General features: G+C 41.5%; 34 protein-coding genes, 1 pseudogene and 1 CRISPR repeat array. Of the genes and pseudogenes, 28 read left to right on the top strand and 7 right to left on the bottom strand.

The window, feature by feature from the left end:
- Positions 1-43: 43 nt before the first annotated feature.
- A CRISPR array of direct repeats spans positions 44-2,606; the repeat unit is 32 nt; unit sequence GTCGCATCCCTCGCGGATGCGTGGATTGAAAT.
- A gap of 92 nt (positions 2,607-2,698) precedes the next feature.
- The 4 genes from WD019_RS17585 (at position 2,699) to WD019_RS17570 (ending at position 6,880) form a co-directional block, all read left to right on the top strand.
- Positions 2,699-3,676 carry a proline dehydrogenase family protein gene (locus WD019_RS17585; RefSeq protein ID WP_425712322.1) on the top strand — a complete coding sequence of 326 codons (978 nt, stop codon included), beginning with the start codon at positions 2,699-2,701 and terminating at the stop codon, positions 3,674-3,676.
- Between the two features lie 217 nt (positions 3,677-3,893).
- Positions 3,894-4,898, top strand: a complete 1,005-nt coding sequence (locus WD019_RS17580; protein ID WP_425712321.1) for a fatty acid desaturase — start codon at positions 3,894-3,896, stop codon at positions 4,896-4,898.
- Between the two features lie 253 nt (positions 4,899-5,151).
- Positions 5,152-6,279: a sensor histidine kinase gene (locus tag WD019_RS17575; protein WP_026678571.1), complete on the top strand. Its 1,128-nt coding sequence runs from the start codon at positions 5,152-5,154 to the stop codon at positions 6,277-6,279.
- A 1-nt stretch (position 6,280) separates the two neighbouring features.
- On the top strand, positions 6,281-6,880 hold the full coding sequence (locus WD019_RS17570; RefSeq protein WP_425712320.1) for a response regulator: 600 nt from the start codon (positions 6,281-6,283) through the stop codon (positions 6,878-6,880).
- A 56-nt stretch (positions 6,881-6,936) separates the two neighbouring features.
- On the opposite strand, the gene WD019_RS17565 is transcribed toward WD019_RS17570, so the two are convergent.
- Positions 6,937-7,656, bottom strand: a complete 720-nt coding sequence (locus tag WD019_RS17565) for a YebC/PmpR family DNA-binding transcriptional regulator (RefSeq protein WP_026678573.1) — start codon at positions 7,654-7,656, stop codon at positions 6,937-6,939.
- Positions 7,657-8,087: 431 nt separating this feature from the next.
- On the opposite strand from WD019_RS17565, the gene WD019_RS17560 reads away from it, so the two are divergent.
- The 7 genes and pseudogenes from WD019_RS17560 to WD019_RS17530 all read left to right on the top strand — a co-directional run bounded on the left by WD019_RS17560 (position 8,088) and on the right by WD019_RS17530 (position 14,396).
- Positions 8,088-8,906: a PRD domain-containing protein gene (locus tag WD019_RS17560; RefSeq protein ID WP_425712319.1), complete on the top strand. Its 819-nt coding sequence runs from the start codon at positions 8,088-8,090 to the stop codon at positions 8,904-8,906.
- A gap of 132 nt (positions 8,907-9,038) precedes the next feature.
- Complete coding sequence (nagE, locus tag WD019_RS17555; RefSeq protein ID WP_425712318.1) at positions 9,039-10,493, top strand: N-acetylglucosamine-specific PTS transporter subunit IIBC; 1,455 nt, start codon at positions 9,039-9,041, stop codon at positions 10,491-10,493.
- A 111-nt stretch (positions 10,494-10,604) separates the two neighbouring features.
- Positions 10,605-11,123, top strand: coding sequence for a DUF6933 domain-containing protein (locus tag WD019_RS17550; RefSeq protein WP_425712317.1), 519 nt, complete (start codon positions 10,605-10,607; stop codon positions 11,121-11,123).
- Between the two features lie 600 nt (positions 11,124-11,723).
- Positions 11,724-11,906 (top strand): annotated as a pseudogene (locus WD019_RS17545) (DUF5344 family protein); the annotation flags it as partial.
- Between the two features lie 4 nt (positions 11,907-11,910).
- Positions 11,911-13,386 carry a ribonuclease YeeF family protein gene (locus tag WD019_RS17540; protein WP_425712316.1) on the top strand — a complete coding sequence of 492 codons (1,476 nt, stop codon included), beginning with the start codon at positions 11,911-11,913 and terminating at the stop codon, positions 13,384-13,386.
- Between the two features lie 15 nt (positions 13,387-13,401).
- Complete coding sequence (locus WD019_RS17535; protein ID WP_425712315.1) at positions 13,402-13,935, top strand: DUF2247 family protein; 534 nt, start codon at positions 13,402-13,404, stop codon at positions 13,933-13,935.
- A 230-nt stretch (positions 13,936-14,165) separates the two neighbouring features.
- On the top strand, positions 14,166-14,396 hold the full coding sequence (locus WD019_RS17530) for an excisionase family DNA-binding protein (RefSeq protein WP_425712314.1): 231 nt from the start codon (positions 14,166-14,168) through the stop codon (positions 14,394-14,396).
- Positions 14,397-14,837: 441 nt separating this feature from the next.
- Here the strand turns inward: WD019_RS17530 and WD019_RS17525 are convergent, their stop codons facing one another.
- The 3 genes from WD019_RS17525 to asnB form a co-directional block, all read right to left on the bottom strand.
- Complete coding sequence (locus WD019_RS17525; RefSeq protein ID WP_425712313.1) at positions 14,838-16,001, bottom strand: M20 peptidase aminoacylase family protein; 1,164 nt, start codon at positions 15,999-16,001, stop codon at positions 14,838-14,840.
- Between the two features lie 303 nt (positions 16,002-16,304).
- Entirely contained in the window at positions 16,305-17,537 is a 1,233-nt protein-coding gene (gene pepT, locus WD019_RS17520; protein ID WP_425712312.1) for a peptidase T, read from the bottom strand.
- Between the two features lie 129 nt (positions 17,538-17,666).
- On the bottom strand, positions 17,667-19,493 hold the full coding sequence (gene asnB, locus WD019_RS17515) for an asparagine synthase (glutamine-hydrolyzing) (RefSeq protein WP_026679013.1): 1,827 nt from the start codon (positions 19,491-19,493) through the stop codon (positions 17,667-17,669).
- A 302-nt stretch (positions 19,494-19,795) separates the two neighbouring features.
- Here asnB and WD019_RS17510 point away from each other — a divergent pair, with 302 nt between their 5' ends.
- Positions 19,796-20,368: a TetR/AcrR family transcriptional regulator gene (locus WD019_RS17510; RefSeq protein WP_425712311.1), complete on the top strand. Its 573-nt coding sequence runs from the start codon at positions 19,796-19,798 to the stop codon at positions 20,366-20,368.
- Positions 20,369-20,758: 390 nt separating this feature from the next.
- Here WD019_RS17510 and WD019_RS17505 read toward each other — a convergent pair whose 3' ends face one another.
- Entirely contained in the window at positions 20,759-21,592 is an 834-nt protein-coding gene (locus WD019_RS17505; protein ID WP_026679015.1) for a 1,4-dihydroxy-6-naphthoate synthase, read from the bottom strand.
- Positions 21,589-22,278: a futalosine hydrolase gene (locus WD019_RS17500; RefSeq protein WP_425712310.1), complete on the bottom strand. Its 690-nt coding sequence runs from the start codon at positions 22,276-22,278 to the stop codon at positions 21,589-21,591. Before WD019_RS17500 ends, WD019_RS17505 begins: the two co-directional genes overlap by 4 nt.
- Before the next feature lie 231 nt (positions 22,279-22,509).
- Between WD019_RS17500 and WD019_RS17495 the strand changes: the two genes are divergently transcribed.
- The 12 genes from WD019_RS17495 to WD019_RS17440 all read left to right on the top strand — a co-directional run bounded on the left by WD019_RS17495 (position 22,510) and on the right by WD019_RS17440 (position 34,532).
- The gene (locus tag WD019_RS17495) at positions 22,510-25,239 is read left to right on the top strand and encodes a GTP-binding protein (protein WP_425712309.1); all 2,730 of its coding nucleotides are present in this window, start codon (positions 22,510-22,512) and stop codon (positions 25,237-25,239) included.
- A gap of 172 nt (positions 25,240-25,411) precedes the next feature.
- Entirely contained in the window at positions 25,412-25,762 is a 351-nt protein-coding gene (locus WD019_RS17490; RefSeq protein ID WP_026679018.1) for an ASCH domain-containing protein, read from the top strand.
- A gap of 16 nt (positions 25,763-25,778) precedes the next feature.
- On the top strand, positions 25,779-26,213 hold the full coding sequence (locus tag WD019_RS17485) for a hypothetical protein (RefSeq protein WP_425712308.1): 435 nt from the start codon (positions 25,779-25,781) through the stop codon (positions 26,211-26,213).
- Between the two features lie 140 nt (positions 26,214-26,353).
- Positions 26,354-27,109: a threonine/serine exporter family protein gene (locus WD019_RS17480; RefSeq protein ID WP_425712307.1), complete on the top strand. Its 756-nt coding sequence runs from the start codon at positions 26,354-26,356 to the stop codon at positions 27,107-27,109.
- Between the two features lie 14 nt (positions 27,110-27,123).
- Entirely contained in the window at positions 27,124-27,558 is a 435-nt protein-coding gene (locus WD019_RS17475) for a threonine/serine exporter family protein (protein ID WP_026679024.1), read from the top strand.
- Positions 27,559-27,643: 85 nt separating this feature from the next.
- Entirely contained in the window at positions 27,644-29,263 is a 1,620-nt protein-coding gene (locus tag WD019_RS17470) for an ABC-F family ATP-binding cassette domain-containing protein (RefSeq protein ID WP_026679025.1), read from the top strand.
- Positions 29,264-29,548: 285 nt separating this feature from the next.
- Positions 29,549-30,091, top strand: a complete 543-nt coding sequence (locus WD019_RS17465; protein WP_026679026.1) for a helix-turn-helix domain-containing protein — start codon at positions 29,549-29,551, stop codon at positions 30,089-30,091.
- Positions 30,092-30,114: 23 nt separating this feature from the next.
- On the top strand, positions 30,115-31,221 hold the full coding sequence (locus tag WD019_RS17460; RefSeq protein ID WP_026679027.1) for an ABC transporter ATP-binding protein: 1,107 nt from the start codon (positions 30,115-30,117) through the stop codon (positions 31,219-31,221).
- Positions 31,211-32,002 (top strand): ABC transporter permease, encoded by a 792-nt coding sequence (locus WD019_RS17455; RefSeq protein ID WP_026679028.1) that lies wholly within the window; start codon positions 31,211-31,213, stop codon positions 32,000-32,002. Before WD019_RS17460 ends, WD019_RS17455 begins: the two co-directional genes overlap by 11 nt.
- Before the next feature lie 9 nt (positions 32,003-32,011).
- Complete coding sequence (locus tag WD019_RS17450; protein ID WP_026679029.1) at positions 32,012-32,818, top strand: ABC transporter permease; 807 nt, start codon at positions 32,012-32,014, stop codon at positions 32,816-32,818.
- Positions 32,815-33,888: an ABC transporter substrate-binding protein gene (locus WD019_RS17445; protein WP_026679030.1), complete on the top strand. Its 1,074-nt coding sequence runs from the start codon at positions 32,815-32,817 to the stop codon at positions 33,886-33,888. The genes WD019_RS17450 and WD019_RS17445 overlap by 4 nt, the downstream gene beginning before the upstream one ends.
- 26 nt (positions 33,889-33,914) lie before the next feature.
- Positions 33,915-34,532, top strand: a complete 618-nt coding sequence (locus tag WD019_RS17440; protein WP_425712306.1) for a DNA-3-methyladenine glycosylase — start codon at positions 33,915-33,917, stop codon at positions 34,530-34,532.
- Between the two features lie 15 nt (positions 34,533-34,547).
- Here WD019_RS17440 and WD019_RS17435 read toward each other — a convergent pair whose 3' ends face one another.
- Positions 34,548-34,820, bottom strand: a complete 273-nt coding sequence (locus tag WD019_RS17435) for an HU family DNA-binding protein (RefSeq protein ID WP_026679032.1) — start codon at positions 34,818-34,820, stop codon at positions 34,548-34,550.
- A 239-nt stretch (positions 34,821-35,059) separates the two neighbouring features.
- Here WD019_RS17435 and WD019_RS17430 point away from each other — a divergent pair, with 239 nt between their 5' ends.
- The 4 genes from WD019_RS17430 (at position 35,060) to WD019_RS17415 (ending at position 40,667) form a co-directional block, all read left to right on the top strand.
- Positions 35,060-36,127 (top strand): branched-chain amino acid aminotransferase, encoded by a 1,068-nt coding sequence (locus WD019_RS17430; RefSeq protein ID WP_026679033.1) that lies wholly within the window; start codon positions 35,060-35,062, stop codon positions 36,125-36,127.
- A gap of 157 nt (positions 36,128-36,284) precedes the next feature.
- Entirely contained in the window at positions 36,285-36,902 is a 618-nt protein-coding gene (locus WD019_RS17425; protein ID WP_026679034.1) for a PH domain-containing protein, read from the top strand.
- A 215-nt stretch (positions 36,903-37,117) separates the two neighbouring features.
- Positions 37,118-38,845 (top strand): ABC transporter ATP-binding protein, encoded by a 1,728-nt coding sequence (locus tag WD019_RS17420; protein WP_425712305.1) that lies wholly within the window; start codon positions 37,118-37,120, stop codon positions 38,843-38,845.
- On the top strand, positions 38,838-40,667 hold the full coding sequence (locus WD019_RS17415) for an ABC transporter ATP-binding protein (RefSeq protein ID WP_026679036.1): 1,830 nt from the start codon (positions 38,838-38,840) through the stop codon (positions 40,665-40,667). Before WD019_RS17420 ends, WD019_RS17415 begins: the two co-directional genes overlap by 8 nt.
- Positions 40,668-40,890 lie beyond the last annotated feature (223 nt).

Genomic DNA, 40,890 nt, shown 5'->3' with positions numbered 1-40,890 from the left:
GATTGAAATAGCCTCTTTTTTTAATGGCGGATGAAGCAGGCTAGTCGCATCCCTCGCGGATGCGTGGATTGAAATATATTCCCTTCCGGAATTGAAAGCTTTCCAGTAGTCGTCGCATCCCTCGCGGATGCGTGGATTGAAATATAATTGACGGAATCAACGGAATGATCCGTATGAGTCGCATCCCTCGCGGATGCGTGGATTGAAATTTCAGTGACAGTTTTACCATCATAACGTGTATAACGTCGCATCCCTCGCGGATGCGTGGATTGAAATAGATTAGAATGTACGAAAAAGATTTGGAACGTCAGTCGCATCCCTCGCGGATGCGTGGATTGAAATAGATTAGAATGTACGAAAAAGATTTGGAACGTCAAAGTCGCATCCCTCGCGGATGCGTGGATTGAAATGTTTGGCGATTGATAAACTCTATGATGCGATTAGTCGCATCCCTCGCGGATGCGTGGATTGAAATTGTTGTTTCTATGTGCCTTGAAAAAGGATTTTGAGTCGCATCCCTCGCGGATGCGTGGATTGAAATAGGCGTGAAAGATGAGGTCATGTCTGGAGTTTCAGTCGCATCCCTCGCGGATGCGTGGATTGAAATTTGCATCAACTACAGGCGAAAAATCAATATCAGGGTCGCATCCCTCGCGGATGCGTGGATTGAAATTCGTTAATATTAGTTCTTGTTAGTGTCAAGTCTGGTCGCATCCCTCGCGGATGCGTGGATTGAAATGTCTTTGTCTTTGTCGTCGTTAGGCAGAAAAGCAGTCGCATCCCTCGCGGATGCGTGGATTGAAATAATGCTTCCTCTGGACTCTCGGCATAGTTCGCGGTCGCATCCCTCGCGGATGCGTGGATTGAAATATAATCGTTATACACGTTATGATGGTAAAACTGTCGTCGCATCCCTCGCGGATGCGTGGATTGAAATACGTCTTCCGCCACATAGATATCGTAAAGGCGGTAGTCGCATCCCTCGCGGATGCGTGGATTGAAATTTCGGATGATAATGTCATCTATCCATGCAGTACCAGCGTCGCATCCCTCGCGGATGCGTGGATTGAAATATGATCGCTTTGCGTATGGAACAGAACCATGTCGCTGTCGCATCCCTCGCGGATGCGTGGATTGAAATAATTGATCGGTACTTGCGTTGTGGCTGGGAACGTGTCGCATCCCTCGCGGATGCGTGGATTGAAATTTTGAATAAACAGTCCTTTGAATCTCCACATAAAGTCGCATCCCTCGCGGATGCGTGGATTGAAATAATTTATTTAACCTTTTAGGGTTTACATTTAACCGTCGCATCCCTCGCGGATGCGTGGATTGAAATAAGAAACCATTTGTGAGCTAGCGGTTCTATATCCGTCGCATCCCTCGCGGATGCGTGGATTGAAATTCTCATGAAGCCGTTTCCTCAATGTCTTCCGGAAGTCGCATCCCTCGCGGATGCGTGGATTGAAATTCTCATGAAGCCGTTTCCTCAATGTCTTCCGGAAGTCGCATCCCTCGCGGATGCGTGGATTGAAATCACACGAATACGGAATGTTTTCTTTTGGGCTTCGTCGCATCCCTCGCGGATGCGTGGATTGAAATAAAAATAATCCTGCATGTATTGAAAATCTGTCATTGGTCGCATCCCTCGCGGATGCGTGGATTGAAATAAGAAAAGCCGGATGAGTTTACACTCTCCGGTTTTAGTCGCATCCCTCGCGGATGCGTGGATTGAAATCAAATACATATCCCAATACTTCTCGCGCTGACGACGTCGCATCCCTCGCGGATGCGTGGATTGAAATAGTGAAGATTTCACCGCAATGTGGGCATTTATAACGTCGCATCCCTCGCGGATGCGCGGATTGAAATATCGTTTATGAAGTATTATGAACCGTAATAAGTCCGTCGCATCCCTCGCGGATGCGCGGATTGAAATGATTTAACATATGGCGATATTCAACTGGTAAAAACAGTCGCATCCCTCGCGGATGCGCGGATTGAAATCACTTTTACGTTACTGACGAAATGCAAACGGCGTTGTCGCATCCCTCGCGGATGCGCGGATTGAAATTCGGAATGGTTGACGGAAAATGTAAACGATATTAGTCGCATCCCTCGCGGATGCGCGGATTGAAATACAGGATTAATATTCACGGTTTAAGACATACGCAGTCGCATCCCTCGCGGATGCGTGGATTGAAATATTCGTAACGTAAACCAGCTACGTGTCATATCTTCGTCGCATCCCTCGCGGATGCGTGGATTGAAATAAATTGAATACCATTCAAAAAAATGAACCCCCCAGTCGCATCCCTCGCGGATGCGTGGATTGAAATTTGGTAAGATTTTTATATATTCCAATACTATTTGCGTCGCATCCCTCGCGGATGCGTGGATTGAAATAGCAAAAGAGTATTTGGCAAATGCCGGTGTTCCCGGTCGCATCCCTCGCGGATGTGTGGATTGAAATTGAATTTTTTTGATGGTCGTTCCAAGCTGTTCGTTGTCGCATCCCTCGCGGATGTGTGGATTGAAATTCATGCGGCAACTGGTTTAGTCTTTGGTGATGATGTCGCATCCCTCACGGATGTGTGGATTGAAAGAACAAAAATTGGCAATTGTCGATTTATGACAGCGCATTCAAAAAGTATGCTATAATTAAAGACGAAAAATAGCTGTCAGAGGAGTAATTGCGATGTTGAAAGATATTTTTATGGGCTTATCCCAAAACCAATTTCTGAATAATGCCGCTAAAAAGTATGGTTTGAAATTGGGAGCGCAAAATGTTGTAGCAGGAACCAATATAGAAGAAACGATTCAAAGCATTAAAGAGTTAAATGCCCACGGGATTTCTTGCACAGTTGATAACCTGGGTGAGTTCGTTTACAAAAAAGAAGAGGCGATCGAAGCAAAAGAGCAAATCCTTAAAGTGATCGAAGCGATTCATGACAATAATGTAGACGCTCATATCTCTTTAAAGCCGACGCAGTTAGGGTTGGACATAGATTATGAATTTTGCTTAAACAACCTGGAAGAAATCGTGGCGAAAGCGGCCACTTACGATATTTTTGTCAACATTGACATGGAAGACCATAGCCATTTGCAGCCTTCCTTCGATATTCTCGATTCATTATCAGAAACCTATGACAATGTCGGAACGGTTATTCAAGCCTATTTCTATCGTGCCCAGGATGATATAAAAAAATATAAAAATTATCGCCTCCGTATTGTTAAAGGCGCTTACAAAGAGCCGGAAGAATATGCGTATCAAGATAAAAAAGATATTGATACTAACTTTATCAAACTGATCGAATATCATTTGTTAAATGGAAAATTCACATCCATTGCAACGCATGACCACCGTATCATTAACCATGTGAAAAAATTTGTGAAAAAGAATAACATTCCGAATGATAAATTTGAATTCCAAATGCTTTACGGCTTCAGAAAAGACATGCAGCTCGAATTGGCTAAAGAAGGCTACAACTTCTGTACGTATGTGCCATTCGGCAAAGACTGGTATGGTTACTTCATGCGCCGTCTTGCAGAAAGACCACAAAACTTAAATCTTGTCGTCAAACAAGTATTCAACAAAAAAACGAATACGATGATCGGGCTGGCGGCCGGAGCATTTGTATTAGGAAGATTGTCTAAAAAGAAAAAACGCAAATAACCGTCTTGATCGTAAGCAAGAAATTGAAATCATTTTTGTTATATCAGTTTCTTGCTTTTTTATTATTTTTTTATGCCCCCGAACGTAAGCTTTGAGTGTATATTTGGTAGTCACACATGACATTTATCATATTCCGGGCATGACACGTATGACTGCAAGGACGGTATCTTTTCCTCTATACTTTGGGTTAGAAATGAGGAAGGGAAGTTAATACTAAATGACAAAGCAAAAACAAACTCATCTGAGAAAGCAAGTGGCTCCCTTTGAAAAGTCGGATACTAATCGAAGCATTAGACAGCTTATCAATACACTTGTTCCGTTTTTTCTTCTATGGTTTTTAGCTTATGAGAGTCTGTCCGTTTCCTATTTGCTCACGTTGGCCTTAACGGTTATTGCAGCGGGCTTTTTGACGCGAATATTTATTATTTTTCATGACTGTTGCCACCATTCTTTCTTTAAGAATCGGCTGGCGAATAAAATTCTTGGTACAGTTACTGGTATTTTAACGTTATTTCCGTATAACCAATGGCAGCATAGCCATTCCGTCCATCACGCAACAAGCGGGAATTTGGATAAACGGGGAACGGGTGATATATGGGTATTGACCGTTGAGGAATATTTGCAAGCTTCGTTTTGGCTTCGCCTCCGTTACCGGTTGTATCGCAATCCTTTTGTTATGTTTATTTTAGGCCCGATTTACGTGTTTCTTATTACGAATCGGTTTAACCGAAAAGGTGCCCGCTTGAAAGAACGAATGAACACGTATATTACGAATGTGGCGATTGCAGGGGCAGCAGGCCTACTTTGCTATACGCTTGGATGGCAGTCGTTCCTTCTCGTGCAAGGTCCCATCTTTTTAATTTCCGGCATTGCCGGTGTCTGGCTTTTTTACGTTCAACATACGTTTGAAGATTCGTATTTTGAGGAAAATGAAGACTGGGAATATGTGAAAGCGGCCGTAGAAGGCAGTTCTTTCTACAAGCTTCCGAAGATTCTCCAATGGCTTACAGGAAACATCGGATTTCACCATGTTCATCATTTGAGCCCGAGAGTGCCGAATTATAAACTTGAAGCGGTGCACAATTACACTCAACCACTGCAGCATGTGCCGACCATCACACTAATGACTAGCTTGCGTTCGCTTAAATTCCGCCTATGGGATGAGCGAGGCAAAAAGTTTGTGGGGTACAGGGAAATTAAAGTATACTGCAAACAACTTTAAAAGGATGTTCAAAAAGTCCGGGAAACATTGCCGAATTTCTGCGTCAGCTTGCTCCTACGCTCCTCACGTGTTAAAAGGACCTATGCACCTGTGTCTTACTAGTGTTGCTACAAAGTATGCTTCCTCGGTGCAACTCGCAGTGAATCAAGGTTGCGAAGCTCGTCGTTCCGGGGCTCGGAGACTGCACTTCCTTGAACTTCTTGGCTCTGTTTGTCCTCCTTTTTGAACACGGTATTTTAAAAGAGGTTCTGAAATGATTAAAAGGTATATGGGATTCCAAAAAAATAATGGGGTTTTCCCTTATATTTGGCTTATTCTTTGTATTTTGCCGTTTTATTTTATTTTTCAATCGCAGTCAACGATTGAAATTATGGTTGGCATATTCTTGACCATTTTATTTTTTGTTTTCTATCGGATCGCTCTTGTATCCAGAGGATGGCCCGTTTATATATGGACGTTTATATTGATTGGGATTTCGATTACGTCAACGAGCCTTTTCAGCTATGTGTATTTTTCAATTTTTCTCGTTTATTTTATAGGAAACATTAAAGACCGCATGACGTTTTATATTTTATATTTTGTCCTTTTAATCAGCACTTCAGTCTCGTTTAACTTTAGCATCGTTCAGCAGAAAGAATTGTTTTTAAAACAATTGCCGTTTGTGATCATCATTTGGATCAGCGTCATTCTCCTTCCATTTGGAATCCACAATCGAAAAGAAAGAGGCCAGTTGGAAGAAAAACTGGAAGATGCGAATAAAAAGATTTCCGAGTTAATCAAGCTTCAGGAGCGGGAACGGATCGCCCGTGACCTTCATGATACGTTAGGGCAAAAGCTTTCTCTCATCGGTCTAAAGAGCGATTTAGCTAGAAAATTAATCAACAAAGAACCTGAGCGGGCGCGCAATGAATTGAAAGATGTTCAGCAAACCGCAAGAACCGCTTTGAATGAAGTGAGAAAAATGGTCTCATCGATGCGCGGCATTCGTTTAAAAGAGGAAATCGTCCGGGTGAAACAAGTCCTTGAAGCGGCTCAAATCCAATTGGAGAGCGAGCCGGAAGTTGTTTTGAAAAATGTTTCTCCTTTAACCGAGAATATTTTAAGCATGTGCCTGAAAGAAGCGGTCACCAATGTGGTCAAGCATAGCGGAGCCACTACTTGTTCGATTTCGATTGAACAATCGTGGAAAGATGTGAAGATGACCATCAAGGACAACGGAAACTTCAAGAGCACGAAAGAATATTTTGCAAAAGGGCACGGACTGACTGGAATGAAAGAACGCCTGGAATTTGTGAACGGCAGCCTGGAAATTTTAACAAAAGAAGGTACGACGCTAATCATTACCGTACCGAATGACGGGAAAGAGAAAAGGGGGGAATGAAGTGATAACGATAGTCATTGCTGAAGATCAGAAAATGCTTTTAGGTGCTTTCGGATCACTGCTTGATTTAGAGGAAGATATGAAAGTTGTCGGGATGGCGGCTAATGGCGAAGAGGCAATAGAGCTAGTTCGGAAATTTAAGCCTGACGTCTGCATCATGGATATTGAAATGCCGGGAAAAAGCGGGCTTGAAGCTGCAGAAGAACTGAAAGGGCTGGGATGCAAAGTCATTATTTTAACGACGTTTGCCCGATCCGGTTATTTTCAACGGGCGTTAAAGGCAGGAGTGAGCGGATATTTATTGAAGGATAGTCCAAGCAATGAACTGGCAAGCTCCATCCGCAGTGTCATGGCAGGAAGAAGGATTTATGCTCCTGAGTTGATGGATGACCTGTATCGTGAGGAAAACCCGCTAACCGATCGGGAAAAAGAAGTATTGGAACTCGTCGCCGATGGAAAAAACACGAAAGAAATCGCCGATCAGCTCAGCATTAAAACAGGAACGGTACGAAACTATATTTCCACGATATTAGACAAGCTTGAAGTGAAAAACAGAATTGAAGCCATTACTCAGTCGAAAGAAAAGGGCTGGTTCAAATAAAAAAATGCCTCCTCATTCATGATGAGAGAGACATTTTTGCCTGCATAAAATTCAGCTTATTCTCCTAGATCAACGTTGTGATACACTTGCCGTACATCTTCAAGGTCTTCCAGTGCATCGATCAATTTTTCAAATTGCGCCTGTGCTTCTTCTGGAAGAGTCACGTAATTTTGAGGGAGCATCGTTAGTTCGGCAACAGTAAATTCAGTGATGCCAGCATTTTTGAACGCTTCCTGAACGGCATGAAACTGATCAGGCTCAGCATAAACGATGACGGCCTCATCTTCTTCTAGAACATCACGTGCATCGACATCTGCTTCCATTAAGATTTCAAGCACTTCATCCGCCGTTTTTCCTTCAATTCCGATCACAGCTGTCGCATCAAACATATAGGCGACAGATCCGTTAACTCCCATGTTTCCGCCGTTTTTATTAAAGGCAGCACGTACATCTGCGGCTGTGCGGTTTACGTTATTGGTCAGAGTATCAACAATGACCATTGATCCATTTGGCCCGAAGCCTTCATAACGAAGTTCGTCATACGTTTCATCCGATCCGCCCTTTGCTTTTTCAATCGCGCGGTCAATGATCGTTTTCGGCACGCTGTACGTTTTGGCACGCTCAAGCACGACTTTTAACGCCTGATTGAGTTCAGGGTCAGGTTCGCCGCGTCTTGCCGCGACATAAATTTCACGCCCGAATTTTGCGTAAATGCGGGCTGTATTGGCATCTTTGGCCGCTTTTTTATCTTTAATGTTATTCCACTTACGTCCCATTTTGAACACTCGCTTTCAACTTGAATCTACTTTATCGTTTGTCCTCAACTTGTATACAAACAATTTGAGGACGTGCATGAATCCACTAGTTCTATTATACATCAAATCGAGTGTTCGTTTCGAGAGTAAGAGTTTGAGGGCGATATTATAAGCGAATCACTTTTGCACGATTAAAAAATGTTATCGCTTTCATATTGTTTTTCATTTAGGTCTATGGTACTATGAACTCAAATGTTGAATAATGGATCACATGTTACTGATTCGATCAGGCATGGTGGTAAATGAAAGGGATTCGATGATCTCTTAATTGTACCTCCATGCCTTTTTTATTTTTAATATGAAACATTAGATGGCCGAGTCGTTCGTAAACTATAACAGAATTGGTTTCGAAAAAACAAGTGTCCGCTTTTACGGCAAGGAGATGTTCTCTCGTGAAAATAACAAAAATTTTAAATAACAATGCTGTTATCGTCGTGGATGATGGACAGGAGAAAATTGCAGTTGGAGCCGGAATTGCGTTTCAGAAGAAGAAAAATGACATTGTGAACATGAATAAGGTTGAGAAATTGTTTGTCATGAAGGAAAATGAAAAATTTCAGCAATTGTTGAACCGGATTCCTGAGGAACATTTTATCATCTCAGAAGAAATTATTACGTATGCAGAAAACTATCTCGGTACAAAACTCGATGAGCATATTCATATTGCGCTTACGGATCACCTCTCGTTTGCGATTGAAAGGGAAAGGGATGGAATCCAATTAAAAAACAAACTGTTGCATGAAATTAAAGTGTTGTATCCGAAAGAATATGAAATCGGTCTCTGGGCCATTCAACATATTAAAGAAATATGCAAGATTGACATGCCCGTTGATGAAGCGGCGTTTATTGCCCTTCATATCCACACGATGAAAGTTCAAGGCGGCGACTTGCGGGAAACCGTTAAACAAACGTCAGTTATAAGAGACATTGTCCAAATGATTGCAGAATGTTTGCAAATTACGATACAGGAAGATGACATCTCGTACGAGCGGCTCATTACCCATTTACGCTTTGCTTTGACAAGAGCCCATCATTATGAACATCATACGATGGATGAAGAAATGCTGGAAATGATCAAGAGGAAATTTCCTCATTCCTATAGCTGTGCCAGTAAAGTTGCAATGGATGTAATCGCGCAGCATGGAGTAAGTCTTCCTGAACATGAATTAGGCTATATCACTCTTCATATTGAGAGATTAAGAAAACAATAGTGTTTTAGTATTACGTAGTCATACTAAGTGTGACTTTATGGAAAGAAGGTGAGAGGAAAAGAAGGACCTGACTGGCTTTATTTTATAAAAATTTTGCACGGGGTATGATCTTTTAGAGGGGGAGTACGGAAGATGATGAACTATTTACAGAGAATTGGTAAATCTCTAATGCTGCCTGTCGCAGTTTTGCCGGCAGCTGCTATTCTAATGGGGATTGGTTATTGGATCGACCCGACTGGCTGGGGAGCAGGAAGTCCCGTAGCCGCTTTCTTAATTAAAGCCGGATCGTCGATCATTGACAACATGGCGATTCTTTTTGCCGTTGGCGTCGCGCTCGGAATGTCGAAAGAAAAAGATGGTTCCGCCGCTTTAAGCGGATTGGTTGCCTATCTTGTCGTGACGACATTGCTTTCAACGAACACCGTCGCGATGCTGCAAGGAATTGATGTCGCAAAAGTTAACCCGGCTTTTGCGAAAATTGGAAACCAATTTATCGGGATTTTATCAGGGATTATCGCATCGATCATGTACAATCGTTTCAGCCATGTGAAATTGCCGGATGCATTGGCTTTCTTCAGCGGCAAACGGTTAGTGCCGATTATGACAGCGGTATCCATGTTGATCGTTTCGGTCGTTTTGTTTTTCGTATGGCCGGTGATTTTTACAGGATTAGTTTCATTTGGAGAAGCAATTAGTAAATTAGGAGCTGTTGGTGCAGGGCTATATGGGTTCTTCAACCGGCTGTTAATTCCAATCGGATTGCATCATGCGTTAAACTCCGTATTCTGGTTTGATGTTGCCGGGATTAATGACATTGGAAACTTCTGGGCTGGAAAAGGGACGAAAGGAATTACCGGAATGTATCAGGCAGGGTTCTTCCCGGTCATGATGTTCGGCCTGCCGGCTGCGGCTCTTGCGATGTATCATACGGCAAAAACGACAAGAAAGAAACAAATCGCATCTTTAATGATGGCAGCTGGTTTTGCATCATTTTTAACGGGGGTTACAGAACCAATTGAATTTGCCTTTATGTTCCTTGCACCGGCACTTTATCTCGTTCATGCGATTTTAACCGGACTTTCGTTAATGATTGCCGCCCTTTTCCATTGGACAGCAGGATTTGGCTTTAGCGCCGGATTTATCGACTTTTTCTTAAGTTGGAGATTGCCGCTTGCGAATAAGCCGTTAATGTTAATCATTCAGGGTCTTGTGTTTGCTGTCATTTACTATTTCTTATTCCGCTTCTTGATCAAGAAGTTTAATATCAAAACACCGGGCCGGGAAGATGAAACAGACGATGTCGTTTTAGGCACACAAGAAGCAGAAACAACCGAAAACAGATTCACACAAATGGCCGCCACCATTTATGAAGGGTTGGGTGGAGACGAAAATGTCACATCCGTTGATAACTGTGTCACACGCCTGCGCGTTGAAGTCAAAGACATGAATAAAGTAGACCAGGCAAAAATTTCATCAACAGGCGTGCCGGGCATTAAAATCGTTGGCCCGACAAGCATCCAGGTCGTCATCGGAACGAACGTCCAATTCGTAGCGGATGAAGTGGAAAAAATCCGCAGGCAAAAATAATAGGATTGTAGAACCGATTGCTCAAAAGCTTTCGGTTCTTTTTTAGGAATTGATAAGTTACTATAGGGAAAAGATAACAAAAACTATGCCCGGAAATGAGGAAGCGAAATTATGCTAACCATCCAATGCACAAAAAAGCTTGCTGATGAATTGATGATAGATCTTAAACAAATTGAATCAGGAGCTAGGGAACCTTTTTACTCATGGCATGCCCATTTATTTTTATTTAACCGCCGTAAATGTGTGTTATTGATGAATAATATAACACGATACAATTTTGTCCTCTTAGGTTTAAAGAAAAATGACTTTAGAGATTTTAGTAAATTGGTCGTTACGTCCATTGCGGAAAATCTAGTGGCGGACGGGATTTGCGAAATGGATGTGGATGAATATATAAAAAAATGTGGTACAGCCATCTATACAAAAACGAGCGAAAGAAGCATTTTGAGCCAGATGAATGAGATGATCAGTGTCAGTAAACATTGGATGGAAGAGGACAGGCAGAGTGGCACTGAGACAAATCTTTACGAACTGAACCGCTATTTAAATCGTTTTGTCATGCTTCAATTGCCGAAAACGTACTCGGGTGAGACGATGAGGGATGCTTTTCTGCAGAGGAAACGGGAGTAAATAAAGGGCCTGGAAAATAAAATGCTCACTTTGGAAAGTAAATCTTGCAGTTTGGAAAATAAAATGCACACTTCAGAAAATAAATTTTGCAATTTGGAAAATAAAATGCACACCTCGGAAAATAAATTACTCGTTTTGGAAAATTTCTTTCGTCATTTGGAAAATAAGAAGTATCATTTCAACAATAAACGGTTGGATGTGTGCCAAACACGTATCAATTCGGAGTCATTTCACTAAATATGAGGGCTAATTGGGATAAAAACTTTGTCAAAAGCACCAAAATGATAAAAATGTTTTTTCCTCTCACATTGGCAACGAGGGTACTAGAAAAAGATAGTACTAGGCAAGTTGTGATTTCCGATTACAATAATAGTAGATGCAAAAGGAAGTAAACGAGCTAGATTCAAACCGTACAAATGGACAGCGATTTGACTCTTTATACCATCTCTCTCAACAATTACAGTTGTCCGAGTTAAAAGGACAACAGCGAAAGGAGTGCCGGCGATGAGTGAAATCAAAGTAGTTTACGGGGATGTAGAACAAGCTTTATCTCGTTTAAAATCGGCTGTCCCGTCCCAGTAGCCCTCATTAGCTCCTGTTAAAGAAGGAAGCAACGTCCTGGATGCGATGACAAAATTAAAGAACGTAAATGAATCATTACGTAAAATCATTCAATCGTATCAATCGTTACTTCTGGAAAACGAAAAAGCGACGGAGAAGGCCGTCCAATCGATACGAGAAGCAGACGAAAAGCTAGCTTCATCGGCCAACGACAAGGGGTGACTTCATGAAGGTATTGGATGTCGAGGCATTTAACCAATCGATTAATGACACCGAGAAGTATTTGCGATCGTTGAGCGAACAAATTAAACAGACAAAGGATGCGGTGAAAGGGATCATTTCTCTCGAAGATGCCCTTAAAGGAAAAGCGGGGCAGGCGATCCGTTCGTTCTATCAGGAATGCCACCTTTCGTTTTTGCTTTATTTTGAATCGTTTCTTGAAGATTATAAAGCCATCCTGCAATCGATGAAAAACCAGCTGAAAAATTTTGAGCCTGATCCAAACGGCTTTATTAGCGAAAGTTTTTTGGACCATGATGTAAGAGCGGGACTTAATAAAATAGAGACAACGGCCATCGGCATTGTTCATGAAGCAAACGAGGCGATGAAAAAAGTCCGTGACATTATAGACCTGCCCGATCTAGATGAAACTCATTTGGTGGAAAGCATCAGACATGCGAAACGATACAGCAATCATACAATTGAACAGCTTCACGCCTTTGATAAAGCGCAAACCGCCGCGCTGGAAACAGTAGAACAGGACCTTGCTGTAATGTCCAATTACCTAAATCAAATCAGCTCGGCGATTAGAAGCGGCGAAGTGAATCTTTCAAATTACTCGGTAAAACAAATAACATCATATGAAACCTATAATGACTTGATAGGCGACCTTGCCCAGAAGACAAGTCCATATGAAAATACGATTAGACGCCCGGATACGGACGAGCAATTAATCGCAGCATCGTACATCGCACAATTGCAAAATAAAAACGTAACAAAAGAAGAATTTGAAACGCTACAGGACCAAAAAATCGAAACGGTTCATGTTATTGACGAATATGCGGAATATGACGGTGATTACCATATCCTCGCCAATGGAATGATAGTAAGGGAATATAAAGACAAGAATTTTAATAAAAAATATCAAATTGTCGATAAAGTACCAAAAAACCGGGCGGGAGGCGTCCGAGAATTAGATTCCCTATTTGAAGGCACTCCATTAGAAATCGCCGAGTATGCCGTCCCCGGAGGACTTATAAAAAAAGGCGTCACCAAACTCGGGAAAAAGGCGATTACGGGTATCGAAAAGAAATTGGTGAAGGAGTATACTGGAGGTACGCGTAAAAATATTTCACATCCGGTTCTCGATAATACAAGATCGGGAAGTGCCTTAAAGAAACCGGACGGCCAACATGGTTTTAATGATATTATTGACAATTATACTCCGCATGCTAAAGAATTTGAGATAGTTGGTGGTGACGGAGTTAAAAGGAAATTATATCAAATTGAAGGCGGAATGAAGTATTACGACTATAAAGATTTATATAATAAAAACTTAAGGATTAAAGAGAGAATAACAACTGTTAAAGACCAAAACGGTATATTTGAGTGGATTGTTGACCCAGCCAAAGGTGTTACACATAGAAGATTTATTCCTAATGGGCAAATAACAGGAGCTCCGAACCAAAGACCCAAAGAATGAAGGTGATTAGTGGATATGTTGATAGATATTTTCAAGCAAAACAAAATAAATTACGATTGGAAAACAATGTATGTGGGCTTAAAACTTGATCTAATTAAATATGGTGACATAACAAATTATGCAGTTGAGTTTTTAAGTAGCCATCCTGAAGCTAACAATCAAAACATTATTCAGCTTGCATGGGGTGGGGATGATTTCGATTACGAGAGTTTACTGGTGAATATATTGAAAGAGTCGAACATTGATGATTTGAACCTAGACGCCGATGTTTGGCAGTTTGAAATAAGAAAATGGAGATTTGTTTTACTTACATACTTAAAAATGATTCATCATGATGATTTTGAGAAGTTATTAGATAAGGTTGCTGAAGTTTATGCTGATTTTAATTATCCCGAAGATATGGATAGCTTTATTAATTATCTGGAACCAAAAGACGGTTTCAACCCTTCACAATACTCGAAAGAAGATAATGTAATTAGATTAATAAACTTATTTAATGACTTTATGAATCAAGAACACCATTATTTACAAAATTATAATACCTTTTAGCCTTTTGACCTTGATTAGAAAAATGCTAGTCAAGATTTTAAATGATTTAACTATATATAGACAAAGATATATGTTTGAAACTCAAAAACTTTTGATAGTTGTATCATCAAGAGTTTTTATAATGGCTCCTCGCTATTTATAAAGAAAATCCGTCTTTAAATCGCATAATTCTTTATTTCACTGATCGCTGTGCTTCTAAATTATGTTAGATTGAATGTTGAGGTGATAATATGTACCTATCAATTAAAGAAACCGCTGAATATTTATCGCTCCCTGAATCGTATATTGAAAAGCTTATCCTGCAAAAAAGGATACGTGCGATTCATGATGGGACGCAATATTTGATCAATAAAGAGCAGTTCAACACCCACCTTGAGCAAATGGAAAAATATAAAAAAATGGTGGAAGAATATATGAATGAACCGATCCCCGAGGACTGGGATGCAAAAGACGAGGACTAGGAATAAAGCAAACCCAGTCCCTTATATTTTCCATATTTAAGGCGATTATCGTCTCAATGAATGAATAAAGGTTATAGTCTATAACCCTTCTTTCATCAACAATATCTAATTTTTCGTAATCAATCTTTGCTTTTCCAAATGCACGTAATATGTTATCTAAATACCCGCCATCAATAAACAAAGCAGTTCTGGCAGAGATTATAAGCCCTCATCCCATAAAATAAAACAGGGGGATGCAAGCATCCCCCTGTTGTTCTTGGCCTACTATCCACAAAAGAATGGTATCGATTAATTCTAATTATATTATATTCAAATTAATTAAGAATGTAAACAAAATGTATAAAAATTCGCAAAGTATTTTCTTTAATCGTTACTAAATGCCCGGTTATTTAAAAAAAGTTTACTCAAGTTTTTGGAAAAACTTGAGTAAACCCTAAATTGCTATGTTGTGCTAAGCTCCTGGATTTTGCCTCTTTCGCTATTTCCTTTTTCAAGCGTATTTAATACGGCTCTTGCTAATATGTGGATGCCCTTTAAAATTGCTTCCCGGTCAAACGTCATGTGGGGGTGGTGAAGACCGGGTTCAAGTCCGCACCCAAGTCCGAGCATCGTTGATTTTAAATGTGGCCGTTTTAATGCATAAAAATGAAAATCTTCTCCGCCTGTTGTAACGAGCGGTAGATCTAAGTTTTCGCTTCCAATCGTTTCGCAAATTGCTTCAGCCATCATTTGCTGGGCCTCGGGGTGCACCCGGGCAGCGGCAAGATGTGGCGGGATGACGAGGTCGATTTTCACCTGGTAAAAATTCGCCACAGAATCTGCCGCCATTTTCACATGCTCGACTAACGTTTCCATCACTTCATTCGTTTGCGCCCTTAAGTCAAGGCTAAATTCCGCCTGACCTGGAATAATATTGGAACATTCTCCGCCGGCACGGAGCATCGTCATTTTGACAGAATGAGGGATCATCGGGTCAATATGAATGTGGGCCAGTTCATGAACGAGTGTTGATGCCACTTCAATCGCGTTAGTGCCAAGGTGCGGCCTTGCCCCATGAGCATCTTCCCCGATAATCGTTCCTCCGATATATTGGCTGGCACCATGGATGATGGCGGGTGCTGCGTGCCCGTTTTTTGTTTCCTGAACCGGCCGCAAATGAATGCCATATAAATAATCGACATCATCAACGACGCCTTTTTCAATCATTTTCAGAGCCCCTTCGCCTTTTTCTTCGGCAGGTTGAAAGATAAAGCGAATCGTTCCGACGGGCAATGATTTCAATTTCTTTAAAAGAAGAAGAACACCAAGCGCCATTGTCATATGGGAGTCATGTCCACAAGAATGGTTCGCGCGGAATTCACCGTCCACTTCTTGCCAGAGAGCATCCATATCGGCCCTGACGGCAACGACGGGAGAACCTTCACCAATTTCACCGATAACCCCCGTACAATCATCAAAGGTATACGTACGGCAGCCATATGAATCGAGCTTTTGTTTAATAAATTTTGTCGTCTCAATTTCCTTCCAGCTTACTTCTGGATGGTGATGAAGGTGTTCAAATATCTCCATCACCTCTTGCTTAATTTCTTCAAGTAATGCCTCCATGATGAAAAATGCTCCTTTCAAACAACTCCGTCCTGATCATAACCAAAACTACTAATGGATCTATCGTTTTGCTAAAAAACCTTCCATATAATGTAGCATAACGGCAAAATATTCACAATACTTGATGTTATTTTCAATACATACCCTTTATAAATCATATGAAACAAGTGCTGGTAGGGATACATGATCTTGAAAAGCAATAGTCGTGGTACTTTATTTTATGTTAAAAATTGTAGAAAATGATCAGGTGAAAAACATAAAAAGCTAACCTGGCTAAACGAGGTTAGCTTAAAAGCCCGCGTCTTAGGCTTTCTGTTCAAAGCGTTTAATAATTTCAATGATCACGTTGGTCGCTTTAATCATATTGTCTACTGAAATAAATTCGTACTTGCCGTGATAGTTTTCCCCGCCAGTGAAAATATTTGGTGTCGGAAGCCCCATATACGATAGCTGGGAACCGTCTGTACCGCCGCGGATCGGCTTAATATTCGGTTGAATGCCGAGGCTCTCCATCGCTTCATAGGCAATATCGACGATTTCTTTAACTGGCTCGATTTTTTCTTTCATATTATAATATTGATCGTTCATCTCAAGAAGAATATTTTCTTCACCATATGTTTTTCGTAACTCATTTACGATTGCTTCTAAATTGGCTTTTCTTGCCTGAAACTCTTCCTTGTCAAAGTCACGGATAATATAGTGCAGTTTTGTTTCTTCAACATCGCCGTTAATTGAAATTAAATGATAGAAGCCTTCGTATCCTTCCGTTGTTTCCGGAGCTTCTTCTTGCGGAAGGCGATTGTTTAATTCCATCGCGATTTTAGCGGAGTTGACCATTTTACCTTTGGCTGAACCGGGGTGGATATTTTTCCCTCTGATCGTGATTTTGGCTGCAGCGGCATTGAAGCTTTCATATTCCAACTCTCCAAGAGGCCCACCGTCAACCGTATAGGCAAATTTTGCATTGAAGGCGTTTACATCAAATTTGTGGGGACCGCGTCCGATTTCTTCATCAGGGGTGAAAGCGATTCTAACTTTTCCGTGCTTGATTTCAGGGTGCTGGATTAAATACGCCATCGCAGTCATAATTTCAGCAACACCCGCTTTATTGTCGGCGCCGAGAAGCGTTGTCCCGTCAGTCGTAATAAGCGTATGCCCGATATATTTTTCTAGATCCGGGAAGTCTTTTGGGGAAAGGACGACATTTAAGCTTTTGTTTAAGATAATATCTTTTCCGTCATAGTTTTCAACGATTTGTGGATTGACGTTTTTTCCGGTAAAATCAGTTGCCGTATCGACATGAGCTAAAAATCCAATCGTTGGTACTTCTTTTTCTGTAGTAGAAGGGAGCGTTGCCATGACGTATCCATTTTCATCCATGGTCACTTCCTCCATGCCGATCGACTTTAATTCTTCTACAAGCATACGAGCGAGTTCCAGCTGTCCGGGTGTTGAAGGGCATGTGCTGCTGCTTTCATCAGACTGTGTGTCCACTTTCACATAGGAAGTGAATCGTTCAATGATTTCATTTTTCAACTTTTCTTCATCTCCTTTTTCGATTCTCGCTATTTATCTTATCATGATTTTAATGTTCTACCCAATTGCAGATTATCGTTTTGAAAGTTAAGAAAATGCCCCGATAAACGAGACATTTTCAAAAAAGTGTTAGATCCGGACACTAATATCATATTCTTTAAGCCAATAGTTCACTTGAAGAAGATAATCGATCAATCCGCGAGCCTCTGTTCCGTTTATTGTTTTATCGTTGCCATCGGCGATAGTGCGGACCCGTTCTTTGTTGATCATCGGTAAAATCGGTGAATTTGGATCGTTTAATACATCGACCATCCAGTTGCTGACCCCTTTTAAATATGCGGCATCTTTTGTGCTTGGATAGGCGCTTTTTCTCCGATTGCGCACATCGTCCGGGAGATAGCCTTCAAAAGCCCGGCGAAGAATTCCCTTTTCAATATTGTCGATGCTTTTCAATTCAAATGGCACATTCCATAAATATTCGACAAGCCGGTAATCGCAGAACGGTACGCGTACTTCAAATCCTGTCATCATGCTAGAGCGGTCTTTTCGATCAAGCATGAACGGAAGGAATCTGGTAATAAACATATAGGACATTTGCCGCTGTTTTGCCTGCAAATCTTCTTCTCCTTCTAGAAAAGGAACTTCACTGAGCGCTTCCAAAAATCTTTGTTTTTGGTATAGTTCAGGCTGAATGCTCTCTTTTAAATCTTCAGATAGAATACTAGAAAAATAGCCAAGGTTAACATTCCACGGAAACACATTAGCATTTAAAAACTGGTCTTGATAAAACCATGGATAGCCGGAAAAGACTTCATCCGCCGATTCGCCGGAAAGGGCGACGGTTGCATTCTTTTTCATTTCTTTAAACAAAAGATAAAGGGATGTTTCAAGCTCCCCGACGCCAGGCAGGTCCCGGGCCCGCATCGGAACAAGCAAATTCTCGACTAGCTTGTCAGCTCCAAGAACGATTGAATGATGGTTAGTTCCGACATGCTCTGATACCCGTTTTACCCATGGCTCGTCGAGATCGCGGCGAAGAAAATCCTGCTCAAAATCCTTTTCATTGTTGACAAAATCGATTGAATACGTATGCAGCGTTTTTCCGTTCCGTCTATATTCAGCGCCTGCCATAGCGGTCAGCCCGCTCGAATCAAGTCCGCCGGAAAGCATCGTGACAAGCGGACGGTCGGATAGTAATTGGCGTTTGACGGTATCTTCTAATATCGAACGAATCGTCTGAACGGTAGTATCTACGTCATCCGTATGTTCTTTGCTTTCAAGTTTCCAATAGCGTTCCGTTTTGACCCGATTGGCCGTAAACGTCATGTAATGGCCTGCCCGTACTTCTTTTACGTTTTTAAACACGCCATTTCCGGGTGTTCGCATCGGTCCGAGGGCGAACACTTCAGCAAGCCCTTCGCGATCTACCTCTGTTTTTACCAGCGGATGGGAAAGCAGTACTTTCAGCTCAGAACCGAAAATAATGGCACTGCCCTGCACGGTATAAAATAAAGGCTTCACTCCTAGATGATCTCGACCGAGCATAAGCTGCTGACGTCTTTCATCCCAAATTCCAAACGCAAAAATGCCGTTAAAGTGTTTCACACAATCTTCTTTCCACTCTAAATAGGCATGAAGCAATACTTCTGTATCTGAATTGGTTTGAAAGTGGTGGCCTTTTTCTATTAATTTTTTGCGCAACTCCTTGTAATTGTATAGCTCCCCGTTATAGGTCAGGGCTATTGTATATTCGCCATCTTGATAAAGCATTGGTTGGAGTCCGCCTTCCGGATCAATGACAATCAAACGACGATGGCCAAATGCCGCACGCTCCGAAAACCAAAACCCGTCCGCATCCGGTCCTCGATGTATAATGCGATCCGTCATTTTCTTTAAAATAGGTTGTTGTTCGGAAAGATTTCTTGTCCAATCAATCCAGCCTGCAATTCCACACATTCTATTGCCTTCTTTCTTTCGTTGGTCTCCTATCAAAGCCCCCTCGAAAAAGTCGACCAAGTTGCAAATTCAGTCGAATCATCGTAAAAAAATAGAATGAATTCGACTGAATTCTGATTTTGGTCATATTTTAATGGTAAATCGCAAGAAAATGAAAGGCAAACAATTATAATCGATTTGCTTGAAAATACGAGTTTAGTCCTATCCCCGCCTGTTTCTATTAGTGCTTATATCACATTTGTTTGTATTATTTGATTCATCAGCAAAGATCAGTATAATGGTATAAAATAGATCGGATAAAGGTGCTAAGAATGGAAAACAAAGAGGACAAAAAAATTAGAATAATCAAAGCGGCGACCAGGTTATTCTCTTCACAGGGCGTGCGGAATACGACGGTCGATCAAATCGCAAAAAAGGCGGGGATCGGAAAAGGAACAGTTTATTACTACTATGACGATAAAACAGAGATTCTGCTTGATTGTTACATGCAACATATTATAAAGATTCGAGAAAAGGCAAAAAACGAGCATTTAAGTAATGCCGATGTTGTGCAAAGGCTGCAGCGGCTTCTTCAATATATTAGTGAAGAGTCTTGTTATGATCCATTTGTATCAACACTTTTTCAAGAGTATAAACAAGCTCGTCTTCCCGAGATTAGCCTTTGTTTCAAGCAGTCCGAAGAAGATGCGGTAAGGATGGTGACGCATTTGCTTGAAGAAGGGATAAATAATGGAGAATTAGAAAACGTGCCATTGCCGCTTACAGCTTTTTTGCTCGTTAGGATGATGTTTTCCTATAATTTGGATTATCGCAAAAACGACAAAAGCGATGATGAGTTCTTAAGGTTGTTGAGAAAAATGCTGCTGAAAAATTAGAAAGAAGAACAATAATCAGGTGCTTGAAGAGGTTTATCATGTTAAGTGGGCTTGTCATCCAAGTTCACGAATGGGTACCACCTAACCGACCGCCTCCTCTTTTTTATATTCTTCTTGAGCCTTTTCCAAGAAGAATAAGAGCGATATAGCAGGGAAAACGTGAATTTTTCAAGTGTGATCTATAAAAAAATCAATCGCTGGAATATCTTTCTTGGAGTTCGTCCAGCTTTTTCAGAATGAGTTCCATTTCGACTTCCATTTTGTTGATCCAATCAAGAAGTTCTTCCATCTTCATCACTCCCATTATCTTTATTATAATGGGAACATATGTTCTTGTAAAGTGTAATATTATGGCACCTTCAACTATTTATAATCAAAGGTGCCGATCAATTATTTTTTTAATAAATCTAAATCAAATTTCGGAACGAGTCCTTCATTGGCTGCCCGGCTAAGCAAAGTGGTGATCGCTTCATATCCGGCTTCGCCTAAGTCTGCTGTGAAATCATTGACATAAAGGTTAATGTGCGCCTTTGCGACTTCAGGATCCATTTCCTGAGCGTGATCAAGAACGTAGCTTTGAGACGCTTCTGGATGTTTCCATGCGTATTCGACCGATGCACGGATCCACCCGGAAATTTTCCCGACGTCAAGTCCCCTGCGCGCAATGATCGCTCCAAGCGGAATCGGTAAACCGGTATCTTCTTCCCACCAGTTTCCTAAATCAGCCATAAGATGGAGCCCGTACTCCGGGTAGGTGAAACGCGCTTCATGGATAACGAGCCCTGCATCGATTTTGCCGTCCTGAACGGCCGGCATGATTTCATGAAACGGCATAATGACAATTTCCCCAATGCCGCCGGGAACGTTTTGTGCTGCCCATAATCTGAACAAGAGGTAGGCGGTTGAACGTTCACTTGGAACGGCAACCCGCTTGCCGGACAGGGCTTCCGGACTGGTTTCATCGTCTTTTGTCAAAACGAGCGGGCCGCATCCTCTTCCGAGCGCTCCGCCGCATGGGAGCAATGCATAATCGGATAATACCCATGGTAGAGCCGCATATGAAATCTTCAATATTTCCGGCCCGTTCGGATCCGTGGCAAGGTTATTAGTGATATCGATGTCTGCATAGGTGACATCAAACTCTGGTGCACCGGGAACGAGCCCATGCACTAATGCATGAAAAACAAATGTGTCATTTGGACAAGGTGAGAAGGCAATTCTCATTTTAAAACCTCCAATAATACGTTACTCGCTTTTTCTAACATATTTAAAGCTTCTTTAATCCGCCATGCGTCCTTGTTGCGCGGGCCAACTTGATTTGAAATGGCCCGGATTTCAAGAATCGGTAGATTATAATGCCGGGCTGCAATCGCTACGCCGTATCCTTCCATTGCTTCAGCTGCTGCCCCGGGAACCCGTGCCGCTAATTCTTGTGCAGTTTTATCGCTTCCAGTAACCGTCGAAACAGTTAATATCGGCCCGGTGGTAACCGGAAGCCCGGCTTCCTTAAGCGCCTTCGCTGCCTCTTCTGCGAGCTTCAAGTCAACAGGAGCACGTGAGGAGCCGAAACCGAGTTCATCGAGGCTCAAGAAACCTTCAGCGGATTCTGCACCGAGATCGGCTGCAACGATGTCGTTTGCAATAACAAGCGAGCCAATTTCAGCCTGGCAAGCAAAGCCGCCAGCGATTCCAGCGTTCACAACGAGATCATATTTAGCGGTCGCAAGTGCAGCCGCTGTGTTTGCTGCAGCCGCAGCTTGCCCGACTCCTGCCAATTTTACATCAAAACGCCTTTCGCCATGAAGGCCACGCAAAACAGCATCCCTTTCTGCGTCGACCGAGGTCATGACAAGTACTCTTGAATCTTTATATGTGTTTACGGATGAATCCGCAGTTGAATAAAAAGTCACTGTAAAATCCCCTTTAATTCAGTTCGAAAACTATATCTTAAGGGTATCTCGATCTTTTCGTTGTGTAAAGCGGATTGCCTTACATCTGTTTTTGTTTTGTATCAAAAAAGAAAGCAAAATGAAATAAATCGTAATAAAAACTTTGTTAGAATACTAGAATAGAGATTGTAGTTTCATTTTATTGAAATAGAGGAATAAATATAAAAAATGATTTTTTTCGGGGGATAAAAAATGACCATAGAGAAACAATTGGTTGAAAAGACGTTTTATGAAACGTTTATGACAGAAGATGAAAATGTGCATCCCGTTCAAGTGCTCGGAGAACTTTATGTGAAAGAGCAACGGGAAAACTTGTCTGATTTATCGCCTATCCGTTTTGCCCAGGGAGAGGTATATTTCCATCATCAAGATTTTGAGGCGGCCATTTATAAATGGGAAAATGTAACGAATGAACTCGTGCCATGGGCCCAAAAGAATATGGCCGATGCTTATTTTGAGATCGGTTTTTTATCGACTGCTGAAGGAATTTACAATTCAATTACGGCAGAAGATATGACCCTTAATACGGAAATCGCCTTGCAACTCATTTCACTATACATAGAACAAGCCAACTTCAAACAGGCGAAAGAAGTGATTAAGAACGTTGTTTCGTACAACCCGGATTATCCTAATGTTACTGAAATCGCCCGGGCTTTCTTTGAGGAGCATAAGGATTGGAGCGCGGCGATTGAGCTTGCAGTTAATGAAGCGTTAAGAACAGAGAAGATCGAATGGTTTGATATTTTAAGATCCTATATTGACAAAGGGTTGACAATAACATATGAACCGGATTATTTTAACCAAATTTTAACCGCCATTTATTCTATTGATCAAGCGCGTTTTGAACAAATGGTCTCATCGCTATGGAATAGCTATAAGGATCAAGAATCATATTTAATGTGGATTCAAGAGTTTAATAACCTTTTCTTAAAATTTGAAATAAATCAAGAATCATGGCACGAGCTGGCCTTGTTATACGAAGAAACATATGTCGATTTGATAAATGGGAAGTATTTCATTAAAGAATTATCGGAAATTATCCCTAATTTGTTAACGAATTGGCTAAGAATCGTCGACGTTTCAAAAGCATTATTCGCTTCAGCTGCCGTATTGGCGTGGAACGAAATTTTTCCTTCTACAATAAATGAATCAACTGTAACGGATGCCGGACAGCTTTTATTGAATTCAAAACATGACCCGAATGGACTCGATAATAGTTTACACCTGTTTCAACAGATAAAAGAGTGGGCGACCAGTCATAACCTGGAAGTAGGTCAGCGGCTTGATTGGATGGTTAATGAACTTTTAGATCAACACGTTCATTATTTATTAGTTACCGGAACGAGCGGGAATGGAAGGTCATCTTTTATAAATTCGCTACTTCAAGAAAAGGCACTTGAAATTCCGCATTCAACCGCCGTCATTTTAAAAAACGGTGAACATGAAGAAATTAGCGAAATAACAGATGAATACATTCAACCCATTTCAAACGTCACCGATACTGAAGGTGAACAGGGAAAAGCTCTTATTGAATGTAAGCTGCCAGGCCGGTTTTTAGGCGAAAATGAGCTGGCCATTATAACGACTCCGAGCTTTAACGGCATTCGTAATCGGAGAAATGAAGCCTTCAACTACTTGCATTTTGCAGACGGCTTGCTGTTTGTTTTAAATGCAGCGTCGCCTTTTACGAACAGGGAACGTGATATTTTAGTAGAAATACAGGATAAAGCGCCGAATCTTCCTATTCATTTTGTGCTCAATCAAATGGATGTGTTTGATAGTGAGGAGGAAGCGGCTGAGACGGTAAATCATACAATTTCAAAAATAAAAGAGACATTTCCGAATGCAAACGTGCTTCCATATTCCGCACAATATGAAGGCAGAAGGCAGCTTGACGATTTGACGGAATTTCTTACAGAGAACTTCAAGGGCCGAAAGCTGGAAGAGGTACGCAGCGGAAAAGTCGTAACCTTCATTCGCCAGGTGTTAACGTATTTAACCGAAAAGCGAAAGGAAATGGAAAATAGCTTAAGAGAATCGATCCAATGGAATGAAGAAATGGTGACTAAATTGAACGGCGCGATTCATCAACTTAGTGACCTTGAGAAAGATAAAATTCTCGACATAAACAACCGCTTCCTTACAATTAAAGAGGAAATGAAAAAAGAAATGCTTGAGTCCATTCCGAAACTTCTGCAGAGCACCTCAAGCTTGATTAAGGAAAACAGTGATTTCCGAAAAATTCATCTTGAATTAAATGAAGAAATGAATAATCGGGTTCAGGACTATTTACAAAACACGTTATTGCCTAAGGTTTATCGAGACATGCAGCAATGGATCAACGATGCAAAAGCGGATTTCGATGAATGCAAGTCTTATTTAGACGAAATGAGCGAAGGGTTTAATAAGTTGTATGGGGAAAAACGAATGGAGCTTGCCTGCGATTTTCAAGTGCTCGACGACTGGCGGCGCGATACTGACCGTATGACGAGCGGCGTTCCAATGGATAAAATCAACATCTTTTTGCGGTTTTCGCCGTCCCGGTTTTTGCTGAAAAGCGCAGGAAAACTATTGGGCGGGCTTTCGCAAAATAAAACGATGCTCTACAACAAATACAAAAAGTTTATTGAACAAGAAAATTATAAGGACACAGCCGAATCGGTCACAAAAACCTTCCTATTGCAATTTGAACTGTTTGAAAAAGCATTAGAACGAGATGTTTCGATGTTTTTTAAAAATCCATTTGCTGTCTTAACCCGGACAGTTGAAGAAACGCATTTAGAAATCCAGAAAAGCCAGGACACATTGGATCAAATGGAAGCGAATAAAGAATTGTTTACCGATCCAATGACACTATTCGAATTAAAGCTACGCCAAAATGAATGGATGATGGGTGTAATCAAAGAAGTTCAATATGTTTAAATCCGTACCAATGCCTATTGCCGCATAAAAAAATGAGCGGTAATAGGCATAAAAATTGTCTTGTGAATTGTCTTCAAGGACGGATGGAAGTAGAATAATAGTGATCGGTTATCTTTTCTTTATAAAGGATAAACTGGAGAATGGATCATTCGAACTAAAGGAGGATTATGCAATGACAAATCAAAATGAATCAAATGCCTTGCCGCCAAAAACATGCACGATTGACCGGCTGGTTACGGTTCCAGAAGATATTCAAAAAGTTCTTGCCGGAGAAAAAACGGCGACTCGCCGCAACGGACGATATGCGGACATCGGAGAAATTATGACGTTAGAAGGCAAGCAATTTGTTGTTGAGAACGTCTATTCACAAACTCTCGGTGAATTAACGGATGAACACGCCCGTCAGGAAGGATATAGAAACGTGGAAGAATATAAAGAAGCCATCTTATCGTTTCATCCAGGAATGCCATGGCTGCCGCATATGAGAGTATGGGTCCATGAGTTTCGGCCAGTCGAAAGCTAATTGGTTGCTACCGTAGATGTTTTACCGTTTTATTCTTTATTTACATATTTTCAGTGTCATCTTATCGATTGGTCCTTTCTTCGTATTGCTTCCTTTCGTAAAAAAACTGCGAACGGCTGAGCAACCAGTCCTGAATGAACATTTGGGACTGTTCCGTTTTGTCGTCAGGCTGGCAAAGCATTCCGGCCACGTCCTTGTTGTCACAGGAATATTGCTCGTATGGATGGGACCGTGGACGTGGAAAACGTCATGGATTGACATGACATTGCTCGTGATGATAAGCTCCCTGTTCTTTTTAGCCAGAGCGTTTTCACCATCCATTCGAAAATTCAGCGAACCTGGCCATAACAGAGAGACTCTCGTTCAAAGGCTAAGCCGTTCGATCTGGACGTACATTATCCTTTTGCTTATCATGCTCTGGTTTATGGTGACAAAGCCGATGTTTTGGTAGGAAAGTAAAAATTCGCAAGAAGTCTTGCCTTTGGGCAAGGCTTTTTCTTTTGGCTGAAGAAAGGCTATACTTAATTGTAAAAATAAAATTTCATGATATAATTTTCATTCAAGAAGCTTAAAGTTATCGGAGCGGATGGAATGGCCAATCAGTCGAATCACATACATGACGTTATTGAAATTTGCCTGCTTGCCGGGAAAATAATGCTTGAAAGCGGGGCGGAAACGTATCGGGTGGAAGATACGATGATGCGCATCGCTGCTTCATACGGAATTCATCATTCCCACAGCTATGTCACGCCTACCGGAATTATCTTCTCCATCGACGGGATCGAACCAACAAAATTAATCCGGATTTCGGAACGGACGACGGATTTGCAAAAAGTTACAATCGTCAACAGCATTTCAAGAAAGATCAGCAGCGGGGCTTTAACATTAAAAGAAGCATATAAAGAGCTAAAACAAGCGGAAAAGGCAAATCACGCGTATCCGATATGGCTGCAAATTGCGGCCGCGTCGATTGCCAGCGGTTGTTTTTTAATCATGTTCCACGGAAGATGGGATGATTTTATTCCTGCCCTTATTTCCGGCGGTGCGGGCTTTTTATGTCTCGTCTATTTTCACCGTTTGATCCAGATCAAGTTTTTTGCCGAATTTTTGTCCTCTCTCCTCATCGGATTATTGTCGCTTTCGTTTGTTAAAAGCGGAATTGGCCATGAGCTCGATAAAATCATTATCGGTTCAGTCATGCCTTTAGTTCCCGGACTTTTAATAACGAATGCAGTCAGAGACTTAATGGCCGGTCACCTCGTATCAGGATTGTCGAAAGGCGCCGAAGCCTTTTTAACGGCATTTGCCATTGGAACAGGAATCGCCATTATGTTTTCATTATTTTAACGGAGTGGATGACAATGACGATGATCGAACAATTAGTGACAAGTTTTATCGCCTCCGGGGCCTTTGGTATCCTGTTCAACGTGCCAAGACAAACGTTGTTAAAATGTGGGATTGTCGGCATGCTCGGTTGGATTATTTATTTTCTACTAGATATAGAAGAAGTCGATCAAGTGTTGGCTACGTCGATCGCCGCCTTTTTTGTCGCGGTAATTAGCCATTTTTTTGCAAAAAGGTACAAAACGCCAATCATTATTTATAGTGTGGCGGGTATCATCCCGTTAGTCCCCGGCGGACTCGCCTATGATGCAATGAGGAATTTTGTTGAAAATGATTATAATATCGCGATTCAATTGGCGGCAAAAGCCTTCATGATATCCGGGGCCATCGCTTTTGGCCTTGTATTTTCAGAAGTCATCAACCAGATGATCCGAAAAATGAAATTTAAATAACATTAAGAACTTCCACTAATTGCACTAATTTCCTTTGCCAATCTATGATACAATCAGTAATAGCATAAGTAGAAGGAGAAATTCAATGATTACAGTGACGAACGTAGGGCTTCGCTATGGTGAGCGAAAGCTTTTTGAAGAAGTGAATATTAAGTTTACTCCTGGAAACTGTTATGGGTTAATCGGTGCCAATGGCGCGGGTAAATCGACCTTTTTAAAAATACTTTCAGGCGAGATTGAACCGCAAACGGGCGATGTTCATATTACTCCGGGGGAGCGTCTTGCCGTTTTAAAGCAAAACCATTTCGAATATGAAGAATATGAAGTGCTTCAGACGGTCATTATGGGCCATGCGCGTTTGTATGAAGTCATGCAGGAAAAAAATGCGATTTACATGAAGCCTGATTTCACGGATGAAGATGGAATGCGAGCCGCAGAATTAGAGGGTGAATTTGCCGAGCTAAACGGCTGGGAGGCAGAATCTGAAGCGGCGATCCTTTTAAAAGGGCTAGGAATCGGGGAAGAGCTCCATAATAAAAAAATGGCCGAATTAACAGGCGCGGAAAAAGTGAAAGTTCTTTTAGCACAGGCGCTGTTCGGAAAGCCCGATATCCTCCTATTGGATGAGCCGACGAACCACCTGGACCTTCAGGCGATTCAGTGGCTTGAGGAATTCCTTATTAACTTTGAAAATACCGTTATTGTCGTATCCCACGACCGCCATTTCTTGAACAAAGTTTGTACGCACATGGCGGATCTCGATTTTGGCAAAATCCAATTGTATGTCGGCAACTACGACTTCTGGTATGAATCAAGCCAGCTCGCGTTAAAAATGGCACAGGAAGCGAACAAGAAAAAAGAAGAAAAAATTAAAGAGTTGCAAAGCTTTATCGCCCGCTTTAGCGCGAATGCTTCCAAATCCAAACAGGCGACGTCAAGGAAGAAGCTGCTCGAGAAGATTACGCTCGATGACATTAAACCTTCAACTCGCCGTTATCCATACGTGAATTTCGCGATTGAACGGGAGATTGGAAACGATCTATTACGCGTCGAAGGGCTTACGAAGACGATTGACGGAGTAAAAGTGCTCGACAATGTCAGCTTTATGATGAACAAAGGCGATAAAATTGCATTTGTCGGCAAAGATGAAATTGCGATTACGACATTGTTTAAAATTCTTATGGGAGAAATGGATGCGGACAGCGGGTCGTATAAATGGGGCGTCACAACGTCTCAGGCTTATTTCCCGAAAGACAACTCGAAATACTTCGAGAATGGCGAATTGAACCTGGTCGATTGGCTAAGACAATATTCGCCAAATGATCAAACGGAAAGTTTCTTACGCGGATTCCTTGGAAGAATGCTGTTCTCCGGAGAAGAAGTATTGAAAAAATGCACCGTTTTATCTGGCGGGGAAAAAGTTCGCTGCATGTTGTCGAAAATGATGCTGAGCGGGGCCAATGTGTTGCTCCTGGATGATCCGACGAACCATCTGGATCTCGAGTCGATCACGGCGCTTAACAATGGATTGATTAACTATAAAGGATCGCTTCTCTTCACATCTCATGACCATCAATTCGTCCAAACGATTGCGAACCGCATTATCGAAATCACGCCAAACGGCTTAATCGACAAACAGATGACCTATGACGAGTATTTAGAAAATGAAGAGCTGAAAAAACAACGAGAAGCGATGTATCAATAAGAAGCTTGGGCGCGGGGATTTCCCGCGCTCAAGTTTTTTATTGCGTTAAACGTACAATTAGCAAATGTTCCGCCAAACTTTTTCTGAAAAATCCACATTTTTGTCTTCACACAGTGAAAACCTGGCATTTCTTAATTCTTTCTTGATTGCAGAAAAAAATTCTTATTTCATTTCCTCCATCATTATGTATAATAGACTAAGATTTATAGTAAACTTTGAGTTTTGCATCAATAAACTTTATTGTCTTGAAGTTTACTATTAGTAAACAGGATGGAAGGGTACACGATGCAAATTGGGAAAAAAATAAAAAATTTGCGCTTGAAAAAAGGGTTGACTCAGGAAGAACTTGGAGAGCGCACAGATTTAAGCAAAGGGTACATTTCGCAGTTGGAGCGAGATTTAAGCTCGCCATCAATGGAGACGTTTTTTGACATTTTAGAAGTGCTTGGCTGCACCCCGAAACAGTTTTTTGATGAAGAAGAACGGGAACAAAAAGTCGTTTACAAGGAAGAGGATCAAACCGGATTCATTGATGAAGAACGGGGTTACCGCATTCAATGGCTCGTACCGGAGTCGAACGAAAAAGAAATGGAACCTGTTCGCTTGACGCTACAGGCAAAAGGGGAGTTCAAACAGTTTGAGCCGTCTCTTTCTGAAACGTTTGCCTTTGTATTAAGCGGCCGTATTGCCGTCAGATTGGGCAAACGGACCTATTTTGCGAAAGCAGGTGAATCGATCTACTTTCATGCATCAGATGAACACCAGATCATCAATGACGATGATGGCCCGTCAGAGTTGCTTCTTGTTGCCACAGATTCTTATTTATAAATCTAACCGATAGGAGTGTTACAATGGCAGATCGCACGATTATTCGCTTTGAACATGTCACGAAACAATATGATGACGACCCCGCTGTACTTAATGATGTCAGTTTTGAAATCGAGCGCGGGAAATTTTATACGCTGCTTGGTCCTTCAGGTTGCGGGAAAACAACGATTCTGCGGCTAATTGCAGGATTTATCGAGCCGTCAAAAGGAAAGATATACTTTAACGGAAAAGTGATTAATAACCTTCCAGCTAATAAGCGCCAGGTCAATACGGTCTTTCAAGACTATGCACTATTTCCGCATTTGAATGTATTTGAAAATGTCGCCTTTGGACTAAAGATTAAAAAAATGAAAAAGTCCGACATTGAGGAAAAAGTAAAGGAAGCTCTTCGTTTTGTCAATCTCGCTGGCTATGAAGCACGGGAAATCAGGGAGATGTCTGGTGGGCAGAGGCAGCGGGTTGCGATTGCACGGGCGATCGTCAACGAGCCAGAAGTCATTTTACTTGATGAACCGCTCTCAGCCCTTGATTTGAAACTACGAACCGAAATGCAATATGAATTAAGAGAACTCCAGCGCCGGCTCGGAATTACCTTTATTTTCGTCACCCACGACCAGGAAGAAGCGCTCGCCATGTCTGATGAAATCTTTGTTTTAAATGAAGGGAAAATCCAACAAAGCGGGACGCCGACGGATATTTATGATGAACCGATCAACCGGTTCGTTGCCGATTTTATAGGAGAATCAAATATCGTACCGGGGAAAATGATCCGGGACTTTCTCATTGAATTTAATGGGAAGCAATTCGAATGTGTGGACGGCGGTTTTCATCCTGATGAATCCGTTGAAGCCGTCATCAGACCGGAAGATTTGCAAATTACGACACCTGAACAAGGGAAACTTCAAGTTCGCGTCGATTCCCAGCTGTTCCGCGGAGTCCATTATGAGATTTGTTGTTTTGATGAAGACGGCAATGAATGGCTCGTCCATTCAACGAAAAAAGCGGTAGTTGGCGATAACATTGGCCTGACGTTTGATCCTGAGGCGATCCACGTCATGCGTTTTGGAGAAACGGAAGAAGAATTTGATAAACGCCTGGAAGCGTACGAAGAGGCCGGCCATGCAAAGTAGAACGAGAAATATCTATTTAATTCCTTATGTGTTATGGATTGTCCTTTTCGTCATTGCGCCGATTGTTCTTGTCGTCTATTATTCTTTTTTCGATATTGAAGGGCATTTTACGCTTTTAAATTATAAAAAGTTTTTTACACCGGTCTATTTACGCATGACGCTCAGCTCATTCTGGTATGCTTTCTTAATTACAGTATTCTGCCTTTTGCTTGCATATCCAACTGCGCTTCTCTTAACGAAAACGAAACATAAGCAACTGTGGCTGCTTCTCATTATTTTGCCGACATGGGTCAATTTGCTTTTAAAAGCGTATGCCTTTCTCGGCATCTTTGGTGCGTTCGGCCCGGCAAATGCGCTTCTGGAAACGCTCGGAATCGGGCAAAAACAGCTGTTATTCACCGACTTTAGCTTTGTCTTTACATCGGTTTATATTTTCATTCCTTTTATGATTTTGCCCATTTTCAACTCGCTGGAAGAGCTAAGCCCGTCTTTTGTTGATGCGGCACGCGACCTCGGAGCTTCGCCGTGGACGACATTTCGGCGTGTCATTTTTCCATTGACGCTTGATGGGGTAAAGTCGGGGTGCCAGGCCGTCTTTATTCCGGCATTGTCTTTATTCATGCTGGCCCGATTAATTGCCGGAAACCGCGTCATTACACTCGGTACGGCAATTGAAGAGCATTTTCTCGTTACCCAGGACTGGGGAATGGGCTCGACCATCGCTGTCTTTTTAATCATTGCGATGGCCATCATCATGATTTTAACAGGAAGTCGGAGGTGAGGATGTCACATGAGAGCAAAACGAAAACTGGCAAACGTTTATTTAATTGTCATCTTTGTTATTCTTTACGCTCCGATTTTTTATTTGATGTACTATTCGTTCAATAGCGGCGGTTCAATGCACGATTTTAAAGGGTTTACGCTTGAATGGTATAAAGAAGTGTTTCACGACACGCGCCTGTTTATTATCGTTTTAAATACGCTTGTCATTGCGCTACTATCAGCCGCCATTTCGACCATTCTCGGTGTCATCGGCGCACTTGCGATTCAAATGTTGAGGAAACGGCAAGTGAAAAATTCGCTTTTAACGCTCAATAACGTATTGATTGTAAGTCCTGATGTTATTATTGGCGCATCCTTTTTAATTCTTTTTACGATTATGGGCATTAAGCTCGGGTTTATTTCCGTGCTGCTTTCACACATTGCTTTTAGCGTTCCGATCGTCGTCATTATGGTACTGCCAAAGCTACAGGAGATGAGCCCGACATTGGTTGATGCAGCCCGTGATTTAGGGGCGAACCGATGGCAAGTTCTATCAAAAGTTGTGCTCCCATTTATTACTCCGGGCATTTTTGCAGGGTTCTTTATGGCGCTGACCTACTCGCTGGACGACTTTGCGGTCACGTTTTTCGTAACGGGAAATGGTTTTTCCACCTTATCCGTTGAAATTTACTCCAGAGCCCGGCAAGGAATATCATTGTCGATTAACGCGCTGTCGACTCTAATTTTTTTATTTACGATTATGCTTGTCGTTGGCTATTATTTTGTGAATAAGAAAACCGGCAAGTCAAACGGAATGGGGGTAAGAGGCCGATGAAACAGCTAGTGCGTGTTTTCGCTACGATATTCATTGTCGCATTTGGCTTAATGTTTTTAGCCGCCCGTTTGAACATGACGGAAGGGTATTCGGGGAACAATACATTAACCATCTATAACTGGGGCGATTATATTGATCCGGATTTAATCAAGCAATTTGAAAAAGAGACAGGGATTAAAGTCATTTACCAAACGTTCGATTCTAATGAAGCAATGATGACAAAAATTTCCCAGGGCGGAACAACATTTGATGTTGCTGTGCCTTCTGAATATATGATCAGCAAAATGAAAGAAGAGCATCTGCTTATTCCGATCGATCATTCAAAGCTTCCGAATTTGAAATACATTGATCCTCGTTTTATGGATTTGTCATTTGATCCGAACAATAAATATTCGATCCCGTATTTTTGGGGGACGGTTGGGATCGCCTACAATTCTTCCATGCTTGGAGGAAAAAAGATTACAAACTGGAATGACTTATGGGACAAAGATTTACGCAATCAAATTTTGCTTGTTGACGGTGCCCGCGAGGTTATGGGAATGGGACTGAATAGCCTTCACTATTCGCTTAATGATACGAACGAAGCCCATCTTCAAGAAGCGAAAAAGAAGCTGGCTTCGCTCACTCCGAATGTAAAAGCGATTATAGGAGATGAAATTAAAATTCTGCTTGCAAATAGAGAAGCTGCAGTAGGCGTGGTTTGGTCCGGCGAAGCGGCGGAAATGATCAGTGAAAATAAAGAGCTGAATTATGTTATACCAAAAGAAGGCTCAAATTTATGGTTTGACAACATGGTCATTCCGAAAACGGCAAAAAATATAGATGGGGCCCATCAATTTATCAATTTCATGCTTGATCCGAAACATGCTGCGCAAAATGCCGAATATATTGGCTATTCCACGCCAAACAAAAAGGCGCTCGACTATTTGCCGAAAAACATTGCAAATGACAAGCGGTTTTATCCTGATCCAGAAACGACGAAAAAGCTGGAAGTGTATGAAAATCTCGGAAAGAGCATGCTTGCCCATTACAATGAGCTTTTCCTGGAATTTAAGATGCACCGGAAATAATAGGTTTAGCGGAAAGGACAGGAACAATGAAGAATCATCATCCCGCCCCTTTGCCAGAAAAATTTTTTCAACAACCGACAATAGAGCTTGCAATGGCCTTGCTTGGCTGTTTACTAATCAAAGAAACAGAGGAAGGAATTGCTTCGGGATTTATCGTTGAGACAGAAGCCTATATTGGACCTGGAGATCGGGCGGCCCACAGTTTCGGGAACAGGAGAACGAAACGGACAGAAGTTATGTTTCATGAGGCCGGGCACGTTTATACGTATACGATGCACACTCATTGCCTCGTGAATGTCGTTAGCGGCGGAATCGATGAACCTGAAGCAGTGTTGATTCGTGCGCTCGAACCTTATTGCGGGGTGGATCTTATGTATAAACGAAGAGGGGCGAAGAATGAAAGGGAATTGAGTAACGGTCCCGGAAAATTAACAAAGGCATTGGGGATTGGTATGGAAGACTATGGACGGATGTTCACGAATCCTCCTTTATATTTAGCTGAAGGGTACAGGCCGGCAGAGATCTCACGAGGGCCAAGAATAGGAATAGAGAACTCGGGAGAAGCAAAGGACTACCCGTGGCGTTTTTGGATAACAGGGAACCGGTTTGTTTCAAAAAATAAGCAGGGAATAAAAATAAGATGAGCGCTAAGGCTCATCTTATTTTGTTGCTTCTTTTAATTCTTTCCCTGGCTTAAAGGCAGGAGCTTTAGATGCAGGGATATCGATTTCTTCTCCGGTTTGAGGGTTGCGTCCTTTACGGGCGGAACGCTCACGAACTTCAAATGTCCCAAATCCGATCAATTGTACTTTCTCGCCATTTTTTAATGCCTCAGTGATCGATTCGAATAATGAATCAACAACTTGAGCGGCATCTTTTTTACTTAATCCGCTTTTTTCAGCAACACTTGCTACTAATTCTGTTTTATTCATTGAATAAATACCTCCTTTTTAAACACGCCCTAAAAGAGGGGGCTAAAGTCCTCCTTTTTGAACAGGCACTATAAGTATAGCCAAAAAAAATCAGAAATACAAAACATTCATTCGTACGGAGTAGAATTTTACCGATAAATTATGGAAATGGTTAATTTCTCTAGAATTCTATTTTTTAAATTGTTATAATCGAATGAAAAAATAAAATAAGTCGAAAATCAAGAAAGGGATGCTTACCGTTGAATCAATTGATCGAATTAATTAGAGCAAAGGAGAATAAAGAAAAGTTGCCTGCCCATGCATTGGGTTTTGGGAAATACTTTACTGACCACATGTTTGTCATGGACTATAATGAGGATAAAGGTTGGCACCATCCGAGAATAACGCCTTATGAACCGTTAGTTCTCGATCCATCTGCAATGGTTTTTCATTACGGGCAGGCGATTTTTGAAGGATTGAAAGCTTACAGAACACCTCAAGGAAAGGCATTGCTGTTCAGGCCACGAAAAAACATCGAAAGATTGAATTTATCATGTGAAAGAATGGGGATTCCTACTGTCGATGTAGAATTAGTGTTAGAAGCAATTCAACAACTGCTTGAATTAGAAAAAGAATGGATCCCTACGGAAGAGGGAACATCTCTTTATATTCGCCCTTTCATTATTGCGACAGAGCCATATTTAGGGGTAAGGCCTGCAGGGCAGTATAAATTCATGGTCATTTTATCACCGGTAGGGCCCTATTATTCCGATCAATTAAATCCTGTCAAAATATTTGTTGAGGACTTCTATGTACGTGCTGTCCCTGGCGGTGTAGGCTATGTAAAAACAGCGGGAAATTATGCCGCGAGTTTAAAAGCGCAAACGAAAGCGGAAGAACTTGGCTACGACCAGGTACTATGGCTGGATGCCATTGAGAAAAAATATGTTGAAGAAGTCGGAAGCATGAATATTTTCTTTAAAGTGAATGGCGAAGTGGTGACACCTCAATTAAACGGCAGCATTCTTGGCGGTGTAACGAGAGACTCGGTGATCCATCTGTTAAAGCATTGGGGAGTTAAAGTTCGGGAAGAGCGGATTCCTATCGACGAGATTATCAAGGCTCACCAAAATGGCGAATTGGAAGAAGTATTTGGCACCGGAACCGCTGCTGTCATTTCACCTGTAGGGGAGCTTAACTACAAAGGTGAAAAGATCATTGTTAATGGCTACGAAACCGGCGAGCTTTCGAAACAAATCTATCAATCCATCACCAACATCCAATTAGGAAAAGAAGAAGATGTCTTTAATTGGACGGTAGAAATATAGAGGCAAAAATCCCGTTTGTAAACGGGATTTTTCGTTTGGGATTTCATGGAATATGTGCTATGATCGAAATGGAATTAAATCGAATGCAGATAAAAATTTAGTAGAAACATAGAAATTTTTCAGGCTCTATTAAAAAATGATTGAAAGGGTTGGAAAAATGTTTGGGAAGATAGCGGCTGATGCACTCGGGTTAAGTGATGTAGGAAGTGTCATTAAACCTCAAGATTACAACAAAACGGATGTCGATGATTACGTAATGCATGAAGATAATGAGAAAATCTTTTTTGTCATCAAGTCAAAGTCGGATGAGTATTGTTTTACGAACAAGGCTCTCATTCATCTGGATGGAACAAGTGCGGTTAGCAAAAAGCGTGTTTTGCGGCGCTTCGATTATTACAAAAATAAAATCTCCCATGTAACGCTTGAAACCGCCGGAACGGTAGATATAGACGTTGAAATAAAGTTCAAAATCGGCGATGAACAATTTTATTCAATTGATGTGCATAAAAAGCATCTTGAAGAATTGAAAGATTTATATAAAGCGCTCCTTAAAATTGCCGAAATTTCAAGCGACAATGCAGTCATTTTAGACTATGCACAGCAGAGTCTTGAACTTGCTTCAAAAACATTAAACCGCATGGGTCCGGCCGAAGGCAATATCGTAGACCAGTTTACTGAGCTGAACCAGAGAGCTTTCGATTGGCTTGTATCTGCCAAAAAGCAATACAATGTGAAAGATTTTGGCTTTGTGTTTGAACGCTATATTAATAATTAACCAAAAAGGACGAAATCTGTTGATATCAGATTTCGTCCTTTAAACTTTATAAGAACAGAACTGATATGTTAATTAAACGTTTGTTTGATTTATTGAATCAAAATGAGAAGGACAAATAATTTAAAAAGCGGGACAAAAACCGCTATAGTTAGAAATGAAAAGGATTACAATTGCAAAACAGCATCAGCAAAGAACCGTGGTTTGGAGGATCAGGCATGTCTAACGTGTTTTCGCTTTTAAAGCCTTACCGAATTTCAATCGTAATCGCCATATTTTTTATGTTCGTTGAGCTCGTCGTCGACCTGCTTCAGCCATTATTCATGTCAAAAATTATTGATAATGGCATTCTTCATAAAGATCTTCCAGTTGTGATGACATGGGGAGGAATCATGCTGGCGATTTCCTTCTTTGCCTTTATAGGTGGGATTATCAATTCCTTTTACGCTTCCCATGTAAGCCAGAGCTTCGGTTATGATATAAGGAAAAGGCTATTTATAAAGATCCAATCTTTTTCATTTGCCAACTTCAATCAATATCCAACCTCTTCACTTATTACGAGAATGACAAATGATATTACGCAAATCCAGAGTACTGTATTTATGAGTTTGCGCATTATGCTTCGTGCCCCTTTAATGGTTATTGGCGGGACGGTCATGGCGCTCATCGTCAATTTCAAGCTGGCTATTTTTTTAGCCATCATTATCCCTCTCCTTATCGCATTTTTAATCTGGGCGATGAATAGAGGCACAAGACAGTTTCAATCGGTCCAAAAAAGGCTCGATTCGGTTAATGGCGTGATAAGGGAGAATTTAGCGGGCATCAGGCTTATTAAAGCGATTTTGCGAAAAGATTTTGAAGTCAGCAGGTTCAAAAAGGCAAATGAAGATTTGAAAAATCAAACAGTCTCCGTGCTAAGGCTTATGGAAACGACGATGCCGGTTTTGCTTTTAGTCATGAATTTAGGCATTATGGGCATTCTCTGGTTCGGAAATGTACAAGTCCATAGCGGGGAAACAAAAGTCGGGGAAGTGGTCGCAATTATTAATTATGCAACAAGAATCACTACTGCCTTTTCTCCGCTCTCTTTTATCATTCGTGCTTTTTCCCGTGCAAAAGCATCAGCGGGACGCATTTCGGATGTGCTTGAAACGGACATCGATCTCTTTGATCAAGATGACGCTACCTCAATAAAAAAAGTCGAAGGAAACGTGGAGTTCGCAAATGTTTCATTTCGCTATCCAGGAACGGATGAACCTGTTCTTCAAAACTTGTCGTTTACAGCTGACGCCGGTCAGACGGTGGCTATTATGGGTGCGACAGGATCAGGAAAATCATCGTTGTTTCAATTAATCCCCCGACTCTATGATGTTAATGAAGGGGCTGTCTTTATCGATGGACGGGACATTCGAACGGTAAAATTGGATAGTCTCAGAAAACAAATCGGTTATGTACCTCAGGAAGCGCTGCTTTTTACAGGTACGATTAGAGAGAACATCGCCTGGGGAAAAGAAGGTGCAGCAATGGAAGAAATAATCAAGGCGGCAAAAAATGCACAAATTCATGAAACGATTTGTAAATTGCCTGATCAATATGAAACGATCATCGGCCAAAAAGGAGTCAATCTTTCCGGCGGCCAGAAGCAACGGATTTCAATTGCAAGAGCGCTCGTTAGGAATCCGAAAATTCTTCTTCTCGATGATAGCACAAGCGCGCTCGATTTAAAAACGGAAGCGAGACTTCTTGCATGTTTGAAAAACTATACGTGTACGACGTTCATTATTACGCAAAAAATTAGTACGGCAATGGAAGCGGACAACATTTTGCTTCTTGAAGATGGAAGGCTGCTAACGAAAGGAACGCATGAGGAGCTATTAAAGCATTCTTCTCTTTACAAGCAAATCTTCCAATCTCAATTTGGGAAAGGAGATGCCCGGTATGCTTAAAGAGTGGGGTCAACCTTTCCGATATAGAAAAGTCAACCATCAAGAAAAAAACGAAGACGGTACTTTCAAGAGAAAGAAACCAAAAGCGAAGATTGGTACAGTAAAGAGAATATGGAGATATCTTTCATATAATAAAGGGTTGCTGGCGGCTGTTTTGCTTTTAGTCGCTCTCAGTTCCGGTTTAGGATTATATGGCCCTTTTTTAATTGGAAAAGGAATTGATAAATTTATCGTTACAGGAAGTTATAAAGGGCTTTGGATTCTTTTGCTTGAATTGGCCGGAGTTTATATCCTTTATTCCGCTTCGCTCTGGCTGCAAAACATTTGGATGATCGGCATTGCGCAAAAAACGGTTTTTCAAATGCGAAACGAGCTTTTCCGGCATCTGCATCAATTACCGATCTCGTTTTTTGATAAGCGTCAGCATGGAGAATTAATGAGCAGGGTGACGAACGATATCGAAAATGTAAGCTCCACACTAAACGATTCGGTGATTCAAGTGTTCTCCAGCTTGATAACGTTGATCGGTACGGTTGCGGTCATGCTTGCTTTAAGCCCGCTTCTTACAGTTGTTACATTAGTCATCGTACCGTTAATGTTCTTTGGAATGAAATGGATTACGAACCGGACGGGTCTGTTGTTTAAGGAGCAACAGCGAAACCTTGGCGAACTCAATGGCTACATTGAAGAGATTGTTTCCGGCCAGCGGATTGTCAAAACGTTTTCCCAGGAACAAAAAGTCATCAATGAATTTATGGAGAAAAGTGGAAGATTAAAAGAATCCGCCTTCTGGGCCCAGTCATATTCCGGCTTTATTCCAAAATTGATGAACGTATTAAATAATTTAAGCTTCGCCATTATTGCAGGCATCGGGGGGATTTTAGCCTTAAAAGGAACGATTTCAATCGGGGTGATCGTTATTTTTGTTGAATATTCAAGACAATTTACACGTCCGCTCAACGACCTTTCCAATCAATTCAATACGCTGCTTTCCGCTATTGCTGGAGCGGATCGAGTGTTTGAAATATTGGATGAAGACGAAGAAATGAGAGATGAAAAAGATTCCGTCTGTCTAGCGGAAGTAAAAGGCGAAGTAGAATTTCGAAACGTTTCTTTTTCCTATGAAAAAAAGGGAGATACGGTACGGGGCATCAATTTTACAGTCAAGCCTGGTGAGACGGTCGCATTAGTCGGTCCAACGGGAGCAGGGAAAACGACGATCATTAATCTATTATCCCGCTTTTATACGGTTGATAGCGGGGCGATTTTTATTGATGGCCATGATCTATCGACGGTCAAAAGGGAAAGCCTTCGCCAGCATATGGGTTTTGTTTTACAAGACTCATTTCTATTTCAAGGGACTGTGCGGGAAAATATCCGTTACGGAAGGCTTGACGCAACCGATCAGGAAGTTGAAGAGGCAGCGATGCTGGCAAATGCCCACTCCTTTATCCAGAAGCTCCCCGACCAATATGATACCATTCTCGGGCAAGACGGCGGGGGAATTAGCCAGGGGCAAAAGCAGCTCCTTTCAATTGCAAGAGCGATTCTTGCTGATCCTGCGATCTTAATTTTGGATGAAGCAACGAGCAGCATCGATACGATCACGGAATTAAAAATACAAGAAGCGCTCGGCCGGCTCATGAAAGGCAGAACAAGCTTTGTCATCGCCCACCGGCTAAATACGATTCAAAAAGCTGATCAAATCCTTGTTCTTCAAGATGGTAAAATTACTGAAAAAGGATCACACCCTGAGCTTCTTAAACAAAAAGGGTTTTACTATGGACTCTATTATAGTCAATTTCATAAAGACATTAGCTAAGTATAGTTCAAGGTATAAAGGCTTGAAGAATTATATCCTTGGGACAAATGACAAACCTCGCCGGAACCATGGGGAATGGCCAATAATTAGGTCTCAAGGACAAAAATGAGTGCTGGGGGCGGAATTCTGTCCGATAGAACGGTTCTCAAGGACAAAAATAAGGGGTGGAGGCGGAATTCTGTCCGATAGAACGAGCCTCAAGGACAAAAATGAGTGCTGGAGA

The sequence above is a fragment of the Fictibacillus sp. Mic-4 genome, assembly GCF_049843615.1.
GTDB lineage: Bacteria > Bacillota > Bacilli > Bacillales > Fictibacillaceae > Fictibacillus_A > Fictibacillus_A gelatini.
This window is presented reverse-complemented; position numbering and strand designations above follow the sequence as displayed.

Coding starts and splice junctions, on each gene's coding strand:
- WD019_RS17585 (WP_425712322.1), top strand. CDS start 2,699: ATGTTGAAAGATATTTTTATGGGCTTATCCCAAAACCAATTTCTGAAT.
- WD019_RS17580 (WP_425712321.1), top strand. CDS start 3,894: ATGACAAAGCAAAAACAAACTCATCTGAGAAAGCAAGTGGCTCCCTTT.
- WD019_RS17575 (WP_026678571.1), top strand. CDS start 5,152: ATGATTAAAAGGTATATGGGATTCCAAAAAAATAATGGGGTTTTCCCT.
- WD019_RS17565 (WP_026678573.1), bottom strand. CDS start 7,656: ATGGGACGTAAGTGGAATAACATTAAAGATAAAAAAGCGGCCAAAGAT.
- nagE (WP_425712318.1), top strand. CDS start 9,039: ATGATGAACTATTTACAGAGAATTGGTAAATCTCTAATGCTGCCTGTC.
- WD019_RS17550 (WP_425712317.1), top strand. CDS start 10,605: ATGCTAACCATCCAATGCACAAAAAAGCTTGCTGATGAATTGATGATA.
- WD019_RS17540 (WP_425712316.1), top strand. CDS start 11,911: ATGAAGGTATTGGATGTCGAGGCATTTAACCAATCGATTAATGACACC.
- WD019_RS17535 (WP_425712315.1), top strand. CDS start 13,402: ATGTTGATAGATATTTTCAAGCAAAACAAAATAAATTACGATTGGAAA.
- WD019_RS17530 (WP_425712314.1), top strand. CDS start 14,166: ATGTACCTATCAATTAAAGAAACCGCTGAATATTTATCGCTCCCTGAA.
- WD019_RS17525 (WP_425712313.1), bottom strand. CDS start 16,001: ATGGAGGCATTACTTGAAGAAATTAAGCAAGAGGTGATGGAGATATTT.
- asnB (WP_026679013.1), bottom strand. CDS start 19,493: ATGTGTGGAATTGCAGGCTGGATTGATTGGACAAGAAATCTTTCCGAA.
- WD019_RS17505 (WP_026679015.1), bottom strand. CDS start 21,592: ATGAGAATTGCCTTCTCACCTTGTCCAAATGACACATTTGTTTTTCAT.
- WD019_RS17495 (WP_425712309.1), top strand. CDS start 22,510: ATGACCATAGAGAAACAATTGGTTGAAAAGACGTTTTATGAAACGTTT.
- WD019_RS17490 (WP_026679018.1), top strand. CDS start 25,412: ATGACAAATCAAAATGAATCAAATGCCTTGCCGCCAAAAACATGCACG.
- WD019_RS17485 (WP_425712308.1), top strand. CDS start 25,779: ATGTTTTACCGTTTTATTCTTTATTTACATATTTTCAGTGTCATCTTA.
- WD019_RS17480 (WP_425712307.1), top strand. CDS start 26,354: ATGGCCAATCAGTCGAATCACATACATGACGTTATTGAAATTTGCCTG.
- WD019_RS17475 (WP_026679024.1), top strand. CDS start 27,124: ATGACGATGATCGAACAATTAGTGACAAGTTTTATCGCCTCCGGGGCC.
- WD019_RS17470 (WP_026679025.1), top strand. CDS start 27,644: ATGATTACAGTGACGAACGTAGGGCTTCGCTATGGTGAGCGAAAGCTT.
- WD019_RS17465 (WP_026679026.1), top strand. CDS start 29,549: ATGCAAATTGGGAAAAAAATAAAAAATTTGCGCTTGAAAAAAGGGTTG.
- WD019_RS17460 (WP_026679027.1), top strand. CDS start 30,115: ATGGCAGATCGCACGATTATTCGCTTTGAACATGTCACGAAACAATAT.
- WD019_RS17455 (WP_026679028.1), top strand. CDS start 31,211: ATGCAAAGTAGAACGAGAAATATCTATTTAATTCCTTATGTGTTATGG.
- WD019_RS17450 (WP_026679029.1), top strand. CDS start 32,012: ATGAGAGCAAAACGAAAACTGGCAAACGTTTATTTAATTGTCATCTTT.
- WD019_RS17445 (WP_026679030.1), top strand. CDS start 32,815: ATGAAACAGCTAGTGCGTGTTTTCGCTACGATATTCATTGTCGCATTT.
- WD019_RS17440 (WP_425712306.1), top strand. CDS start 33,915: ATGAAGAATCATCATCCCGCCCCTTTGCCAGAAAAATTTTTTCAACAA.
- WD019_RS17435 (WP_026679032.1), bottom strand. CDS start 34,820: ATGAATAAAACAGAATTAGTAGCAAGTGTTGCTGAAAAAAGCGGATTA.
- WD019_RS17425 (WP_026679034.1), top strand. CDS start 36,285: ATGTTTGGGAAGATAGCGGCTGATGCACTCGGGTTAAGTGATGTAGGA.
- WD019_RS17420 (WP_425712305.1), top strand. CDS start 37,118: ATGTCTAACGTGTTTTCGCTTTTAAAGCCTTACCGAATTTCAATCGTA.
- WD019_RS17415 (WP_026679036.1), top strand. CDS start 38,838: ATGCTTAAAGAGTGGGGTCAACCTTTCCGATATAGAAAAGTCAACCAT.